This is a genomic window from Acinetobacter sp. 10FS3-1 (genome assembly GCF_013343215.1).
Classification (GTDB): domain Bacteria; phylum Pseudomonadota; class Gammaproteobacteria; order Pseudomonadales; family Moraxellaceae; genus Acinetobacter; species Acinetobacter lwoffii_C.
Genome location: NZ_CP039143.1, coordinates 1 through 57,671 on the forward strand (window position 1 = coordinate 1; position 57,671 = coordinate 57,671).

The 57,671-nt window shown below is 45.4% G+C and carries 43 protein-coding genes, 2 tRNA genes and 3 rRNA genes (1 of these 48 running past the window's edge); 31 read left to right on the forward strand and 17 right to left on the reverse strand.

The features are described from left to right. From dnaA to gyrB, 4 genes are all read left to right on the forward strand, one after another. Positions 1 to 1,377, forward strand: coding sequence for a chromosomal replication initiator protein DnaA (gene dnaA, locus E5Y90_RS00005; RefSeq protein WP_151208039.1), 1,377 nt, complete (start codon positions 1 to 3; stop codon positions 1,375 to 1,377). Between the two features lie 107 nt (positions 1,378 to 1,484). Then, positions 1,485 to 2,633: a DNA polymerase III subunit beta gene (dnaN, locus tag E5Y90_RS00010; RefSeq protein ID WP_174659040.1), complete on the forward strand. Its 1,149-nt coding sequence runs from the start codon at positions 1,485 to 1,487 to the stop codon at positions 2,631 to 2,633. Positions 2,634 to 2,660: 27 nt separating this feature from the next. Then, on the forward strand, positions 2,661 to 3,743 hold the full coding sequence (recF, locus tag E5Y90_RS00015; protein WP_174659041.1) for a DNA replication/repair protein RecF: 1,083 nt from the start codon (positions 2,661 to 2,663) through the stop codon (positions 3,741 to 3,743). Between the two features lie 54 nt (positions 3,744 to 3,797). Beyond that, positions 3,798 to 6,263, forward strand: a complete 2,466-nt coding sequence (gene gyrB, locus E5Y90_RS00020; RefSeq protein WP_174659042.1) for a DNA topoisomerase (ATP-hydrolyzing) subunit B — start codon at positions 3,798 to 3,800, stop codon at positions 6,261 to 6,263. A gap of 71 nt (positions 6,264 to 6,334) precedes the next feature. Here the strand turns inward: gyrB and E5Y90_RS00025 are convergent, their stop codons facing one another. Both E5Y90_RS00025 and E5Y90_RS00030 read right to left on the reverse strand, forming a co-directional pair. Beyond that, on the reverse strand, positions 6,335 to 7,498 hold the full coding sequence (locus E5Y90_RS00025) for a zinc-dependent alcohol dehydrogenase (protein WP_174659043.1): 1,164 nt from the start codon (positions 7,496 to 7,498) through the stop codon (positions 6,335 to 6,337). A gap of 580 nt (positions 7,499 to 8,078) precedes the next feature. Continuing rightward, the gene (locus tag E5Y90_RS00030) at positions 8,079 to 10,016 is read right to left on the reverse strand and encodes an ATP-binding cassette domain-containing protein (RefSeq protein ID WP_174659044.1); all 1,938 of its coding nucleotides are present in this window, start codon (positions 10,014 to 10,016) and stop codon (positions 8,079 to 8,081) included. Positions 10,017 to 10,260: 244 nt separating this feature from the next. Between E5Y90_RS00030 and E5Y90_RS00035 the strand changes: the two genes are divergently transcribed. The 4 genes from E5Y90_RS00035 to erpA all read left to right on the forward strand — a co-directional run bounded on the left by E5Y90_RS00035 (position 10,261) and on the right by erpA (position 14,142). Beyond that, positions 10,261 to 11,235: a putative solute-binding protein gene (locus E5Y90_RS00035; RefSeq protein WP_174659045.1), complete on the forward strand. Its 975-nt coding sequence runs from the start codon at positions 10,261 to 10,263 to the stop codon at positions 11,233 to 11,235. Positions 11,236 to 11,484: 249 nt separating this feature from the next. Then, positions 11,485 to 12,495 (forward strand): putative solute-binding protein, encoded by a 1,011-nt coding sequence (locus E5Y90_RS00040; protein WP_174659046.1) that lies wholly within the window; start codon positions 11,485 to 11,487, stop codon positions 12,493 to 12,495. A 184-nt stretch (positions 12,496 to 12,679) separates the two neighbouring features. Then, positions 12,680 to 13,687 (forward strand): putative solute-binding protein, encoded by a 1,008-nt coding sequence (locus E5Y90_RS00045; RefSeq protein ID WP_373688398.1) that lies wholly within the window; start codon positions 12,680 to 12,682, stop codon positions 13,685 to 13,687. 119 nt (positions 13,688 to 13,806) lie between these two features. After that, entirely contained in the window at positions 13,807 to 14,142 is a 336-nt protein-coding gene (gene erpA / locus E5Y90_RS00050) for an iron-sulfur cluster insertion protein ErpA (protein WP_151205216.1), read from the forward strand. A 58-nt stretch (positions 14,143 to 14,200) separates the two neighbouring features. On the opposite strand, the gene E5Y90_RS00055 is transcribed toward erpA, so the two are convergent. The 6 genes from E5Y90_RS00055 to E5Y90_RS00075 all read right to left on the reverse strand — a co-directional run bounded on the left by E5Y90_RS00055 (position 14,201) and on the right by E5Y90_RS00075 (position 19,480). Beyond that, entirely contained in the window at positions 14,201 to 14,578 is a 378-nt protein-coding gene (locus E5Y90_RS00055; RefSeq protein WP_162850573.1) for a hypothetical protein, read from the reverse strand. 164 nt (positions 14,579 to 14,742) lie between these two features. Continuing rightward, positions 14,743 to 15,003, reverse strand: coding sequence for a hypothetical protein (locus tag E5Y90_RS17400; protein WP_228723963.1), 261 nt, complete (start codon positions 15,001 to 15,003; stop codon positions 14,743 to 14,745). Positions 15,004 to 15,207: 204 nt separating this feature from the next. Further along, positions 15,208 to 15,393, reverse strand: a complete 186-nt coding sequence (locus E5Y90_RS17405; RefSeq protein ID WP_228723964.1) for a hypothetical protein — start codon at positions 15,391 to 15,393, stop codon at positions 15,208 to 15,210. A gap of 293 nt (positions 15,394 to 15,686) precedes the next feature. Next, complete coding sequence (gene dnaK / locus E5Y90_RS00065) at positions 15,687 to 17,630, reverse strand: molecular chaperone DnaK (protein ID WP_151205219.1); 1,944 nt, start codon at positions 17,628 to 17,630, stop codon at positions 15,687 to 15,689. A gap of 119 nt (positions 17,631 to 17,749) precedes the next feature. Beyond that, positions 17,750 to 18,298 (reverse strand): nucleotide exchange factor GrpE, encoded by a 549-nt coding sequence (gene grpE, locus E5Y90_RS00070; RefSeq protein WP_151208057.1) that lies wholly within the window; start codon positions 18,296 to 18,298, stop codon positions 17,750 to 17,752. Between the two features lie 759 nt (positions 18,299 to 19,057). Next, on the reverse strand, positions 19,058 to 19,480 hold the full coding sequence (locus E5Y90_RS00075; protein ID WP_174659047.1) for a hypothetical protein: 423 nt from the start codon (positions 19,478 to 19,480) through the stop codon (positions 19,058 to 19,060). Between the two features lie 206 nt (positions 19,481 to 19,686). On the opposite strand from E5Y90_RS00075, the gene E5Y90_RS00080 reads away from it, so the two are divergent. Beyond that, entirely contained in the window at positions 19,687 to 20,757 is a 1,071-nt protein-coding gene (locus E5Y90_RS00080) for an alpha/beta hydrolase (protein WP_174659048.1), read from the forward strand. A gap of 76 nt (positions 20,758 to 20,833) precedes the next feature. On the opposite strand, the gene E5Y90_RS00085 is transcribed toward E5Y90_RS00080, so the two are convergent. Beyond that, positions 20,834 to 21,505, reverse strand: a complete 672-nt coding sequence (locus tag E5Y90_RS00085; protein ID WP_174659049.1) for an acetoacetate decarboxylase family protein — start codon at positions 21,503 to 21,505, stop codon at positions 20,834 to 20,836. 104 nt (positions 21,506 to 21,609) lie between these two features. On the opposite strand from E5Y90_RS00085, the gene E5Y90_RS00090 reads away from it, so the two are divergent. The 11 genes from E5Y90_RS00090 (at position 21,610) to E5Y90_RS00140 (ending at position 34,085) form a co-directional block, all read left to right on the forward strand. Continuing rightward, the gene (locus tag E5Y90_RS00090) at positions 21,610 to 22,182 is read left to right on the forward strand and encodes a peptidylprolyl isomerase (protein ID WP_174659050.1); all 573 of its coding nucleotides are present in this window, start codon (positions 21,610 to 21,612) and stop codon (positions 22,180 to 22,182) included. A gap of 428 nt (positions 22,183 to 22,610) precedes the next feature. Beyond that, positions 22,611 to 24,151: ribosomal RNA gene (locus tag E5Y90_RS00095) — 16S ribosomal RNA — on the forward strand. 59 nt (positions 24,152 to 24,210) lie between these two features. Beyond that, positions 24,211 to 24,287, forward strand: a tRNA-Ile gene (locus tag E5Y90_RS00100). Positions 24,288 to 24,335: 48 nt separating this feature from the next. Continuing rightward, positions 24,336 to 24,411: transfer RNA gene (locus E5Y90_RS00105), tRNA-Ala, on the forward strand. Between the two features lie 346 nt (positions 24,412 to 24,757). Next, positions 24,758 to 27,650: ribosomal RNA gene (locus E5Y90_RS00110) — 23S ribosomal RNA — on the forward strand. Between the two features lie 190 nt (positions 27,651 to 27,840). Then, a 5S ribosomal RNA gene (gene rrf / locus E5Y90_RS00115) occupies positions 27,841 to 27,955 on the forward strand. The 16S, 23S and 5S rRNA genes sit together here with 2 tRNA genes alongside, the layout of an rRNA operon. Positions 27,956 to 28,161: 206 nt before the next feature. Beyond that, complete coding sequence (locus tag E5Y90_RS00120) at positions 28,162 to 29,412, forward strand: esterase-like activity of phytase family protein (RefSeq protein WP_174659051.1); 1,251 nt, start codon at positions 28,162 to 28,164, stop codon at positions 29,410 to 29,412. 305 nt (positions 29,413 to 29,717) lie between these two features. Continuing rightward, positions 29,718 to 31,079, forward strand: a complete 1,362-nt coding sequence (locus tag E5Y90_RS00125) for an MFS transporter (protein WP_174659052.1) — start codon at positions 29,718 to 29,720, stop codon at positions 31,077 to 31,079. 364 nt (positions 31,080 to 31,443) lie between these two features. Continuing rightward, positions 31,444 to 32,793 (forward strand): aromatic acid/H+ symport family MFS transporter, encoded by a 1,350-nt coding sequence (locus tag E5Y90_RS00130; RefSeq protein ID WP_174659053.1) that lies wholly within the window; start codon positions 31,444 to 31,446, stop codon positions 32,791 to 32,793. Positions 32,794 to 32,871: 78 nt separating this feature from the next. After that, positions 32,872 to 33,726, forward strand: a complete 855-nt coding sequence (locus E5Y90_RS00135) for a cell division protein (RefSeq protein ID WP_174659054.1) — start codon at positions 32,872 to 32,874, stop codon at positions 33,724 to 33,726. Positions 33,727 to 33,761: 35 nt separating this feature from the next. Continuing rightward, positions 33,762 to 34,085 (forward strand): ankyrin repeat domain-containing protein, encoded by a 324-nt coding sequence (locus tag E5Y90_RS00140; RefSeq protein ID WP_174659055.1) that lies wholly within the window; start codon positions 33,762 to 33,764, stop codon positions 34,083 to 34,085. A gap of 45 nt (positions 34,086 to 34,130) precedes the next feature. On the opposite strand, the gene E5Y90_RS00145 is transcribed toward E5Y90_RS00140, so the two are convergent. Together E5Y90_RS00145 and E5Y90_RS00150 are read right to left on the reverse strand one after the other, a co-directional pair. Then, positions 34,131 to 34,682 carry a type 1 glutamine amidotransferase domain-containing protein gene (locus tag E5Y90_RS00145; RefSeq protein WP_151207143.1) on the reverse strand — a complete coding sequence of 184 codons (552 nt, stop codon included), beginning with the start codon at positions 34,680 to 34,682 and terminating at the stop codon, positions 34,131 to 34,133. A 348-nt stretch (positions 34,683 to 35,030) separates the two neighbouring features. Then, positions 35,031 to 35,741 carry a TIGR04219 family outer membrane beta-barrel protein gene (locus E5Y90_RS00150; RefSeq protein WP_174659056.1) on the reverse strand — a complete coding sequence of 237 codons (711 nt, stop codon included), beginning with the start codon at positions 35,739 to 35,741 and terminating at the stop codon, positions 35,031 to 35,033. Positions 35,742 to 35,871: 130 nt separating this feature from the next. Between E5Y90_RS00150 and E5Y90_RS00155 the strand changes: the two genes are divergently transcribed. The 5 genes from E5Y90_RS00155 (at position 35,872) to E5Y90_RS00175 (ending at position 41,733) form a co-directional block, all read left to right on the forward strand. Further along, a complete protein-coding gene (locus E5Y90_RS00155) occupies positions 35,872 to 37,320 on the forward strand; it encodes an aldehyde dehydrogenase family protein (RefSeq protein ID WP_174659057.1) in 1,449 nt (482 codons plus the stop codon). Positions 37,321 to 37,906: 586 nt separating this feature from the next. Then, a complete protein-coding gene (locus E5Y90_RS00160; RefSeq protein WP_151207149.1) occupies positions 37,907 to 39,394 on the forward strand; it encodes a sodium-dependent transporter in 1,488 nt (495 codons plus the stop codon). Position 39,395: 1 nt separating this feature from the next. Next, the gene (locus E5Y90_RS00165; protein ID WP_174659058.1) at positions 39,396 to 39,542 is read left to right on the forward strand and encodes a methionine/alanine import family NSS transporter small subunit; all 147 of its coding nucleotides are present in this window, start codon (positions 39,396 to 39,398) and stop codon (positions 39,540 to 39,542) included. 95 nt (positions 39,543 to 39,637) lie between these two features. After that, positions 39,638 to 40,447 (forward strand): zinc transporter ZupT, encoded by an 810-nt coding sequence (gene zupT / locus E5Y90_RS00170; protein WP_151205235.1) that lies wholly within the window; start codon positions 39,638 to 39,640, stop codon positions 40,445 to 40,447. Between the two features lie 134 nt (positions 40,448 to 40,581). Further along, positions 40,582 to 41,733 (forward strand): IS4-like element ISAbe18 family transposase, encoded by a 1,152-nt coding sequence (locus tag E5Y90_RS00175; protein WP_096901158.1) that lies wholly within the window; start codon positions 40,582 to 40,584, stop codon positions 41,731 to 41,733. A gap of 60 nt (positions 41,734 to 41,793) precedes the next feature. Here E5Y90_RS00175 and rsmB read toward each other — a convergent pair whose 3' ends face one another. Together rsmB and fmt are read right to left on the reverse strand one after the other, a co-directional pair. After that, on the reverse strand, positions 41,794 to 43,098 hold the full coding sequence (gene rsmB / locus E5Y90_RS00180; protein WP_174659059.1) for a 16S rRNA (cytosine(967)-C(5))-methyltransferase RsmB: 1,305 nt from the start codon (positions 43,096 to 43,098) through the stop codon (positions 41,794 to 41,796). Then, positions 43,095 to 44,057, reverse strand: a complete 963-nt coding sequence (gene fmt / locus E5Y90_RS00185; protein WP_151205486.1) for a methionyl-tRNA formyltransferase — start codon at positions 44,055 to 44,057, stop codon at positions 43,095 to 43,097. Before fmt ends, rsmB begins: the two co-directional genes overlap by 4 nt. 401 nt (positions 44,058 to 44,458) lie before the next feature. Between fmt and ilvD (E5Y90_RS00190) the strand changes: the two genes are divergently transcribed. From ilvD (E5Y90_RS00190) to E5Y90_RS00210, 5 genes are all read left to right on the forward strand, one after another. Then, positions 44,459 to 46,288, forward strand: coding sequence for a dihydroxy-acid dehydratase (ilvD, locus tag E5Y90_RS00190; protein WP_174659060.1), 1,830 nt, complete (start codon positions 44,459 to 44,461; stop codon positions 46,286 to 46,288). Positions 46,289 to 46,646: 358 nt separating this feature from the next. After that, complete coding sequence (gene ilvD / locus E5Y90_RS00195; RefSeq protein WP_174659061.1) at positions 46,647 to 48,332, forward strand: dihydroxy-acid dehydratase; 1,686 nt, start codon at positions 46,647 to 46,649, stop codon at positions 48,330 to 48,332. A 153-nt stretch (positions 48,333 to 48,485) separates the two neighbouring features. Beyond that, the gene (locus E5Y90_RS00200) at positions 48,486 to 49,808 is read left to right on the forward strand and encodes a hypothetical protein (protein WP_174659062.1); all 1,323 of its coding nucleotides are present in this window, start codon (positions 48,486 to 48,488) and stop codon (positions 49,806 to 49,808) included. Further along, positions 49,789 to 50,076: a chorismate mutase gene (locus E5Y90_RS00205; RefSeq protein WP_151205565.1), complete on the forward strand. Its 288-nt coding sequence runs from the start codon at positions 49,789 to 49,791 to the stop codon at positions 50,074 to 50,076. Before E5Y90_RS00200 ends, E5Y90_RS00205 begins: the two co-directional genes overlap by 20 nt. A gap of 156 nt (positions 50,077 to 50,232) precedes the next feature. Further along, positions 50,233 to 50,970 carry a sulfite exporter TauE/SafE family protein gene (locus tag E5Y90_RS00210; protein ID WP_174659063.1) on the forward strand — a complete coding sequence of 246 codons (738 nt, stop codon included), beginning with the start codon at positions 50,233 to 50,235 and terminating at the stop codon, positions 50,968 to 50,970. On the opposite strand, the gene E5Y90_RS00215 is transcribed toward E5Y90_RS00210, so the two are convergent. From E5Y90_RS00215 to E5Y90_RS00230, 4 genes are all read right to left on the reverse strand, one after another. Next, on the reverse strand, positions 50,967 to 51,872 hold the full coding sequence (locus E5Y90_RS00215) for a LysR family transcriptional regulator (RefSeq protein ID WP_174660529.1): 906 nt from the start codon (positions 51,870 to 51,872) through the stop codon (positions 50,967 to 50,969). The two genes, E5Y90_RS00210 and E5Y90_RS00215, sit on opposite strands and share 4 nt — an antisense overlap. A 96-nt stretch (positions 51,873 to 51,968) precedes the next feature. Further along, positions 51,969 to 53,267 carry a solute carrier family 23 protein gene (locus E5Y90_RS00220; protein ID WP_151205632.1) on the reverse strand — a complete coding sequence of 433 codons (1,299 nt, stop codon included), beginning with the start codon at positions 53,265 to 53,267 and terminating at the stop codon, positions 51,969 to 51,971. 297 nt (positions 53,268 to 53,564) lie between these two features. Further along, positions 53,565 to 56,249, reverse strand: a complete 2,685-nt coding sequence (ppc, locus tag E5Y90_RS00225; protein ID WP_174659064.1) for a phosphoenolpyruvate carboxylase — start codon at positions 56,247 to 56,249, stop codon at positions 53,565 to 53,567. A gap of 140 nt (positions 56,250 to 56,389) precedes the next feature. Then, positions 56,390 to 57,016, reverse strand: a complete 627-nt coding sequence (locus E5Y90_RS00230) for a TetR/AcrR family transcriptional regulator (protein ID WP_174659065.1) — start codon at positions 57,014 to 57,016, stop codon at positions 56,390 to 56,392. 147 nt (positions 57,017 to 57,163) lie between these two features. Between E5Y90_RS00230 and E5Y90_RS00235 the strand changes: the two genes are divergently transcribed. After that, on the forward strand, positions 57,164 to 57,671 hold the start of the coding sequence (locus tag E5Y90_RS00235) for an efflux RND transporter periplasmic adaptor subunit (RefSeq protein ID WP_174659066.1). It continues 596 nt past the right edge of the window; 508 of the gene's 1,104 nt are visible here — the first part of the coding sequence; it begins with the start codon at positions 57,164 to 57,166; its stop codon lies beyond the right edge, outside the window.

The window sequence follows — 57,671 nt, forward strand, 5'->3', positions numbered from 1 at the left end:
ATGCTTTGGACAGACTGCTTAAATCGCTTGCGACAAGAGCTCTCTGGAAATGTCTTTACAATGTGGATTCGCCCATTAGTGGCGGAAGAGTTAGATGATACTTTGCGTCTCTATGCTCCGAATCCTTATTGGACACGTTACATTCAAGAGCATCATCTGGAGCTGATTTCAATTCTGGCCGAACAGTTGTCAGAAGGCCGGGTACGTAAAGTTGAAATTCTGGTGGATTCCCGTCCGGGTGTCATCCTGTCTGCCAGTGAACAGCCGGCGACCACTACAGCAGCGTTGGCTTCGATGCCTGCGCCGGTGGCCAAACCGAAAAGAGAAAAAGAAGACACTGCGAAAAATAACCGCAAGCGTCAATTGAACCCTTTATTTACCTTTTCTTTGTTTGTGGAAGGCCGCTCTAACCAGATGGCCGCTGAAACTTGTCGCAAGGTATTAACCCAGTTGGGCGCATCACAACATAATCCCTTATTTTTATATGGGCCTACCGGCTTGGGTAAAACCCACCTGATGCAGGCAGTCGGTAATGCACTTTTACAGGCCAAGCCGAATGCGCGGGTCATGTATATGACCGCAGAAAGTTTTGTACGGGACTTTGTCAGCTCTTTGCAGCAGGGGAAAGTCGAAGAATTTAAGAAAAATTGCCGCTCACTGGATCTGCTACTGGTCGATGATATTCACTTGCTGGCCGGTAAGGAAGCCAGTCTGGTGGAATTCTTCTATACCTTTAACGCACTTCTGGATGAGTCCAAGCAGATCATCCTGACCTCGGACCGTTATCCTAAGGAATTGACCGAACTGGATCCGCGTCTGGTCTCCCGCTTTTCCTGGGGTCTGTCTGTGGGGGTGGAACCGCCCGATATTGAAACCCGAATTGAAATCTTGCTGAAAAAGGCCGAAAACACCGGGGTGGACTTGCCGCGTAACTGTGCGCTGTTCATTGCCCAACAGGTGGTGGCCAATGTACGTGAGCTGGAAGGTGCACTGAATAAGGTCGTGGCCATTTCCCGTTTTAAAGGAACACCGATTGACCTGGATGTTGTCCGTGAATCCCTGAAAGATGTATTGGCGATTCGTGCGAGAACCATCAGCACCGAAAATATCCAGCGTGTCGTCAGTGAATATTTCCGTATTCCTTTAAAGGAGCTGGTCGGTCCCAAACGTACCCGGATTTATGCCCGTCCACGTCAATTGGCCATGGGCCTGGCACGTGAGTTGACTGGTGACAGTTTTCCGGAAATTGGCATGGCTTTTGGCGGTCGCGATCACAGTACCGTGATGCATGCCTGTGAGAAAGTACAAAGTCTGCGTGAGCAAGATCCGATCTTTAATGAGGACTATAAAAACCTGCAACGCCTGTTGCAAAGTTAACCGGAAACGCTCAAATTCTGTTCTTGCTATGCGGCTTATTTTGCCGCATAGTACACTGCTAAAAAATCAAAATTTATCTTAATCTTCAGTTGTTAGAGGAATGTACCGTGCGTTTAAAAATCGCGAAAGAGAGCTTACTGAATGTTCTATCACATGTCGTAGGAGCGGTTGAACGTCGCCATACCTTAAATATTCTGTCCAACCTGAAAATCCAGGTCACTGCTGAAGCCTTGACGGTGACAGGCTCAGACCTGGAAGTAGAGCTGGTGGCCAGCACCCCATTGGCCGAAGGCGCTTGCCTGCAGGCAGGGGAAACCACGGTTCCGGCACGCAAACTGATTGATATCTGTAAGTCTTTACCTTCTGCGGCATTAATTGACCTGCAAATTACTGATGATCAGCGCTGTATTTTAAAATCAGGCAATAGCCGTTTTGTACTCGGGACTTTGCCTGCCGATGATTATCCGCTTTTAAGCACTGAAAATACGCAAGGTACCCAAGTTACCGTCACCCAACGTGAACTGAAACGCCTGTTTGAAAAAACTGCTTTTGCCATGGCAGTACAGGATGTGCGTTTCTATCTGACCGGTACCTTGCTGGAAATTGATGCCAATCAATTGCGTGCAGTGACTACCGATGGCCACCGTCTGGCCCTGTGTGAGACTGTAGCGCAAGCGACTACGACCCAGCCGATCCAGGCCATTGTGCCACGTAAAGCGGTGGCTGAATTACAACGTTTGCTCAGTGTAGAAGATGACCAGTTATCCCTACTGATTGGCCGTGAATTATTAAATGTCACCATTACAGTAGCAAGTCGGGATAAAGAGCAGGGCGATATCACAGTACGTTTCACGACGAAACTGATTGATGGTAAATTCCCCGATTATCGCCGTGTTATTCCGCGTGGTGGTGATAAACGTGTCATTATTGCTCATGATGTGTTCAAGCAGTCTTTACAACGTGTTGCCATTCTCAGTAATGAAAAATTACGTGGCGTCTTCCTGAACTTTAATGCTGATTCCCTGCAATTACGTGCCAATAACCCGGAGCAGGATGAAGCGATTGAAGATCTGGCGATTCAATATGTAGATGCGCCGATGGAAATGTCATTCAATGTCCAATATCTGCTTGAAGTATTGGGGGTATTGGATGGCGAAGATGTCACTATGACCATGACTGAGGCCAACCAGTCAGTCCTGGTTCAGGACCCATCGCAGACTGACCAGACCTATGTCGTGATGCCAATGCGCGTCTAAACCTTTTGGAAGAAATAAGTCCACACGATGCATATTACGCGTTTACATATTGAGCGTGTACGAAACTTGAAGACGGTTGCTCTCTACGGATTGCAGCCGTTTAACGTTTTTTATGGCCAGAATGGCTCTGGCAAGACCTCAGTACTGGAAGCCATTCATTTACTGGCTAGCGGCCGCTCTTTTCGTACCCATATTCCTAAAAACTACATCCAGTACGGTGCTCAGGATGCAATCGTGTTTGCCCAGTCCGAGACTGAAAAAATCGGCATGCAGAAAATGGCCAGTGGTGAACAGCTGATCAAGGTTAATGGTGATCCGGTGGCAACCCAAGGCCAGCTGGCCAAACTGCTCCCGCTGCAACTGATTGATCCGCAAAGTACTGACATTATTGACCATGGTGCCAAGCCGCGTCGCCAGCTACTGGACTGGTTGATGTTCCACGTGGAACCAGAGTTTTATCATACCTGGCAATATTATGCCCGGGCCCTGAAGCAGCGTAATAGCCTGCTCAAGTCCAAGCGTTTCTTAAGCCTGTCTGAGCTGGAGCCGTGGAACCTGATGCTGAGTGAATATGGCGAGATCTTACATGCGCAGCGGGTGACGATCGTGGAACAGTGGAAAGGCTTTTTTCAGGAAGATTTAAGGCAGTTACTGCCTGATCTGGAGATTCGTCTGGAATACAGCCCAGGCTTTCATAGTGAAACTGGTCTGCTGAATGACCTGACCCATTATCATGAAAAAGACTGTGAACGGCGCTATACCGAATATGGTCCACATCGTGCCGATTTACGGCTCAAAACTCCCTTGGGGGAGGCGGATGTGATTCTGTCACGCGGCCAAAAGAAACTGTTGATGATGGCGCTAAAACTGTCGCAAATCGCAATGCTGCATGCTAGTAACAAGGAAACTGTGGTATTATTAGATGATGTGACAGCAGAATTAGATTTAACTGCACAACAACGTTTAATTGAACGATTGAGCCAGCTAGGTAGTCAAGTTTTTATTACCACCTTAGACCATGAATCAGTACAAAAGCACCTCCATGATCTGTCTATTTCGTATCAGTTATTCCGGGTTGAAAACGATACAGTTGAAGTTGTTGTGCGATAATTTTTTTAATTTTACCCATCTTTGTATAAACCTATACTTTACTAGGGAGAAACCATGAGTTCAGAAGATCAAGCTGCTTCTCAAACAGAACAAACCATTGAAAAGGCTTATGATTCCTCTAGCATCAAGGTACTACGTGGTTTAGATGCTGTCCGTAAGCGTCCGGGCATGTACATTGGTGATACAGACGATGGTACCGGCCTGCATCATATGGTGTTCGAGGTAGTCGATAACTCGATTGATGAAGCACTGGCCGGTCATTGTGATGAAATTATCGTGACTATTCACGAAGATGAATCTGTCTCGGTTTCTGATAATGGCCGTGGTATTCCAACGGATATCCATCCAGAAGAAGGGGTGTCCGCTGCCGAAGTAATTCTGACCATTCTGCATGCTGGTGGTAAGTTTGATGACAATAGCTATAAAGTTTCCGGCGGTTTGCATGGTGTAGGCGTGTCGGTAGTGAATGCTTTGTCCAGCAAGCTGGAGTTGACCATCCAGCGTGCGGGTAAAATTCATCAGCAGGAATACCGTCACGGTAACCCGCAGTTCCCCTTAACGGTGGTCGGCGAGACCGACAAGAGCGGGACACATGTGCGTTTCTGGCCAAGTACAGAAACCTTTAGCCAGACCATTTTTAATGTGGACATTCTGGCACGTCGCTTGCGTGAACTGTCTTTTTTAAATGCTGGCGTACGCATTGTGTTGCGTGACGAGCGTATTCATGCAGAGCATGTGTTTGATTTCGAAGGCGGATTGTCTGAATTTGTTAAATATATTAATGAAGGCAAGACCCATCTGAATGATATCTTCCACTTTACGACCATGGCTGAAAATGGCATTGGCGTCGAAGTAGCCCTGCAATGGAATGATTCTTATCAGGAAAATGTCCGCTGCTTCACCAACAATATTCCGCAAAAAGATGGTGGTACACATTTAGCCGGTTTCCGTGCTGCGCTGACCCGTGGCCTCAACAGTTATATGGAAAATGAAAACCTGCTCAAAAAAGAGAAGGTGAACGTATCAGGTGATGATGCACGTGAAGGTCTGACCGCGATTGTTTCGGTAAAAGTACCCGATCCGAAATTTTCTTCACAAACCAAAGAAAAACTGGTGTCCAGTGAAGTGAAGTCTGCGGTTGAGCAGGCCATGAATAAGGCTTTTGCGGAATATCTGCTGGAAAATCCGCAAGCGGCTAAATCAATTGCGGGCAAGATTATTGATGCCGCACGTGCCCGTGATGCGGCACGTAAAGCCCGGGAAATGACGCGCCGTAAAAGCGCCCTGGATATCGCAGGCCTGCCGGGTAAACTGGCAGATTGTCAGGAAAAGGATCCGGCTTTATCTGAACTCTACCTGGTCGAGGGTGATTCTGCCGGTGGTTCGGCCAAGCAGGGCCGTAACCGTAAGATGCAGGCGATTTTGCCGCTTAAAGGTAAAATCCTGAACGTGGAACGTGCACGCTTTGACAAGATGATTTCATCTGCCGAAGTGGGCACCCTGATTACTGCACTTGGCTGTGGGATTGGCCGTGAAGAATATAATCCGGATAAGCTGCGTTATCACAAAATTATTATCATGACCGATGCTGATGTCGATGGTTCGCACATCCGTACACTGCTCTTAACCTTCTTCTTCCGTCAAATGCCGGAACTGGTTGAGCGTGGCCATATCTATATTGCCCAGCCACCGCTGTACAAACTGAAAAAAGGCAAGCAGGAACAGTACATCAAGGACAATGATGCCCTGGAAACTTATCTGATTTCCAATGCCATTGATGAACTGGAATTGCATGTTAGCGCAGAAGCCCCTGCCATTCGCGGTGAAGCACTGGCGAATGTCATTGCAGACTACCAAACCTCGCAAAAGAGTTTGGCACGTTTGACCCAGCGTTATCCTGCCAGCCTGCTGGATGCCCTGATTTCAATCGAGGCCTTTAAGCTAGATCAGCTTGAAGACGAGGACTATGTTACCCGCTGGGGTGAACAGCTGCGTGCAGCAATTGAGCGCATTCAGCCTGGCTTACGTCCTGAACTGAGCCTGGAACGCTTTGAAAAAGAACTGAATGATCAAACAGTGGCGAGCTGGTTACCTCGAATCACTATTTATGTGCATAACTTGCCACATCATTATCTGATTGATGCTGGTTTGCTCGGTTCAAGTGAGTATGCGCGCTTATTGAAAAACTCGAAAAGCTGGTTTAGCCTGCTGGAAGAGGGGGCTTATTTACAAAAAGGTGAGCGCAAAATTCAGGTCAGTAATTTCCATCAGGTCTGGCAGCATATTCTGCAAGACTCACGCCGCGGTATGATGATCCAGCGTTATAAAGGTCTGGGCGAGATGAATGCCGACCAACTCTGGGAAACGACAATGGACCCTGAAAACCGTCATATGTTACAGGTGACGGTACAGGATGCGATTGAAGCGGACCGTATGTTCTCTTGTTTGATGGGCGATGATGTTGAACCGCGTCGTGCCTTTATTGAAGAAAATGCCCTGAATGCCGATATTGATACCTGATTGCTCAGGATAAAGCTCAGACTAAAAAAGCGCCTTTCGGGGCGCTTTTTGCTTGCTGGCTGAAGCGGTCTTTATGGCGTCAGAATAATTTTACGACAATCCTGTTCACGTTGATCAAAAATACGATAGGCTTCCGCCGCTTCTTCCAGCTTCATGCGGTGGGTAATAATCACGTCTGGCGAAAGATTGCCATTTTCAATATGCTCCAGCAATTCGGGCAGGAATTTATGCACATGGGTTTGTCCCATTTTAAAGGTCAGTCCTTTATCAAAAGCGTCCCCAAACAGGAAGCCATGAATTGGCCCGGCGTAAACTCCCGGCACACTCACCACCCCACCGCGACGTACTGCGGCGATACATTGGCGTAGGGCAAAACCACTGGAGCCTTCAATTTTCAGATTGGTCATCACGGTTTCTACCAGGCTGCCTTTGGCTTCAAAACCAACCGCATCAATCACGGCATCTACACCCCGATGACCGGCAGTATTCTGGATGATAAATTCTGCCGCATCGACCTCATCAAAATTAACCGGAATCGCTCCATAGGTCTGATGGGCAAAACGCAGGCGATAAGGATGGTGATCGACCATAAAAATTTTCTCGGCGCCCAGCATGCGGGCACAGGCGGTAGCAAGCAGACCGACTGGACCTGCTCCATAAATCGCAAGACTGGAACCGCGACCGACCTGCGCATTGCTCACGGCTTGCCAAGCGGTGGGTAGAATATCCGTCAAGAACAGGACTTTTTCATCTGGTAATGAGCCGGGGACTTTAAAAGGCCCGACATTGCCTTTGGGAACCCGCACATATTCAGCCTGCCCCCCAGGAACGCCGCCATACAGATGGCTATAACCAAACAGGGCTGCACCGGGTGGAATCTGTTTTTTATTCAGGATCGCCCCATGACCGCTGTTGGTATTTTCACAGGCAGCCATCAATTCATGTTCGCAGAAAAAACAGTGACCACATGCGATCACAAAGGGAATAATAACCCGGTCTCCTTTTTTGACCGAGCTGACTTCCGGGCCGACGTCTTCCACGATGCCCATAAACTCATGCCCGAAAATATCACCCTGTTCTGTGGCCGGAATTTTTCCTCGATAAAGATGCAAATCTGAACCACAGATCGCGGTGGCAGTCACCCTTAAAATGACATCATCTGGTTCCTGAATAACCGGATCTGGAACAGATTCAACTCGTACATCTCGAATACCATGATAGCTAAGAGCACGCATGCGGATCTCCTCTCTCGTTCAATATTCAACAGACTCATCTCAAGACTGCCAGAAATTAAAAACCTTTTTTATTAGAGCCCGAGAAAGCGAGGAAGCGCTGTAAATTAATGTATGAAATAGGACATCCAACTGTTTAAAAAATAAACTTATAGAGGCCTTACGTAATTCCCTGCTAAAACAGCTTGAAACTTTTTAAACTGGAGGAAAGAAAAAATTTTGAATCAAATAGATGAATTTGAGTGTTAAAAAAAGAGGTTAACTAGATAAACAGTGAGGGGCTGTTGATCATTGTGTAAATAGATTGCGTGATAAGCTAAACCTGAGCAGATGAGGCAGGAAACTTGGCAATAGCGAGACTATTGCCAAGTTTCATAACAAAATCTGGAAAAATTTTAGCGCCAGACGTTCAGGATGAGCATATTTTTTACTGCTAGCTCGTTATGACTCCTTCCTTTAGAAGGACTGAATTTCCTGCCTCATATCAGCATAAAAACTCTTGCGAAATATAGCTCTCATGTTGCAGACATAGGCGAATTGTCCACCGCGCCTCAGCTCTTTAAGATAAAAAAGTGGTCAGAACTCAGCTGTCCAGAAATGACTGCTCCAGCGTTTCTAGCTCCATCATAAGTTCCAGCATATGTTCTTCGGCCTGTTCCAGCTTCTGTTTGAGTTCGGTCTGCTCATTCATCAGCTTTAGCAGGTCATCTTTACGTGATGCCTCATATAAAGCGCTATTGGCCAGCAAGTCTTCAATCTCAGCCAGACGCCGTTGCAGCTTTTCAATCTGGGTTTCATACTTTTCAATATTCTTGCGGATGGGACGGGTCTGCTCGCGGCGCTGGGCTGCCAGTTTACGTTGGGCTTCCTTATCGACTTTCTGTGCAGCCGGCTTCGTCTCTGTAACTGTTTGAGCCTTAACTAAGGTATTTTGCGCATTGATCTGCTGCTGGCGTGCTTCGCGTAACCATTTGGCATAGTCCTGCAAATCTCCCTCAAACTCTGTACAGCGCCCGCCATGTACCAGCAGCAACTCGTCACAGACCGTGGCGATGAGTTGTCGCTCATGCGATACCAGTACCACAGCACCCTCAAAGTCTTGTAAGGCCATGGTCAGGGCATGACGCATATCGAGATCTAAATGGTTGGTGGGCTCATCTAGAATCAGCACATTTGGACGTTGCCAGACAATCAGCGCCAGCGCCAGACGCGCACGCTCACCACCAGAGAAGCTTTCACAAGATGTATCCATCCGTTCGCCACTAAAGCCGAAACTACCCAGGAAAGCCCTTAAGCGGGCTTCGCTGATTTTTGGATCAGCAAGACGTGCCAGTTGCAGCATTGGACTGGCTTGGCCATCTAAGGCATCCATCTGGTGCTGGGCGAAATATCCGATATTCAGGAGTTCAGAGGCCTTACGCTGACCATTTAACAGAGGTAAATCACCGACAAGAGACTTGATCAGGGTCGATTTACCCGCACCATTCATACCGAGCAGACCAATCCGGGAATTTGGTGTGATTTGCAGATTGATGTTCTGGGCAATGGACTTATCACCATAGCCAATTTCTGCCTGCTCCAGCGTCAGCAGTGGCGAACTCATTTTTGTCGGCTCACGGAAACTGAAGGTAAATGGCGTATCGATATGGGCAGGTGCCAGCTCCTGCATACGCTCCAGCATTTTGATCCGGCTTTGGGCCTGGCGGGCCTTGGTCGCTTTCGCCTTGAAACGGTCAATAAATTTTTGCAGATGAGCGCGTGTTTCCTGCTGCTTTTCAAAGGCCTGTTGCTGCTGGGATAGGCGTTCACTGCGGGTCACTTCAAAGGTTGAGTAATTACCGGTATAAAGCGTCAGTTCCTGATTCTCGATATGCAGAATATGATCAATCACCGCATCCAGAAAATCGCGGTCATGCGAAATCAGTACCAAAGTCCCTTCATAAGCTTTTAACCAGTCTTCTAGCCACAGAATCGCATCTAGGTCCAAATGGTTGGTCGGCTCATCGAGTAATAGTAAATCTGAACGGCTCATCAGGGTCCGTGCCAGATTCAGGCGCATCCGCCAGCCACCAGAAAAACTGGATACCGCTAGACGGAGCTGGTGATCCATAAAACCGAGGCCGGCCATCAGTTGTGCCGCCTTGGCCGGTGCCGAATAGCCATGAATCTCGTCAAAACGGCCATGTAGCTGTGCCAGCTCCGTATCAGAAAGCTGTTCAGGCTGTGCCAGCTGCTGCTGGATATGCCAGTATTCTTCATCTCCTGACAGCACAAAATCAATGGCTGGCATGTCCAGCGCTTTAATTTCTTGTGCCATATGCGCTACGGTCCATATTGATGGACGGCTCAGTGAACCTTCATCAGCCCCCAGCTCTCCGAGTAGCGCGGCAAATAGGGTGGACTTGCCTGCGCCATTGACTCCGGTTAAACCAATTTTCCAGCCAGGATGCAGCTGCATGGACGCTTTTTGAAATAATACTCGCCCACCACGGCGTAAGGAAACTTGGTCAAACTGGATCATTGAACTTACTAACACGGGCAAAAAATAATAGCGCTATTCTAATAGAAAGCTCGCTGAAAACAAAAAAGACTTCCATCGCAATTTGCAGATGACCTGTCTTTTAAAAACTTTAAATTTGGTTATGATAGAAATAATTAGAATAATTACTCTAATTTTTTAAAAATAATAGATTGCTGCTTATTTTAATGAACAGATTACAGCGAGTTCAATAAAAATGAAAAAACAATTTTTGATTTGATCGCTCATGACAATACTGGTCTCAACTGCTTCTGCCACGCCGCAGCAAGTTTGCGTATTTGATCTGCTTGGAAAGTCGGGCGAATCTTACAAGCTGATCGAAGAATGGGCGCTGGCCAGTAAACAGTGGGGTACAAGCGTTCAGCTACGTGGCTATCAGGATGAAGCCAAAGTGGATCAGGACGTTAAATCTGGAAAATGCGATGCGTTTTACATGACCTCCATGCGCGCCCGAACCTATAACAAATTTGCCGGTTCGATTGATGCGCTAGGTGGTGTACCGAGCAATGATATTGCAATGAAGGCCATCAGTTATGTGCTGGACAAGCGTAATAGCAAACGGCTTGTCAGCCAAAATGGCAAGGAAAAATTTGAAGTCGCAGGCATTGGCCAGATTGGACCGGCCTATATTTTTGTCCGTGACCGCAGCATGAATCAGCTGGAACATATCAAAGATAAAAAGTTTGCGGTGCTGCACTATGATCATGCCCAAACCAGCATGGTCAAACGTATTGAAGCCATTCCGGTGAAATCGGACATTTCTAACTTTATCCGTAAATTTAATCAGGGTGAAGTCGACATCGTGGCTGCGCCGGCTTATGCCTTTAAACCCTTGGAAATGTCCAAAGGTTTGGGCAGCAAAGGAGCCATGATTAACTTTCCCGTGGTTAATGTCACAGCAGACCTGATTATCCGTCCGGAAAAATTTCCGCCTCAATTTGCGGCTCAATCTCGGGAATGGTTTATCAAGCAGCTGCCGCGCAGTTTTGCTATGGTAAAACGTATGGAAGCGGAGATTCCGAGCAAATATATTCTGAACCTGAGCCGGGATGAGCAGCTGAATTATCAAAAAATTCTTCGTGACGGCCGTATGGATCTGACCAGGCAGGGGATTTATGACCCGATGATGATGACCGTGCTCAAGCGGGCGCGCTGTACGGTGGAAAGAACCAATTTTGAGTGTTCAATTGGCGGTGAATAAAAACAGTATGTTTTATTTTGTAATTTTCTTTTCAGATATATAAAAATCTAGATGAATTTATATAATATAAGTGTTTGAAATTAAATAACTTAAATGGGTAATAAAAAATATATGCATGAAAAGACATATAAATTTCCTGAAATGACATGCCATATTTGAGTAATTACTCTATTTTTTTAATAAACTTGCTAAGATTTATGATGTGTATGGACACTCAGTTAACAACAAGATTTCAAAAGGATGAATAGAATGAAAAAAGCAGTTTTATCATTGGTTGCACTTTCTGCATTTGGTTTTGCGGGTACGGCTGCTGCGGAAAAAGTGGATGTGTGTATCTTTGACTTACTGGGTAAGTCTGGAGAGTCTTATCAGATGGCACAGGAATGGGCACTGGCTGCAAAAGGCTGGGGCGCTGAGGTGAATCTGATTGCACGTCAGGACGAGGCCGTTGCGGATAATGACTTTAAGGCAGGAAAGTGTGATGCTGTATTTATGACTGCGATGCGTGCCCGTCAATATAATAAATTTGCTGGCTCCATTGATGCCTTGGGCGGTGCTCCAAGCAATACCATTGCCCAGCGTGCCATTACTTTTGCGCTCGACAAACGTAATGCAGCTAAAATGGTCAGTAATCTGGGGGGCAAAAAATATGAAATAGCCGGTATCGCCCCACTCGGTTCAGCGTTTATTTTCGTGCGTGATAAAAATATTAATTCGATTGAAAAAGCGGCCGGTAAAAAATTCGCCGTGCTGGGCTATGACGATGCCCAGAAAATCATGGTTCAGCGTGTTGGGGCTCAAGCTGTTATTTCAGATGTGTCCAACTTTGTGGCGAAATTCAACAATGGTCAGGTCGACATGGTCGGTGCGCCGGCTTATGCCTATAAGCCGCTGGAGATTTATAAGGGCCTGGGCAGTAATGGTGCTATGTTTAACTTCCCGGTCTTGCAGGTAAGTGCAGATTTAGTGATTCGTCCAGATAAATTCCCGGCCGGCTTTGGCCAGAAATCCCGTGACTGGTTTGTGAAAAATCTGCCAAAAAGTATTGCAATGATTAACCGTCTGGAAGCGGGTATTCCGGCAAAATACAAAATGAACCTCAGCGCAGAAGACAAAACCAAGTATCAAAGACTGTTACGCGATGGACGTATGGATATGACCAAGCGGGGTATTTATGATGCTGGCATGATGTCTGTTCTGAAACGTGCACGCTGCTCTATAGATAAGGCCAACTTTGAATGTTCATTATCGGGTGAATAATCTGCTTCTGGAAGAAAAAAAGCTTAGATTCGTCTAGGCTTTTTTTGTAGCATCGCCGTCAGTTATACGATTGCAGATTATTAGAAAATCGTTAGACTGAAGAGGAGACACCCCACATGTTCCTCTAAAAACAAGAACATGCAATATGAAAAAATAAAAACAATCTGATAAGGAAAACAGCAGAATGAAAAAAGGATGGAAGGCGCTCATGCTGGGTATGGCCCTGCTCGGGATTTCGGGACTGACGCAGGCCAAACAGGTAGTATGTGTATTTGACCTGGTCGGTAAAAATGGCGATGTATATAGCCTGATGAAAGACTATCAGCTGGCTGCTAAAAACTGGGGAGGCGATATTGAGCTGCGCGTGAATACCAATGAGGCCGTGGTGGCCGAAGACTTTAAAGCGGGTAAATGTGACGCAATCAGTGTTACCGGAATGCGTGGCCGCCAGTTTAATAATTTCACTGGTTCTCTGGATGCAATTGGTGCCATCACTGACCTGAAGCTGGCCGTTAAAGTCATGCAGGGGCTGGCCAGTCCGACCTTTGCCAAGCATATGCTACAGGGGAAATATGAAATTGCCGGGGTGATTCCGGTCGGGGACGCTTATCTGCTGGTCAATGATCGCAGTATCAATACCGTGGCCAAAGCAGCAGGTAAAAAAATTGCGGTACTGAGCTATGATGAAGCACAGAAAATTATGGTACAGCAGGTCGGTGCGCAAGCCGTAAGTGCTGAAATCAGCAACTTTGCCAGCATGTTTAATAATGGTCAAGTCGATATTATTGGAGCACCAGCTGCTGCTTTTAAGCCACTTGAGCTGCATAAAGGCCTAGGAAATAAAGGTGCAATCGTCAATTACCCAATTTTGCAGGTGACTGGCAATATTATTATTCGCCCGGACAAATTTCCGGCAGGGTATGGACAAAAATCACGTGAATGGGTCAAGGGCCAGTTGCCGCGTGCTTTTGGTATTTTAGGTAAAATGAAGGCGGATATTCCGCAAAAATACTGGATGGATATTCCTGCTGCTGACAAGCCGGGCTATCAGAAAATGATGCGTGATGCCCGAATTGACCTGACCAAGCGCGGGATTTATGACAAACGCATGATGAAATTGCTCTGGCAGTTCCGCTGTAAGCAGAACCCAAAAAATTTCGAATGTGCCTTACAGGATGAGAACTATAAATAATCCTGATAAAATAAGTCAGATTTGACTTTTAATCTCAAGAGACTGACCATATATTGAGTGTTATACTTGAAATATGGTCTTTTCTTTTTAAAGACATACTATTCAATAGAGGATCTGCCATGAATGCTCAAGCGCTTGTGCTCACCGACAATGCCGCAAATAAAGTACGCCAGTTGCGTGACAGTGAAGGTAACCAAGACTTAATGCTCCGTGTTTATGTCACTGGTGGCGGCTGTTCAGGCTTTTCTTATGGCTTTAACTTTGCAGATAGCCAGAATGAAGATGATGCAGAATTTGTAAATGGCGATGTAAAAGTTCTGGTGGATGCACTCAGCTATCAGTATCTGGTAGGTTCGGTCGTGGATTATATCGAAGGTCTGGAAGGATCACGCTTTGTGGTACAAAACCCGAATGCAACCACGACCTGTGGCTGTGGTTCTTCATTCTCGATCTAAGTTTCGTAATGACAAAAAAAGTCCTCATCAAGAGGACTTTTTTTATATCCGCTTAAACCTAGTTTTCTAGTTTGACCGCTTCCAGCAGATCGAAAATAACCGAAGTGACATCCTGGCTGAGGTCACGGTTATTAAAAATTTCATAAGCACTGATGGTAATATCAGTATCGCTAGGTAATAGTCGCTGTTCTTCTTCAATGAGATCATTGATCGGTAAAATGGTCTGTTTGATTTCCAGATGCAGAATATCTTTGTATTCCAGATTCTCATCATCCAGTTCAATTAACTGTTCATTAAAATAAGGTAATAAAATCGAATGGAGATAAGGTTGAAGTTCCTTGATATCGAAGATTTCAACATCACGGGTTTCATCAATCGTACTAATGTGATCCTTTACTTCAATTAAAATATGGTAGTAACTCACACGAATCTCCAGAGATGGCTTAAAACACTATACTACCCTTCACCATAGCATGAAATGCCTTTATCTGCTGCTTAATTGTCCATCTGCCGATAAATATATCCTCTGGCTCAGCCAGATTAACGGCGATAGAGTAGGGTTTTATCGGCAGGTCGCAGTCGAAAATCCTACCGTGTTTGCTAACCCAAAACCGGATACCTCAGGGCTTTCAGACCATGAGGAGGCAGAAGTCCCAAAGCATGGCCCAGTCCATGTGCCAGGGTCAGCCGTCCAACATCTTGTGCTTCCAACTGATAAATCTGCATCTGGCTGGCCGTACATACGCCTTTATCAAATTCGCGTGGAGGAGAACGCTGCTGGGCGTGCAGAATATTTTGCTGTAAGCCATTTTGATGGGCAGGCAGTTGCAGATTAAAGTCAGTCTGCTGTTGCTGCTGCAAAGACTGGTATTCTTACTGAAAACGGGCTGTCTGTGCTTCTAGATCTTGAAACTCTGTCGCAATTCTTTCACGTTCATATTCAGATAAATCAGGCTGATTTTTGCGTTATGAAAATGCCGGAAATTCCGTTTCAATCTGGCTTTTCTGACTAATCAGATGGCGTTGCTGATCTGCAAGATAGCCTTGTGAGGCGGTCAAACTGTTCTATTGATGCAGATAGCTGGCTTCATCTGCCAGAACCTGCTGTTCTGCTTGCTTGAAAGCATCCTGCTCTGGTGAGCAATGATTAGCGATCAGCTGGATGCAATGTAAACGGGTATCCAGGAAGTGAGTCAGCCGCTCACTAAGCGAATTATAGGGTAATGGTGGATGTATTGGCGCGGTGTACATAGCCTGCAATACTGAGTCTCCTACCTAAAATACTTAGAAAATCAGAATAGGTCTTTGATTTTAAAACTATTGTTTATACATAATCTAGCTGACTATTTTAATTTTTCCAAAAGAACTGCAATTTGAAAGGAATAGCAGCCACAAGTCTGGTTTTACCTATCTGCCTTTAAGTCTTCGCAGAAACTCAACGGACGAGCTAAGAAATATGATCAATATGGACATTTTCTTTTTATAAAATGCAGGGAATAAAAAACCGCGCTTGCGCGCGGTTTTTTTAGGTATCAGCTGACAAATTATTTTTTGTCATCTTTTACTTCAGTGAACTCAGCATCTACAACGCCATCGTCCGCTTTTTGTGATTGACCAGCCTCACCACCTTGGAATGCATTCGGGTCGAAACCTTGTGCACCACCTTGGCCTTGAGCTGCTTCATAAGCACGTTGCGTGATCGGCATGATGATGTTTTGCAGCGCTTCAGTTTTCGCCTTGATCTCTTCTACATCATTTTCACGTGTAGCCGTTTCAAGCTCTGAAACCGCTGTTTCTACCGCAGTTTTCTCATCCGCAGTCACTTGTTCGCCCAGATCTTTCACTGCTTTTTGAGCAGAAGAAACCAGTGCGTCTGCTTCGTTACGTGCTTTGGCAAGCTCTTCAAACTTACGGTCTTCTTCCGCATTCGCTTCCGCATCCTTGATCATCGCTTCAATTTCAGCATCACTCAAACCTGAGTTTGCTTTAATTTGAATTGATTGCTCTTTACCTGTGCTCTTGTCTTTTGCAGATACTTTCAAGATACCGTCAGCGTTAATGTCAAACGATACTTCAATTTGCGGCACACCACGTGGCGCTGGTGGAATGTCGCCTAACTGGAAGTTACCCAACAATTTGTTTTGTTGAGCCATTTTACGTTCACCTTGGTAAACCGAAATGTCTACAGCAGGCTGGTTATCCGCAGCAGTAGAGAATACTTGAGATTTTTTCGCCGGAATGGTGGTGTTTTTCTCGATGATTGGAGTTAACACACCGCCCATGGTCTCAATACCCAGTGTCAACGGAGTGACGTCAAGCAGCAGAACGTCAGTCTTGTCACCTGAAAGCACGGCACCTTGAATCGCTGCACCCATTGCAACTGCTTCATCCGGGTTCACGTCTTTACGTGGTTCACGGCCAAAGAATTCCTGTACTTTTTGTTGTACAAGTGGCATACGCGACTGACCACCTACCAAAATCACATCAGAAATATCAGAAGCTGACAGACCGGCATCTTTCAGGGCGATACGGCAAGGCTCAATCGTACGATCAACCAGATCAGCTACCAGACCTTCCAGTTTTGCACGGGTAATATTGATGACCAAGTGCTTAGGGCCAGTCGCGTCAGCCGTGATGTATGGCAGGTTGATCTCAGTTGCGTTAGAAGAAGAAAGCTCGATTTTAGCTTTTTCTGCTGCTTCTTTCAGACGTTGTAATGCCAGTGGATCATTTTTCAGATTCACATTTTGTTCTTTCTTGAACTCTTCAACCAGATAGTCGATCAGGGTATTATCGAAGTCTTCACCACCCAGGAATGTATCACCATTGGTCGACAATACTTCGATTTGCTGGTCACCATCCAGGTCGGCAATTTCAATAATTGAAACGTCGAAAGTACCACCACCCAAGTCATAGACAGCCACTTTACGGTCGCCTTCTTTCTTGTCCATACCGAATGCCAGGGCAGCTGCCGTTGGTTCGTTGATGATACGCTTCACATCTAAACCAGCAATTTTACCTGCATCTTTCGTTGCTTGACGTTGTGCATCGTTAAAATAGGCAGGCACGGTTACCACAGCTTCAGTCACTGTTTCACCTAAATAATCTTCCGCAGTTTTCTTCATTTTTTTCAGAACTTCTGCAGAGATTTGCTGTGGAGCAAGTTTCTTATCGTTTACTTCAACCCAAGCATCGCCATTGTCTGCTTTAATGATTTTATAAGGTACAAGACCGATATCTTTTTGTACGGCCTGATCTTCATAACGACGACCAATCAGACGCTTGATTGCGAACAGGGTATTTTTCGGGTTAGTTACCGCCTGACGTTTTGCAGACTGACCTACCAGAATTTCACCATCTTTATACGCAATAATAGATGGAGTGGTACGCGCACCTTCCGCGTTTTCAATTACTTTAACTTTGTCGCCTTCAAGTACAGCTACGCAAGAGTTAGTTGTACCTAAGTCAATACCAATGATTTTAGCCATTTGGAGGTTTCCTCAATAATTTTTTTGTGATTTACACTTGTTATCCGATATGAGAGCCATTCAAATTTTTTCAAGTTAATTTTTAGAAAAAATTTCACAAACTCCCGAAATACTTAGCTTTAGGCGCCAACCATGACCATTGCTGGACGTAATAAACGACTATTCAGCGTATAGCCTTTTTGCAGCACATTGCCAATTTCATTGGTTTTGGCATTTGGATCGATACCCACTGCCTGATGCAGGTCTGCATTAAAGCCATTAGCGGTATCCACCACCACCACACCAAATTTTTCCAAAGTTGTCAGTAATGATTTTAGGGTAAGCTCAACTCCTTCAGAAAAAGCAGTCTTTTCCTCGCCCACTGCGGCAATTGCGCGTTCAAGGTTATCAACGGTTTCCAGTAGCTCTTTGGCAAATTTTTCCAGCACCGTATCTTTATGCTTTTCAGATTCGCGTTGAATCCGTTCCACACTTTTTTGTGCTTCATAGACTGCATTGGCCGTACGGGCTTTTTCTAGTTTCAGATCGCCTTCAAGCTGGGCAATTTTCTCTTCTAAAGCTTCAACGGAAACCTCCGCCTGCTCAGTATCTGCTTGAGTTTGTGCTGTGTCTTGTTCCACTTGCTCTTGCTCAAGTTCTTGAGCCTGCTGGTTTTGCTCAGTTGCCATTGATTTACTCCGTTTAAATGGGTTTTTAAACATGTACAGTCCTTTGGGCATCAGTGTTAACCAAGTTAATGCTGAACTGCCATGATTGAAATACTGAATTACTTTAGAAATAGGGGCAGGCCCAAAAAATTCAAGCGCAAGTACGGATTAATTTTAGGATTTATAGCAAAGTCTGAAAAATTCATAAAAGTCGTACAGCTTTTATCGTCTATTGGCTCTTGAGTACCGCTCAGCGCCAAGAATAAAAACACCGTAGTTCATCCTTAAGTTTAAGTTATTTTTAACAAACCCGAGGTTTTTTTTAAACAGTTATAGACTTTAGTCGAATGGTGTGGGCTTAAATCCGGATTTTCTATGCATTGCCTCATTACAAATTCTATTGCTCAATCGCAATTTTAGATGGGGAGGATAAATTTTATCTGTTTCCAATAGGCTGAAGGAAAATGTATGATTGCCTTGTAAATAGTGACTTTGCTCCGAAGAGAGAGCCGAATAAAGTCACTTTTAGCTTAGATTATAGCTGGCTGTTTTAATTGAAAAATTATTCAAGCTTGGTTTTGGGTTGCTGGTTTTTTATACTTAAAAACGATTAATAACCAATCAATAAAGTATTTCACAATTCAGCCTTAAATGAATAGGATCTAACTCAGATTTTACCGCTGTAGTTTCTTGTTTTTCTGGCTTATCTATCTCTGGATAAGCCTTTTTTTCGTCTGTTTTAAATTGCATAGCTGATATTGAGCTTTTTGGCTTGAATCTTCAATCGCGGCGATGCCCGCGGTGAGACTGCTGTTGCGGGCGATGGCGATCATTCCAGCTTCGATGCCCAGAATGGTTCTGCTGGGCTTTTTTACGTTGCTGCTCAGCTGCCTGGCGACGTTTGCGTTGCGCTTCAGTCTGTTTCTGACGTTGTGCTGATATACTTTTGCGCTGCTGTTTCAGATCCTGTTGCTGTTCCCAATGACGGTGTCGAACCTCTTGTCTGCGCCGCTCCATTTCCAGACGCTTGCGTTGCTGTTCATATTGCCAACGCTGCCGGTTATAACGATGATCCTGATCATAGTGATAGTCATAGCCACGCCCATCATAACGGCCGTCATAATAGTCATTTTCCGGAAATGCCACACAACCTGCAGCTAAAAATGCAGTTGCAAGAGCTAGCGTGATTACTTTAGTGGCCATAGGCTTCCTTCTTTAAAATACAATTAAGCTCGCAAAAAACATCAAAAATCTTAAGAAAATTGTCAATGACATCTTTTATAAAGCAGGTTAGCGTATTGCATAGAACCTCTGTGTACCTAGATATTAAGGTTTCTATAACAGAATGGTCACTAAACTTCTGATCATGTAGAAAATATGAAGAATTAAGAGAAAAGGGGCAGAAAAGCATGAGTCAAACTCACCCGGTAATGAAATATGTACAAGAAAAGGGACAAGGATTCGGCGCACGGATGCTGAACCATATGCCTGGTATGGCACAGGAGGCTCTAGCCAAGGCATTGGACTATCCTTATATCTATCCGGATCTGGACCCATTTGTTAAATGTTTAATGGCTATTCAGCTCAAGCAGGGAAAGTCCAGTTTTATTCATGAGGATGTAGCCAAGGCACGAGTCGATTTTATTCAGCAGATGAAAGCGATTCAGGGCAAGCCGACTCCACTGAAAATGGTTGAAGATATCCGTCTGCCCTTACATAGCGGAACCATTATGGCTCGGCACTATCATCCTGCGCCGCAGAAAAAGCTGCCTATGATCATGTTTTATCATGGTGGCGCCTTTATGGTCGGCAGTCTGGATACCCATGACGAGTTCTGCCGTTTACTGGCTGTGCATGCCAAAGTACAGGTACTCAGTGTGGCCTATCCTTTAACTCCGGAATATAGCCCGCTACAAATCGTGCAGGTCTGTGAGGATGCACTGGCCTGGGCACATCAGAACAGTAAAACTCTCAAAATCTATAAAAACCGGATCGCGGTTGCGGGGGATAGTGCCGGCGGTAATCTGGCAACTGTTGTAGCACAGCACAGTGTTGGCAAGAGCTATGCAGCACGGGCGCAATTACTATTATATCCCGTGCTCGATTTCAAGAGCCGTCATCCTTCTTTTTATGCCTATAAAGAGGGGCTGGTCTTGTCTGAAGAGGATGTTAATCTGGTTAGCCGACTATATGTGGAAAACCACCAGATGGCGCTTGATGATCCACTGGTCTCACCGACTTATGGTAATTTAAAACAGCTGCCGCCGACTTATGTTATTACCGCACAGCATGATCTATTACATGATGAAGTCTCTATTTATGCTCATAAACTGCGCCAGCATGGTGTGCGGGTCTATCATAAAAACTATGTCGATCAGACGCATGGGTTTATTAATTTAAGCCCGATTTCTAAACGGGCCAAAAAATACGTGATCGAGATCGCTCGGGATTTTCGAAAATTTTGGGATAAACGCAATTAGGCTAGGCCAATTTTAAAAGGTGTTTGCTAAAACACCTTTTATATTTTGAGATTATTATTCTGCTTATGAATACTGTTTATTTGGAAGAGATTTGAGCTTCAGGGAAAATTAAATTAAATTTCGGGATATAAAAGCTTTGTAAATATTTGGCTTTGGAAAAGTCGGGAAAAATATCTCCGGTATTATGCCATTCTACCTGTAAAACTTTGCTGAGATAACCGCGGAACTGAGGGCTAAAGTCAAAACGCTGCCCTTCCCAGGCCTGCTGGATTTTCAGCATTGAGGCAGGGATATGATGACTATTTATATAGAACTGGCGCGGTGAGCGGGTTTTGCGAATAGAGAGACTCATCTGATGACCTTGGTGGCTGATACGGCAAATCGTGTCCTGATGATGCTTTTCCCACTCAAATTTGGCATATTCTTTAGGAATCCCCCATAAAGCCTGACCATGTGCTACAGATTCATGAGTAGATACATAGATTTTGGGAATGGAGCTTAAGCGCCGCTTACTAATTAAAGGATGATCTAAAATCAGCAGCTCATCATAAGGACCCACCGGTGAACTCTGGTAACGTATTAAGAGGACCTGAACAACGCGGCCCAATGCTGAAGGCGCAACTCGAAACGCTTTGGCCTGCTGGATAAAACTGGGCGTCAGCCAGTAATTTAAAATAAAACCTTCACCTTGCAAATGCCAAGGTGGGAACTGATTGATATTTTGTTCCTGTGCAAATGCATAATTCATTATTATTCTCTTGTATTTGATTGGCAGACAACTGCTATTATTGGACATAAAAGCTTAATATACCGTCATTCCAAAGCGGATCTATATAAAGGATGAGTTAAAAAATGTTAAAAAAATCATTATCTGCCATCGCACTAGCTGCCATTAGCTTACCGGGCTTTGCTGCAAATACCCTGGTTGAGATGCAGACTTCATCTGGCAATATCGAAATTGAACTCTTTAATGACAAGGCACCGATCTCAAGCAAAAACTTTGAAGACTATGTCAAAAGCAACTTTTATACTGGCACCATCTTTCACCGTGTGATTCCTGGCTTTATGATTCAGGGTGGTGGTTTCGATGCAGCGATGCAGGAAAAGCCAAATGCTAAAGCGGCGATTAAAAATGAATCCTATAATGGTTTGCAAAATAAACGCGGTAGCTTGGCTATGGCACGTACCAATCAGCCAGACTCTGCAAAAGCTCAGTTCTTTATAAACTTGGTTGATAATAGCTTTCTGGATCGTTCAGCCATGAATGCAGGCTATGCGGTGTTTGGGCGAGTCACAAAAGGTATGGAAATTGTAGATAAAATTGCCAAAGTCCCGACCCGTAATTATGGAATGCATCAAAATGTACCAGTTACAGCAGTACAAATTAAAAGTGTGACGATTAAAACACCAAGCGTGAATAAATAACTATAAAATTAAATATAAATATTTTGTTCATATTTTTTGTTTAATATTATAAGTTTATGTAAATATTGGCAGGAAAATGAACCAATTTGGTGCATAAAAATAAAACAGTCGTGAATCTTGTGAGTTAAAAGCACTTGCACGTGTAAGAAATTGCCCTATAATGAGCCCCATACCGACGAGATAGCCGGAACGAACGAAGCGCGAAGCGTTGAGTTGTTTGGGATTGTCGAAGTCCAGCATCTAATACTGACGAGGTATTAGAGAGATCATTAAGAGATTATGAAGAACAACTTGTGTGGATTTTTACTGGTTGATTGATCGAAATATTATCATTGATTGATTGGTTTAAATTACTCGAAGTTTATTTGAGAGAATTTGTCAGAAAATTGATGAGCCAAGATTGGTGTCCTTTAGGCACTACTGATTTTAAACTGAAGAGTTTGATCATGGCTCAGATTGAACGCTGGCGGCAGGCTTAACACATGCAAGTCGAGCGGGGCGAAGGTAGCTTGCTACTGGAACCTAGCGGCGGACGGGTGAGTAATACTTAGGAATCTGCCTATTAGTGGGGGACAACGTTCCGAAAGGAGCGCTAATACCGCATACGCCCTACGGGGGAAAGCAGGGGATCACTTGTGACCTTGCGCTAATAGATGAGCCTAAGTCAGATTAGCTAGTTGGTGGGGTAAAGGCCTACCAAGGCGACGATCTGTAACGGGTCTGAGAGGATGATCCGTCACACTGGGACTGAGACACGGCCCAGACTCCTACGGGAGGCAGCAGTGGGGAATATTGGACAATGGGGGGAACCCTGATCCAGCCATGCCGCGTGTGTGAAGAAGGCCTTTTGGTTGTAAAGCACTTTAAGCGAGGAGGAGAGTACCCTGGTTAATACCCAGGAGTGCTGGACGTTACTCGCAGAATAAGCACCGGCTAACTCTGTGCCAGCAGCCGCGGTAATACAGAGGGTGCGAGCGTTAATCGGATTTACTGGGCGTAAAGCGCGCGTAGGCGGCTCTTTAAGTCGGATGTGAAATCCCCGAGCTTAACTTGGGAATTGCATTCGATACTGGGGGGCTAGAGTATAGGAGAGGATGGTAGAATTCCAGGTGTAGCGGTGAAATGCGTAGAGATCTGGAGGAATACCGATGGCGAAGGCAGCCATCTGGCCTAATACTGACGCTGAGGTGCGAAAGCATGGGGAGCAAACAGGATTAGATACCCTGGTAGTCCATGCCGTAAACGATGTCTACTAGCCGTTGGGGCCTTTGAGGCTTTAGTGGCGCAGCTAACGCGATAAGTAGACCGCCTGGGGAGTACGGTCGCAAGACTAAAACTCAAATGAATTGACGGGGGCCCGCACAAGCGGTGGAGCATGTGGTTTAATTCGATGCAACGCGAAGAACCTTACCTGGCCTTGACATACAGAGAACTTTCCAGAGATGGATTGGTGCCTTCGGGAACTCTGATACAGGTGCTGCATGGCTGTCGTCAGCTCGTGTCGTGAGATGTTGGGTTAAGTCCCGCAACGAGCGCAACCCTTTTCCTTATTTGCCAGCACTTCGGGTGGGAACTTTAAGGATACTGCCAGTGACAAACTGGAGGAAGGCGGGGACGACGTCAAGTCATCATGGCCCTTACGGCCAGGGCTACACACGTGCTACAATGGTCGGTACAAAGGGTTGCTACACAGCGATGTGATGCTAATCTCAAAAAGCCGATCGTAGTCCGGATTGGAGTCTGCAACTCGACTCCATGAAGTCGGAATCGCTAGTAATCGCGGATCAGAATGCCGCGGTGAATACGTTCCCGGGCCTTGTACACACCGCCCGTCACACCATGGGAGTTTGTTGCACCAGAAGTGGATAGTCTAACCCTCGGGAGGACGTTCACCACGGTGTGGCCAATGACTGGGGTGAAGTCGTAACAAGGTAGCCGTAGGGGAACCTGCGGCTGGATCACCTCCTTAACGAAAGATTGACGATTGGTAAGAATCCACAACAAGTTGTTCTTCATTGATGTATCTGAGGGTCTGTAGCTCAGTTGGTTAGAGCACACGCTTGATAAGCGTGGGGTCACAAGTTCAAGTCTTGTCAGACCCACCATCTGCCATGAAACAGAAAATCAGAAACATTAAATCTAAATGATAAGCTGGGGACTTAGCTTAGTTGGTAGAGCGCCTGCTTTGCACGCAGGAGGTCAGGAGTTCGACTCTCCTAGTCTCCACCATAGATTATAGAGCTTAGTGAGTTTATACTTGTTAACCTCTGTGATTTATCACAGTTTCTAGACCTGACGAAGGCTAGAAAAATCATTAACAGCATATATTTGAGTTGAAATAATTTGTTCATACTCATAGATAGAACGAAAGTTAACAGTAATTTATTACCTGTTAATGACTGTCCTTGAAATGAGAACTAGCGAAATTAACTGAATCAAGCGTTTTGGTATATGAATCTAATTGAAGCTGTACAGTGCTTAAGTGCACAAACGCCAACTGTGTGATTGACTGAGAAACTGGTTAATCATGTTGCTCATCCTGCTTGTAGGGATGAACGACTGTTTGGGGTTGTATAGTCAAGTAATTAAGTGCATGTGGTGGATGCCTTGGCAGTCAGAGGCGATGAAAGACGTGATAGCCTGCGAAAAGCTCCGGGGAGGCGGCAAATATCCTGTGATCCGGAGATGTCTGAATGGGGAAACCCACTTACCATAAGGTAGGTATCAATAACTGAATACATAGGTTATTGAGGCGAACGCGGGGAAGTGAAACATCTCAGTACCCGTAGGAAAAGAAATCAATTGAGATTCCCTCAGTAGCGGCGAGCGAAAGGGGAAGAGCCCATTAAGTTATCTAAGTTTTAGTGGAATGCTCTGGGAAGTGCAACCATAGTGGGTGATAGTCCTGTACACGAAAGGGCTTAGATAATGATGTCGAGTAGGGCGAGGCACGTGAAACCTTGTCTGAATATGGGGGGACCATCCTCCAAGGCTAAATACTCCTGACTGACCGATAGTGAACCAGTACCGTGAGGGAAAGGCGAAAAGAACCCCTGTGAGGGGAGTGAAATAGATCCTGAAACCGCATGCATACAAGCAGTGGGAGCCGACTTGTTCGGTGACTGCGTACCTTTTGTATAATGGGTCAGCGACTTATATTCAGTAGCGAGGTTAACCGAATAGGGGAGCCGTAGAGAAATCGAGTCTTAATAGGGCGTTTTAGTTGCTGGGTATAGACCCGAAACCGGGTGATCTATCCATGAGCAGGTTGAAGGTTGGGTAACACTAACTGGAGGACCGAACCCACCGTCGTTGAAAAGCCGGGGGATGACTTGTGGATAGGGGTGAAAGGCTAATCAAACTCGGTGATAGCTGGTTCTCCCCGAAAGCTATTTAGGTAGCGCCTCGGACGAATACCATTGGGGGTAGAGCACTGTTTCGGCTAGGGGGTCATCCCGACTTACCAAACCGATGCAAACTCCGAATACCAATGAGTACTATCCGGGAGACAGACTGCGGGTGCTAACGTCCGTAGTCAAGAGGAAAACAATCCAGACCGCCAGCTAAGGTCCCTAAATCTATATTAAGTGGGAAACGATGTGGGAAGGCATAGACAGCTAGGAGGTTGGCTTAGAAGCAGCCACCCTTTAAAGAAAGCGTAATAGCTCACTAGTCGAGTCGGCCTGCGCGGAAGATGTAACGGGGCTAAAATATAGTACCGAAGCTGCGGATTTACGCTTATGCGTAAGTGGTAGGGGAGCGTTCTGTAAGCCGATGAAGGTGGATTGAGAAGTCTGCTGGAGGTATCAGAAGTGCGAATGCTGACGTGAGTAACGATAAAACGGGTGAAAAACCCGTTCGCTGAAAGACCAAGGGTTCCAGTCCAACGTTAATCGGGGCTGGGTGAGTCGACCCCTAAGGCGAGGCCGAGAGGCGTAGTCGATGGGAAATTGGTTAATATTCCAATACTTCTGTGTAATGCGATGAGAGGACGGAGTAAGTTAAGTCAGCCTGGCGTTGGTTGTCCAGGTGAAAGGTTGTAGGCATGCATCTTAGGCAAATCCGGGGTGCTCTATGCTGAGAACTGATAGCAAGCCAGTTTACTGGTGAAGTGGCTGATACTATGCTTCCAGGAAAAGTCTCTAAGCTTCAGTTACACAGGAATCGTACCCGAAACCGACACAGGTGGTCAGGTCGAGTAGACCAAAGCGCTTGAGAGAACTCTGCTGAAGGAACTAGGCAAAATGGTACCGTAACTTCGGGAGAAGGTACGCTGCCGGTGGTGATAGGACTTGCTCCTTGAGCTGCTGGCAGCCTCAGAAACCAGGCCGCTGCAACTGTTTATTAAAAACATAGCACTCTGCAAACACGAAAGTGGACGTATAGGGTGTGATGCCTGCCCGGTGCTGGAAGGTTAATTGATGGGGTTAGCGTAAGCGAAGCTCTTGATCGAAGCCCCAGTAAACGGCGGCCGTAACTATAACGGTCCTAAGGTAGCGAAATTCCTTGTCGGGTAAGTTCCGACCTGCACGAATGGCATAATGATGGCGGCGCTGTCTCCAGCAGAGGCTCAGTGAAATCGAATTCGCCGTGAAGATGCGGTGTACCCGCGGCTAGACGGAAAGACCCCGTGAACCTTTACTGCAGCTTGACATTGAACTTTGATCTTACCTGTGTAGGATAGGTGGGAGGCTTTGAAGTGGCGACGCCAGTTGCCATGGAGCCATCCTTGAAATACCACCCTGGTAATATTGAGGTTCTAACTCTGTCCCGTGATCCGGGACGAGGACCATGTCTGGTGGGTAGTTTGACTGGGGCGGTCTCCTCCTAAAGAGTAACGGAGGAGTACGAAGGTGCGCTCAGCGTGGTCGGAAATCACGCGTAGAGTATAAAGGCAAAAGCGCGCTTAACTGCGAGACCAACAAGTCGAGCAGGTACGAAAGTAGGTCTTAGTGATCCGGTGGTTCTGTATGGAAGGGCCATCGCTCAACGGATAAAAGGTACTCTGGGGATAACAGGCTGATACCGCCCAAGAGTTCATATCGACGGCGGTGTTTGGCACCTCGATGTCGGCTCATCTCATCCTGGGGCTGAAGCAGGTCCCAAGGGTATGGCTGTTCGCCATTTAAAGAGGTACGCGAGCTGGGTTTAGAACGTCGTGAGACAGTTCGGTCCCTATCTACCGTGGGCGTTGGAAATTTGAGAGGATCTGCTCCTAGTACGAGAGGACCAGAGTGGACGAACCTCTGGTGTACCGGTTGTCACGCCAGTGGCATCGCCGGGTAGCTATGTTCGGAAGGGATAACCGCTGAAAGCATCTAAGCGGGAAGCCTACCTCAAGATAAGATTTCCCCGAGACTTTATGTCTCCTAAAGAGCCGTTGAAGACTACGACGTTGATAGGCTGGATGTGGAAGTGTAGCGATACATGAAGCTGACCAGTACTAATTGCTCGTGAGGCTTGACTATACAACACCCAAACAGTTGTTGTATAAAGCACAATTGATTCGATATCCAGCAAAACAGCTTGATTCAGAAGCTCGTTAGTAAGACAATATTCAACTCAGATATCCCTGTTAATGTATTCTATTTGGTACCAAGTAAGGCAAACACTGCAAAAGCAGTCAGATAAGACCCGAACAAGTCCATAAACAGTTGTGCTGGCGACCATAGCAAGAGTGAACCACCTGATCCCTTCCCGAACTCAGAAGTGAAACCTCTTTGCGCTGATGGTAGTGTGGGGTTACCCATGTGAGAGTAAGTCATCGCCAGCTCATTATTCAAAATCCCCCTGCTAAAAAGCAGGGGGATTTCTTTTTTTATAAAAAGAAAAGAAATAAAATAAAAATCAGAACAACAGTTTGGATGTCCTGCTAGAAATTAAAAACTTCGCGAAAGCTTCATACAATTGCTGTCTGTTTGTCATTTAAAGCTGATTTAATCAGTTTTGACTATAAAAAATGACGAGATGAAGAGCCGTATGAGAAAAATTTCGCTGAGCGTGTTAAGTATTTGCATCTTGATGCTTTCTGCTTGTAAAGATTCAGATCATCACGACACAACTTTACCCGAGCAGACATTAACAGAACCTACCCTGATATCTTTTGCCAAGTTGGATGTAGAAACTTATGCAGAAGGTCCTGATTCTGGCCATGATGTTAAGGGAGCGAATGGAATTTTTCCTCCCTTTAAAGGTCAGCCTGTACAAGGTTTTTCGGCTGCCCTTAAAAATCCAGACGGTACTTACCTGGCGATGTCTGATAATGGTTTTGGTGCTCAAGATAATTCAGCAGATTATTTATTGCGTTTACATCATCTTTCAATTGATTTTAGAACTAAAGTTGGCGGGACAGCAGGGGTAAAACCTCTGGCTTATATCCAGCTACGTGATCCTAATCGTCTGATTCCTTTCGATATTGTTCACCAAAATACCCAAGAGCGCCTGTTAACAGGCGCTGATTTTGATCCAGAATCGATGCAACGTACTGTAAATGGAGATATTTGGATTGGAGATGAATTTGGTCCTTATTTACTGCATTTTAATGCTGAAGGCATCTTGCAAAGCCCCCCTATTGCTTTGCCACACCCTAGCAAACCCGGAATTGAACTCCGTTCTCCACAAAATCAGCTGAATAAAATGGGTCAAAATTATGTGACTCCGTTGGTACAACGCAGTGGCGGTTTTGAAGGGATGGCTATCTCTACTGATGGTCAATATCTCTATCCTCTACTGGAAAAACCGTTAATTGATGCGACTGAATCACAACTGATTATTTCCGAATTTGATATTCAGAAAAAAGCTTATACTGGAAAGGTCTATTATTTTGATCTTGATAGCAAAGCCACAGCAATTGGTGATTTTCAGCTATTTAATCAGTCAGAAGGCATTATTATTGAGCGGGATGATACTGAAAATAATCTGGGCGGTTATAAAAAATTAATCAAAATTAAGTTGAATCAACCTGGTGAAGCAGTTTCACGTATAGAGCGGGTCAATTTGATGGATCTTGCCAATCCGGACTTGTTATACGGACCTGTACGCGCAGGCGATATAGCTACTAATACTCGTTTTGGTTTCCCTTTCCAGACAATTGAAGATCTGATTATTGAAGGGCCGGACTTGCTTACTGTGCTGAATGATAATAATTTTCCTGGCTCTAGCGGACGTAACCGCAATCTGGCAGATGATAATGAAATTATCCAGATTCGTTTGGAAAAAGCTTTATATTAGGAATTGTTGAGCATTTTTAACAAATCCCTAGATGGATCCATCTGGGGATTTTTTTATACAAATTTTACAGAAAACCAGTTTATCACTTTGATAATACTTTATTTTATATGTGAATAATCACATATTTAGCTGAATTAATTAAATATTTTTATTTACAACTTTAGTGTTAAAAAGCCAGTAAAGTTAAAAAATGATCAATTTTGCAGTCGACAAAGTATAAATAATCATCCATTTTATATAAAAAGTGAATAACCATTCATTTTTTATACAATAAGTAAAAGCTCACAATTGGAGGTGAGGTAAAAATGTCAGCGATAATAAATGTAAATGCTGTAGTGGATGAAGCAAAGTTTAAACCTTTCCATTTAAAAATCGTATTGTGGTGTCTGTTTGTCGTTATTTTTGACGGTTATGACTTGGCAATTAATGGAGTTGCTTTACCTCTACTCATGCAAGAATGGAATATGACAGCGGTGCAAGCTGGCATGTTGGCGAGTACCGCACTGGCGGGAATGATGTTTGGGGCCATGCTGTTTGGGATGTTGGCAGATAAAATTGGCCGAAAAAATGTAATTCTGATTTGTGTGACTCTATTTAGTGGATTCACCTTTTGGGGCGGTTTCGCCTCAAGCCCAACCGAGTTTGGAGTTTTACGTTTTATTGCCGGTCTGGGTATTGGGGGAGTGTTGCCTAATCTGGTGGCTTTAACCTCAGAATACGCACCGCAAAAAAAGCGCAGTACCCTGGTGACCACCATGTTTAGTGGCTATGCGGTAGGTGGTATTATGGCGGCATTGCTCGGGGCTTGGTTAACACCAAGTTTTGGCTGGGAAATCATGTTTTATATTGCAGGTCTTCCTTTATTGATTTTGCCACTGTTATGGTTCTATCTACCTGAATCACTGACTTTTCTAGTGAAAAAACAGAAAAATGAAAAAGCCAGTAAAATTGTACAGCAGATTGTTCCTGAACAGGCGGTTACCGCAGATACTCAATTTGTACTGAATGAAGTCCACGCACCAGAAGCCTCTATTGCCGCCCTGTTTAAACAAGGTCGTAGCATGAGCACCTTACTGTTCTGGAGCTGCTTCTTTATGTGTTTGCTGATGGTATATGCGCTGGGCAGCTGGTTGCCAAAACTGATGATGGCCGCAGGCTATTCATTGGGTAATAGCTTGATGTTCCTGCTGGCGATGAATATCGGTGCGGTAATTGGTACGATTGGCGGAGGGATTCTAGCAGACCGTTTTCATCTGAAACCGGTTATTATCGGCATGTTCCTGCTGGGTGCGGTGTCTCTGGTGGGCCTCGGCTTTAATTCTCCACAAGTGGTAATTTATTTACTGGTGGCGGCCGCGGGTGCTTCTGCAATTGGCAGTAGTATTCTGCTATATAGTTTTGTGGCGCAATATTATCCTTTATCCATCCGTTCTACCGGCATTGGCTGTGCTTCTGCAGTCGGCCGCACTGGTGCCATTGTGGGACCAATCGTGATCGGTTTCTTGCTGGGCATGGAATTACCACACAAGATGAATTTCCTGGCTGTTGCAATCCCGGCCATTATTGGTGCAATTTCTGTTGCCCTGATTGTGCGTAAAGACCTGGCAGCAGAACATGATACAGAGACTGTGTTGGCAGCCAAAAAACTCAATTCGATTAAAACCTAGGCATTTTTTGCCAATTAAAATGAATTAAACTTTTAAAAAATTACAAAAGCCCCTTTCAATTAAGGGGCTTTTGTTTAAATTTTCTATAAAAATATAGGGCCAAAAAATAGTTAGCTTATGTTTAATTACTAAGCTGAGTTTAATTAAAATTATAATTAATTCATTATTCAATAATTTATCTTAATAAAAACGTGACATATCACGCAAATAAATGCCTTTTCCCAATTCATAGAAATATATCATTTAGTCTTATTGTGCCTGAAATCTGACTTCCGTATATTCCTCAGTCTTGAATCTTCAGTTGAATATTCAATTGAGTCTTCAAAAGGATATTATGGACAAGTACTCATGGGAGATGAGAACGATGACAACGGAAAAAGTGGATATTAGTTCTGTAGTCGATAATGCGAAATTTACGCCTTTTCACTTCAATGTAGTTGCTTGGTGCTTACTCATTATTTTGTTTGATGGCTATGATTTAGCAATTAATGGTGTGGTTTTACCATTATTGATGCAGGATTGGGGTCTAAGTGCTGTTCAAGCAGGTATGTTGGCCAGTACCGCACTTGCCGGGATGATGTTTGGTGCGATGATTTTTGGCTCCCTCGCGGATAAAATCGGTCGTAAAAAAGTCATCATGATTTGTATTGTATTATTTAGTGGTCTGACTTTTGCTGGGGGCTTTGCTTCAAATCCAACCGAATTCGGAATTTTACGCTTTCTTGCCGGTCTGGGCATTGGTGGGGTGATGCCTAACCTGGTGGCCTTAACTTCTGAATATGCGCCACAAAAAATGCGCAGTACCTTGGTGACCACCATGTTTAGTGGTTATGCCGTAGGTGGTGTGATGGCCGCCTTATTAGGTTCGTGGTTTACGCCAAGTTTTGGTTGGCAAATCATGTTCTTTATTGCTGGAGTCCCATTATTTTTATTACCGGTCATCTGGAAATTTTTGCCTGAATCACTCGCTTTTATGGTGAAAGAAAATAAGCAGCAGGAAGCACGTCGTATTGTACGTCGTTTGACGCCAGATGTTAGCGTAAATGAGCAAACTACGTTTACCCTGCCACAAGGGAATGTACCTGAACCTGCTAACGTGGTGAGCCTGTTCCGTCGTGGCCGTGCGGTCAATACGGTTTTGTTCTGGATTGCCTTCTTTAGCTGTTTACTCACCATGTATGCATTAAGCAGCTGGTTGCCGAAGCTGATGATGGCAGCAGGTTACTCGATGGATAACAGCCTGATGTTTATGATGGTCATGAACGTGGGTGCAGTCGTTGGTATTGTTGGTGGTGGTATTTTGGCTGACCGTTTCCATTTGAAACCGGTATTGATGTTCCTCGGTATGATGGGCGCGATTGTGATGAGCCTGATGGGTTTCCAGTCAAATCAGTTTTTGCTTTATATCTTGGTGTTTTTGGCAGGTGCAGCATCGATTGGTTCGCAAATGTTATTGTACAGCTATGTGGCGCAATTCTATCCATTAGCCGTACGTTCGACCGGTATTGGCTGGTCTTCTGCAATTGGCCGAATGGGGGCAATTGTCGGCCCGATCCTGATTGGTGGCTTGTTGGGTATGAATCTTCCTGCTCACTTCAACTTTATGGCAGTGGGTTTGCCGGTACTGATTACAGCAATTGCGGTTGCGTTGATCATGCATGAAAATGAAGCTGACAAGATTGGTTCAATTGAACCAGCAGTGTCTAAAGCTTAAAGCTAAGGATTAAATAACAAGCCTCCGAAAGGGGGCTTTTATATAATATTTAAAAAAAATTTATATTTGAAAATTACCATGAATGAAGAAAAACCAAATAGTAGAAATATTCCATTGCCTATACAACGAGAAGTTAGACAAAGATGTGGGTTTGGATGTGTTATCTGTGGAATGCCCTTATATGAATATGAACATATGGAAGAATGGGCTTTAGTTAAACGTCATGTTGCTGATGAAATAACTTTATTATGTGATCAGCATCATCGTGAGAAAACTAACGGATTATTACCAAAAGAAGTTGTAAGAGAAGCTAATGAAGAACCTTTCAATTTACGTGAAGGAGTATCTAAGCCTTATCTATTACATTTTTCCGGGGAGAAAGCAATTGTCGAAATAGGTGGAAATACTTTTAGTTGTGTGGATCAAGGATACGGTACAGCAATGGTACCTATCAGTGTAGATGGAACACCATTAATTGGATTGATATTAGCTGATGGACATTTTTTACTAAATCTAGTAATTTTTAATGAGTACAATTCACCAGTTCTTCATATTAAAAATAACCAATTAATTTTCAAACCCGTTGCTTGGGATATTCAATTAGTTGGTACTACTCTTACTGTACGGGAAAATCATCGAAAAATTTTGATAGAAATAGAGTTTTGCCCTCCTAATAAAGTGATTTTTAAAAGAGGAAGATTTCTTCGTAATGGAGTAGAAATTTTAGTCCGTCCTACTAATATTTTAATAACTAATAACAGTACGATTATTAAAGGTTGTAGTGCTGTAAATTGTTTTGGCGGTTTAATTATTGGCCATCATGAAAAACCAATAGGTGGTTTTTTTGCTATGGATGGGGTTAGTAGATATTTAGGTTCAAATAAAGAAGCGTTAAGATTTGAGAAAGAGTCTTTACAAAAAAGTGATGTATAGTAAGAACTCAGGTAATTTAGATTGAGCATAATTTTATGAAACTCAACTCATTCTCCCCAATCCCTGAAGATGACGACGAACTGCATCTTCCTGAACTGGTGTACTGGGCTTCCTTAGGTGACGTTGAACAGGTCGAGCAGGGTTTGCAAGAAGGTCTGAACGTGAATTCTGCCGATGAAGAAGGCTATAGCGCCTTACAGGCTGCCGCTGAAAATGATCATCTGGCTGTGGTCAAACTGCTGGTCAGTAAAGGTGCAGATCTGGCCCATCGTAGCCCTCATACTGCCTTGGAACTGGCCGAAATGGCAGGCAATAAAGAAGTGATTGCTTACCTGAAAAGTCTTACAGGCGGCATCTAAACATAAAAAGAACCTCAATCATGAGGTTCTTTTTATTTTAAGGATTTAAGCCGCTTCGCCTTCAAGTTCTTTCAAGATTGCTTCATTAAAGGCAGGAATATCATCTGGATTACGTGAAGTAATCAATACCCAATCACCGGTATTGCAACGATGAACCGGTTCATCGACCCATTTCCCGCCGGCATTTTCCAGATCCAGCTTAATGCTCTTATACGAGGTCAGATTCTTGTCTTTAATCCGCTGTGCATCAATCAATACCCATGGCCCATGACAGATTGCGGCAATCGGTTTGTGCTTGTCAGCAAAATGCTGAATGATGTTCTGGGCATCCTGATTGATTCTTAAGGTATCCGCATTCACTGTACCACCCGGAATTACCAGCAGGTCATAATCATCCAGATTGACGTGGTCGAAACTGGTATCCGGCGTATATTCGGTAGCAGCTTTGGTATCGCCTTTTACAGTTGCCACATCTTCATTTTTTTCTGCAGCATGAATCACTTCAAATCCTTTGGATTTGAGAAAGTTTAAAGGCTCGACCAGTTCATCATGTTCAATACCTTGATTTGAAGTAATAAAGAGGACCTTTTTTACCATGATCGCTGTTCCCAAAAAATGTGAGGATTTTCAGCTTAACAACAAGCCGATTCTTACAATGTGGGAGTTTTAGCTTGCAATTGTTAAGCAATGCTAAGTCAGGATATCGAGATAAAAAAAGCTACGACCTCCTGTCAGAGCTTTTTTTTGTGCTTCACTTTGAGGCATAACTCCTGTCCTACCTTACGTCCTGAGGTATTACATTATTCTTCTTGTTTTTAGGTATCTGAGCGTCCTGCTCTTTATAGGGGTAGAATAGCCTGCATTAAAAAATCGGTATAGAGGTTGATCATACTGCATGTTGTAAGCCTGAACTTACAAGGTTAAATCAGACCCGCATAGTCCTCTTTAGAAGTGTATATCCAGACCAACATAAGGCCCTTTAAACTCAAGTTTTAGATCAGGTGCCTGACTCTGCTCAGCGTCAATCTTCATGATCCGATAACCCGCTTTGGCACCGACATCAACCAGTAGATTATCAATAAAATTATATTGCACTTCAGCCTGCAAGTCAGTGAGCGAGGTATCGCTACCACGGCTTAATACAGCCTCTGCTTTGGCGCTGAGTCCGGTAAATGGCAGTTTCACTCCGGCCTGTCCATAAATCAGGGCTGCATAACCATCCGCTTCATAATCCGTCAAGTAAGGCGCATTGCGATGTTGAACGGTACCGTGCAGATTGCTAAGACCAAGGCCCAGATCTGCACTGACGATATTGTCGAGTATTTCGTAGTAGAGAATATAATCAATCCGGTCGAGCTGAATGTCCGCGGAAAGACCCGGAATATCTTCCTTACTTTGGCTGTCCAGATTAACGTATTTAATTTTAACATTCGGAATGATAGGTACTGGATGTTCTAAGGCCACAGACAGTTGTGCCGTACCCTGACGATCCAGCGCATGCTGATATTCTGGCACTGGATGACGGGTTGTATTTTCACTATAACCCTCAAAATTCCAGTAACTCAGATCAGCTTTCAGCCCCAGCACATCTGCATGACTGAATGTGGTCAGGCCACATCCGAGGAATAGGGCAGTTAATATTGTTATCTGCTTCATATTTTTCCTTATATTTTGTTTAAATTGAACGATGTCATTTACCGAAATACATATTCTTAATATCTGCATCTGGGTGCATCATATAGCTAATTTTAAAATTGTAATATATTTGGATGCGAAGGACAGAGCAATGGGATCTACAGCAGTACAGCCTTATAACGATTATCCCCTATATGTAGCCGGAAAACCGGTGGAGACAGGAGCATGGCTGGAAGTTAAACATAAATATAGTCAGGAACTTTATGCACGGGTTGCCCTGGCAGATGCCAAAACTTTGGAGCAGGCTATTCAGGCTGCTGCCGCGGCCGAAGCCGAGATGGCAGCGTTAAAACCTTTTCAAAAGCAGAATATCCTGTTGCATTGTGTGCAGCGTTTTAAAGAAATCCGTGAAGAGCTGACCACTATCCTGATTGCAGAAGGCGGTAAGCCTCGTAAAGCCGCCGCTGCGGAAGTTGAACGCCTGATTAATACCTTTCAGATTGCCGCAGATGCCGTCACCCAGATGGATCAGGGACGTATTTTACCGCTGGCCGTTACGGCAGCAGCCGCGGATTATCAGGGCATGGTCAAGCAGATGCCTATTGGCGCCGTTTCCCTGATCAGTCCGTTTAACTTCCCCCTGAATCTGACGGCACATAAGATTGCACCAGCAATTGCCGCGGGTTGTCCTTTTGTGTTGAAGCCAGCCAGCCTGACGCCAATTTCTGCCTTAAAAATTGCCGAGATTCTGGCTGAAACCGATTTACCGAAAAATGCCTTCTCGGTTTTGCCATGTCCACGTGATCTGGCCGATGTACTGGTCACTGATGACCGTTTCAAGCTGCTCAGTTTCACCGGTTCAGATGTGGTCGGCTGGGATATGAAAGCACGGGCAGGGCGTAAAAAAGTCACCTTGGAATTGGGTGGTAACGCAGCGGTGATGATTGAGCCAGATACTGAAATTACAGAAGCGTTGATTAATCGTTTGATTGCCGGTGCTTATGGTCATGCTGGACAAGTGTGTATCAGTGTGCAGCGCATTCTAGTGCATCAGGATATTTATAAGGATGTCCGGGACAAGCTGGTTCAGCAAGTCAAAAACCTGAAAGCAGCAGATCCTGATCTGGAAAGTACTTTGGCAGGTCCGATGATTAAAGCCACTGAAGCCCAGCGTTTACAGCGCTGGTTAGATAGCGCCGTTGCGCAAGGCACACGGGTACTGGCGGGCGGCGAATTGAATGGTGTGATGTTTGAACCGACCCTGCTTGAAAACGTTGACCGGCAGCTGGAAATTTATCGTGATGAAGTCTTTGGTCCGGTGGCCATTTTGGAAGCTTATGCTGACTTTAAATCCGGTATTGCCAGCATCAATAATAGCCGTTTTGGTTTGCAGGCCGGGGTCTATACCCAGAATCTGCAAAATATGCTCTATGCCTGGGATCATTTACAGGTCGGCGGCGTCATCATTAATGATATTCCTTCTTTCCGGGTAGATAACATGCCTTATGGCGGGGTGAAAGACTCCGGTCTGGGCCGGGAAGGGATTCAGTCGGCCATCCGGGATATGCAGGAAGAACGGATGCTGGTCATTAAAACCTAAGCGGATTGAAGTAATCAACTGAAGTCCACAATCGGCAAGCCGCAGATTGTGGAATTTTATTTTTAATTCAATAGCCATAAATTTGGAACGAGGAAAACATGCAAGCTTGATTAAAAAGCTTGGTCTATTGTCTTGCATGCAAAGTGATACGCTACTTTTTATTGGGAGGTTCTACGAATGGTTGAACTGCTAAGCAATTGACGGGGAAAAGGCTGGAAAAACCGGAGTAAAACTTACAAATCATGTGTTTCAAAATTTCTCACAATATCGAGTCAGTAAAATCAAGATCAGTTGGTCGAATTATTGAACGATTGACTAAGAATAGATTATAAAAGAAGAATATTTTGAGCAGAAATTACAGAAAAAAAGTGAAAAATTCAGTATTGTTAAAGCATCTAAAGGTCAGTGAACGCATCAGACTTTAAGCAAGCTGTACATTTTACTGACCTGTTTGCACATTAGAATACGATGCCCAAAAGGCACAACGCTAATTCAAACACCAAAAAATAATGGAAATGTTTCTTTTTTTGCTGATGAAATAATCATAACAAACAGCATGAAAAGGAATTTATAGTTTAGGTGTTTTATGACAGATTCTCGTGAAAACTGGTCCGCGCGATCAGGATTTATTATCGCAGCCGTAGGTTCTGCCGTGGGTTTGGGAAATATTTGGCGCTTTCCTTATGTGGCCTATGAAAATGGCGGCGGTGCATTTTTAATTCCTTACCTGATTGCTATTTTTGCCGCTGGTTTACCTTTATTGTACTTAGATTATGCCGTTGGCCATAAGTTCCGTAAGGCTCCACCAACTGCCTATAAGAAGCTCATGAACTCTGAAGCCTTGGGTTGGTGGCAAGTGATGGTGACCTTAGCCATTGGCCTCTATTATGCCAGTGTCTTGTCGTGGGCAGGCAGTTATATGTTCTATTCCATTGGCCAACAATGGGGAGCAGACACACAAGGATTCTTTTTTTCTACCTATTTGCAAAATGGTGAAGGCCTAGCCTTAGGTTTTGTGCCAACCTTATTTTTTGGACTGGTGATTGTGTGGGCCGTGGTGATGTTCATTTTATATGGCGGCGTTCGTCGCGGTGTAGAACTTGCCAATAAAATTTTTATGCCCTTGCTGGTGGTGTTATTTACCATTTTGGTCGTACAAGCGCTGCGTTTACCCGGCGCAACCACAGGTTTAAATGCCTTTTTTACCCCAAACTGGGAAGCGATGGCGAACTATAAAGTATGGCTAGCCGCATTTGGGCATATTTTCTTCTCACTTTCAGTGGGTTTCGGGATTATGCTGACCTATGCCTCCTATTTGAAGAAAAAAACCAATTTAACAGGTTCTGGTCTGGTGGTTGCATTAGCAAATTCATCCTTTGAGATTTTAGCCGGGATTGGGGTCTTTGCTGCATTAGGCTTTATGGCTTATAGCTCGGGTTTGCCAGTAGAAGAGGTGGTATCGGGAGGAATTGGCTTGGCCTTTATTGCCTTCCCTAAAATTATTTCGAGTATGGGCGCGGGAGGAGATCTGTTTGGATTCTTGTTCTTTGCCTCGTTAACCGTGGCGGGAATCACCTCCATGGTGAGTATCCTGCAAGTTCCTATTGCAGCCTTTCAGGATAAATTAGGATGGTCACGTAAGAAAGCGGTCACCATTATTGCAGGTGGTTCAGCGGTGGTGTCTACATTGATTTTCTCGACACACAGTGCAATTACCTTTGTCGATATTATCGACTACTTTGCCAATAACATTGGGATTGTCGGGGGCGGTGTACTTTCTATTATCCTGGTGTCCTGGTTCCATCGTCCATTAATGCAACAGTTACAAGCGCATGTTAACCAATACTCAAGCATTAAATTAGGCAAGGGCTGGAACTTTTTGCTGACAGTCATTACCCCATTATCCTTGTTGATCGCTTTGGGCTTAACCATCAAGTCCATTATTGCCAGTGGCTATGGGGATTATGCGACGCACATTTTATGGATTGTCGGTGGGGGTACCGTGGCCCTGTTTATGCTGGGCGCTATTGGCTTGAGCTATTTAAAAGATAGCACGACTGGGGAGGAGAACTAAGATGAATACTTCCGCAATATTTATGATGGCCATTTCAATGATCTTGCTTTGGGGAGGTTTGATTCTCGCCATGCTGCATTTGGCGAAGCACCCGGATGCAGAAGAGGATGATGTCCTGGACGAGGTCAAAGACCAGCACATACTTTAACTAAAAATCTGTTGATCTAGCCCAACAAACCATAAAAATGAAAGTCATTATCCCCTGTGATAATGACTTTCTTATTTTAGAAATGGAGCATTAAGATGCAGGCCATTTTACCCGACCAAGTCGGAATTGCATTTAGTCTGACGTTTCTTGCAGGTCTGGCGACTGTCGTGGGTGGAGGAATGGTGCTGTTCTTAAGACGTCCCAATTTCCGTGTTCTGGCGTTTGGCCTGGCCTTTGCGGCAGGGGCCATGATTTATGTTTCTCTCACCGAGATTTTGAATAAATCTATTCATTCTTTTAGTTTGGCCTTCGATGAAAAAACCGGTTTTGCCTTGGGTACGTTTGCTTTTCTGCTCGGCGTGATTTTGGTGTTAGTACTCGATCGTCTGATTCCGAACCCGCATGAAACTATGGAAACCCGGCAAGCGCAGGATGTCGGCCAGCCGCAGTTACTTAGAACCGGATTACTGACCCTGTTGGCGATTAGTGCGCATAATTTGCCAGAAGGGCTGGCGACTTTTTTTTCGACTCTGGAAAGCCCTGCACTGGGCGTACCTTTAGCCGTGGCCATTGCGATCCATAATATTCCCGAAGGCGTTGCAATTGCGCTACCTGTCTATCTGGCCACTGGTCGCAAAGATTATACCTTGCTGGCCAGTTTTGTCTCGGGATTGGCCGAACCTTTGGGAGCGGCATTGGGCTATTTTATTCTGGCACCGTATATGAACCAGACAATGTATGGCATGGTGTTCGGGATGATTGGGGGCGTAATGGTTTATCTGGCATTAGATGAACTCTTGCCTGCAGCCAAAAAGTTTTCCCAGGGTCATGAAACGGTCTATGGTCTGGTGAGTGGTATGGCGGCCTTGGCGACCAGTCTGGTCATCTTCAAATTTATTCAGTAGCTGTTAAAAAAACAGAATAAAAAAGGCAGCCTGAGCCCACTGCTGTCCCATAGTTTGCTTTAAATAAAAAAACCTGAGTCCTAACAGTTAAAATATGAGTGCAAACAAACACTTTAACGACCAGGATTCAGGTTTTGTCACATCAGAATACCGTATTTCATGAGCTAATTAAACCTGTTGTGCGACAGGATTTTGAACAACTTGCTAAAGTACACCATGTTGGACAGAAATTTAGAGCGGCTTCCCGGTGGGATCAGTTTATTGCCATATTGATGTCTCAATTCTCTTGTAGGCAAAGTCTGAGAGATATTCAATCCAATTTGGAGTGCCAACAGGAAAAGCTAAGTCATCTCGGAGCAAAGTCTATTCCCCGAAGCACGCTGGCACGAATCAATGAGCAGCAGCCTGCTACCTTGTATCAACAGCTATTTTACAAGTTGCTTAAATACTATGAACACTCAAAAGTAGCTCATAAATTTCGCTTTAAGAATCCCTTGTATTCCTTGGATGCCAGTCATATTGACCTGTCGCTTTCCTTATGTGAATGGGCCAAAGTTCACGACTCAAAAGCCAGCATGAAACTCAGTATAGGATTGAATCACAGCAATGATATTCCTGAGTTTGTTGCAGTTGAAAATGGCAAAGAAAATGACATGGTACAAGGCCGCAAATTCCAGTTTCCTGCTGGCAGCATTGTAGTTTTTGATAAAGGCTATGTCGATTACCAATGGTATGCAAATCTGACTGCTCAAAACATTGGATTTGTCACACGTTTTAGGCCTAAATCTGTGTATCAGGTGATCCAGCAACATCCAGTGCTTGAATCCAAAGGTATTCTAAAAGATGAAACCATTCAGCTGAATAGCGCACATGCCCTAAAAAGAAAAGCCCCAGTGTTAAGAAGAATTGAATATAGAGATCAGCAAAGTGGCAAGCACTTTAGCTTTCTCAGCAATAACTTTCATTTAGCCGCCTCCACCATTGCGGCGATTTATAAAGATCGTTGGAAAGTTGAGCTGTTCTTTAAGGCGATTAAGCAGAATCTCAAATTAAAAGCGTTTCTAGGCCGCAGCAGGAACGCAATTCAGACACAAATCTGGATTGCGATGATCGCCTATTTATTGGTGAGTTTCGCTCGACATTTAGGAAAAACAGGTTGGACAGTTCAACGTTTACTCAGAATAATTCAAGTGAATTTGTTTGAAAGAAGAACTTTAAAAGCTTTATTTTCACCCGATAAAATACCCATAAAACAAGAGGAAGCTCAAATGAGCTTCCTCTTGTGAAAAATTGTGGGACAGCAATGGCCTGAGCCACCCTTTTAGTCTAGTCTGCTTATTTATAAATTATGCCATTTTCTCAATACGACAATAGAAGAAGCCATCACCACGGCCTGCTTGTGGCAACAACTGGCGCCCATGAATCTGTTCAATGCCCCAATCGGCCTGGATTTTAATTTCTTTGGCATCAGTATGTTTGCTAAAGAACTCCACCATCTGCTGTTCATTTTCCGCTTTTAGAATTGAACAGGTGATATACAGCAGGGTGCCGCCAACTTTGAGCTGTTGCCACATATTTTCCAGAATCTGCTGTTGCAGTGCGACAGTCTGGCCAATATCAGTTGAATGACGCAGCAACCGGATGTCTGGATGGCGGCGCATCACGCCAATGGCAGAGCAGGGTGCATCCAGAACAATACAGTCCGGCTGTTCGGCTGCCTGCCAGCTAATCGCATCGGCAGCTTCAATCACCACATGCTCACCTTCCAATAAAAGGCGTTCCAGATTTTCGGTGACCCGAGTTAAGCGCTTGGCGTCCTGATCCAGAGCAATCAGTTTTCGAGGCTGATATTTTTCGAGGATATGTGCGGTTTTGCCCCCCGGTGCTGCACAGGCATCCACGACAAACTTGTTATCCAGATTCGGCAGTAAGGTAGCGCACAATTGGGCATGCTCATCTTGAACCGAAAAACCACCGACATCGAAGCCTGGCAAGTCAGGAATCTGGACTTGCGTATCCAGTACAATGCCGACCTGTGAAATGGTACAGGCATGCGCCGCAATATCATGCTCTTCCAGAATTTCTAAATAATCGTCACGACTGACTTGGCGTTCATTTACCCGTAAGGTGAGGGGAGCAAGCTGCTTGAGCTCATGGCTGAGTTCACTCAGCTGTTCCGGCCAGTCTTTCTTTAGACGTTTCAGCAGCCAGCTTGGCAGACCATGAGCTTGCTCGAGCGCCACCTGAAATTCTGATGTTTCACGTGAAACACGGCGCAGGATGGCATTCACCACACCACTCAAAGCCTGATAGCCGAGCTGCTTGACCGCCGTTACTGTTTCAGAAATTGCCGCATGTGGCGCAATCCGAGTTTGCAATAACTGATAAAGACCAACATAGAGGCAGGTCTCGACCGTATCATTATTGAGCGGTTTCACCAGCAAAGGCAGGGTAATACTTTTTAAGGCATACCATTGACGCAAAGTACCCAGAACCAGTTCATGGAACAGGGCGCGGTCACGCTCTGCCACTTTTTTCAGGTGCAGGGGGAGAACGGTTGCCAGAGATTGTCCCTGTTGTACCGCCAGTAAAGTACGTATCACTTGGGCACGCAAGTTCAGATGGGATGTACCTGTTTCAGAATAACTCATGCCAATGACTGTCCTACATGTAATTTTTGGGTCTGGTTAATTTGGACCGGATTAAGCGGTTTGCCTCCTGGCCATTGTAAGGCGCTCAGGCAGACGGCTTTTTCATCACCGCAGGCCACATGCACCCCTTGTTTGTCTATCGCCAGAATGGTGCCTGCCTTATGCCCTCGCGCATTGGCAGCAGACAGGGCCGATCCCCAAACGCGCAGATTATTATTTTCATCCAGTGGAATGTACGCCACTGGCCAAGGATTAAAGGCACGAATGTTACGGTCAATGCTGGCCGCAGTTTGAGTCCAGTCAATATGCGCCTCTGCCTTAGAGAGTTTATGTGCATATACTGTGAGTGCTTCATCCTGAACTTCGCGGGCGTTCAGATATTGCTGTAATTTTTCTTCAGATTCGAGTACGGCCACAATCGCCTCAGCGCCTTGAATCGCCAGTTTGTCATGTAATGTGGCTGAAGTATCTTCGGCTGTAATTGGACACCAGGTTTTATACATCATGTCACCCGTATCTAGTCCTGCTGCCATTTTCATAATGGTTACGCCAGTTTCTGTATCGCCGGTAGCAATAGCACGCTGAATCGGTGCTGCACCACGCCAGCGTGGCAATAACGAACCGTGAATATTCAGACAGCCATATTTCGGGGTATCGAGAACCACTTGTGGTAGAATCAGACCATAAGCCGCGACGACCATTACGTCAGCGTCCAGGGCTTTCAGTTCAGCCTGAGCCGCCAGTCCTTCTTCAGTCGAAGACTTGAAGTGTACAGGCTGATAGACCGGAAGTTGATGCTCCAATGCCAGCTGTTTGACTGCCGAAGCAGTTAACTTTTGCCCACGACCTGCTTTACGGTCTGGCTGGGTATACACCGCCATAATCTCGTGCTGGGTATTAATGAGGGCTTTTAACGCAACCGCTGCAAATTCTGGTGTGCCGGCAAAGATGATTTTCACGCATGAAATTCCAAAAAAACTTGAGCCTAGTATAAGCCAAAAGCCAAATTCCAGCCTAATCAATCGGCACACTTATCTGTTACAAGGCTTTATCCCGATGGATTTTTAGTGGATATTTATATAAAAATAAATCATGTAAATTTTAAAAATTATTCATGAAAGTTTTGTATTTAATACAGAGCCTTAGCGGTATAGTAGTTTTCAGCATGTCATCGTATATGCATTGAAACTTGCCAGTTGAGCATATTGCAGTAAGTCCTGTATTTTTAGCCAGTTTTTTAAATGAATCGCTAATTTATGATATGTTTAAAATTCGACTGATTTCATGCTCTTGATTAGTAAGATTTCGCCAGAGTGGATGAATTTTCCCACTCCTGCACAAACTTTGTTGGAATAACACCATGCCTGACTATCGTTCAAAAACATCAACACACGGAAGAAATATGGCTGGCGCACGTGGCTTATGGCGTGCGACCGGTATGAAAGACGAAGATTTTGGTAAACCGATTATTGCTGTGGTCAACTCATTCACGCAATTTGTACCCGGTCACGTTCATCTCAAAGATTTAGGTCAGTTGGTGGCGCGTCAAATTGAAGCATCAGGCGGTGTAGCCAAAGAATTCAATACCATTGCTGTGGATGACGGCATTGCGATGGGGCATGACGGCATGCTGTATTCCCTGCCTTCACGTGACCTGATTGCAGACTCGGTCGAATATATGGTGAATGCCCACTGTGCTGATGCCATGGTCTGTATTTCAAACTGTGACAAAATTACCCCGGGGATGTTGATGGCGGCAATGCGCCTGAATATTCCGGTGGTTTTTGTATCGGGGGGGCCAATGGAAGCGGGTAAAGTAAAAATCCGCGGCAATGAGAAAGCCATCGACTTGATCGACGCCATGATTGTGGCAGCAGATGACAGCTACACCGATGAAGAAGTCGCAGAATACGAACGCTCCGCCTGTCCAACCTGTGGTTCATGTTCAGGCATGTTTACAGCAAACTCGATGAACTGCTTGACTGAAGCCTTAGGCTTGTCACTGCCGGGGAATGGCTCGACGCTGGCAACCCATGCCAACCGTAAAAAACTCTTTGAACGTGCAGGTTCTTTAATTGTTGAACTGGCTAAACGTCATTATGAACAAGATGACTACAGCGTATTGCCACGCTCGATTGCCACCAAAGCCTCTTATGAAAATGCCATGACTTTAGACATTGCCATGGGGGGCTCCACCAATACCGTCCTGCATTTATTGGCTGCCGCGAACGAAGCTGGCGTTGATTTTACCATGAATGACATCGACCGCTTATCGCGTAAAGTACCGGTGCTGTGTAAAGTTGCCCCAGCGAAACAAGATGTGCATATGGAAGATGTGCACCGCGCCGGCGGTATCATGTCGATTCTAGGCGAGCTTGACCGTGCAGGTTTACTCGATACATCGGTTCCAACCGTGCATGAAGCAAGCCTCAAAGATGCGTTGGACAAATGGGACATCATCCGTACGGAAGATGAAGACGTGTATCAGTTCTTCCGTTCAGCACCGGGCGGTGTACCGACACAAACCGCATTCTCGCAAGACCGTTACTATTCACGTTTGGATGGTGACCGTGAAAATGGCGTGATCCGTAATGCTGAACATGCTTTCTCGAAAGACGGTGGTTTGGCGGTCCTGTACGGTAACATTGCACTGGATGGTTGTATCGTGAAAACCGCCGGTGTAGATGATTCTATCTTGAAATTTAACGGTACGGCACGCGTATTTGAAAGTCAGGATTCAGCAGTGGATGCGATTTTGGGGAACCAAATTAAAGCCGGTGATGTGGTCGTGATCCGCTATGAAGGGCCGCGCGGTGGCCCGGGTATGCAGGAAATGCTGTACCCAACCAGCTACCTGAAATCGAAAGGTCTGGGTAAAGACTGTGCATTGTTAACCGATGGTCGTTTCTCGGGCGGTTCATCCGGTCTTTCTATCGGTCACGTGTCTCCGGAAGCCGCCGAGGGCGGCGCTATTGGTCTGGTAGAAGATGGCGACCGTATCGAAATCGATATTCCAAACCGTACCATTTACCTGGCAGTCGATGAGGCAACCATGATTGCCCGCCGTGCAGCGCAGGAAGCCAAAGGCTGGCATCCGGTAGAAGAACGCCCACGTAAAATTTCAAAAGCACTGAAAGCCTATGCCATGCATACCACCAGTGCGGCAAAAGGTGCGGTACGTGAAATCTAAGCTGTAATTTTTACAGTACAAAAAGCACTCCAGAGGGGGTGCTTTTTTATGGCTTTGAAAAACTTCACTGCTTCAAATGGATTCAAAAGTTCTTATGATCTTTGTGCAGGCAGAGTTTTACTGTTGTAAGATCAAAACTAACAAAAATCTTTTGTTTTGCTGATGCTCCATCCCTGTAGCACAGCAAAACAGCGACATCCATGTCGCTCGGTCATGTGATTAAAGCATTTTAAGAGTTAATCAAAATATTTTTCTGCAAGGTAATTTCTTTTATATATCGTATGCCTTCTATACAATGAGCTTAGAATAAATTGCCAAAGACTGAAGCTAAAAATCGGTCATCGCCAAGGAAAAAATAATGAGTAAAGACAATATCCGCGAACATTCAGCCCCCGTTTACGATGGTATAGAAAATGCCCCGGCACGTTCCATGATGCGGGCAACCGGTTTTAAAGATGCAGATTTTAAGCGTCCATTTATTGGTATTGCCTCGACTTGGGCCAATGTCACACCCTGCAATATGCATATTGACAGGCTGGCCCGTGAAGTTGAAAAAGGGGTGAATTTTGCCAATGGCAAAGGCATTATCTTTAATACCATTACTATCTCTGATGGAATTTCGAATGGGACTGAAGGGATGAAATACTCCTTGGTCTCACGCGAAATTATTGCTGACTCCATTGAAGCGGTGGTCGGTTGTCAGGCCTATGATGGCGTGATTGCTATTGGTGGCTGCGACAAGAATATGCCGGGTTGTATTATGGGACTGGCCCGTTTAAATCGTCCCGGCCTGTTTATTTATGGCGGGACCATTAAACCGGGAGCTGGGCATACTGACATGATTTCGGTGTTTGAAGCAGTAGGACAATATGCCAAGGGGGAGATTAACGAAATTCAGGTCAAGCAGATTGAAGAGGTGGCTCTGCCGGGGCCGGGATCTTGTGGAGGAATGTATACTGCTAATTCGATGGCCTCTGCCATTGAAGCTTTAGGCATGAGCTTGCCGGGCTCATCGGCACAGGAAGCCGTTTCCGAAGAGAAAAAAATTGACTGTATGCGTGCGGGTGAGGCGGTCATGAACTTGTTACGCCTAGACCTTAAACCGCGTGACATCATGACCAAAGCCGCCTTTGAAAATGCCATTAAAGTACTGATTGCACTGGGTGGATCGACCAATGGGGTGCTACATTTACTGGCGATGGCCCATAGCGCAGGTGTAGCGCTGTCATTGGATGATTTCGTGCGGATTGGTAAAGATATTCCTGTGGTGGCCGATGTACGGCCATCCGGAAAATACCTCATGTCAGAACTGATCGCCATTGGCGGTATTCAACCGCTGATGAAACGTATGCTGAATGCCGGTATGCTGGAGGGTTCTTGCCTGACCGTAACGGGTAAAACCTTGGCAGAAAACCTGGCGGATGTCGCAGACTATCCACCAGGGCAACAGATTATCCTGCCATTTGATGCGCCGATTAAAAAAGATTCGCATCTGGTGGTTCTAAAAGGCAATTTGTCTCCTACAGGAGCGGTGGCCAAAATCACCGGCAAGGAGGGGCTGTATTTTGAGGGCCCGGCGCGGGTGTTTGAAGGAGAAATCGGTGCCATGCGTGGGATTTTAGATGGCGAAGTCAAGCCCGGTGAAGTGGTGGTAATTCGTGGTGAAGGCCCGAAAGGCGGTCCGGGCATGCCTGAAATGCTCAAACCGACCTCGGCCATTATTGGCAAAGGACTGGGCAACTCAGTGGCTTTAATTACCGATGGCCGTTTTTCCGGCGGCAGTCATGGTTTTGTGATTGGTCATGTGACGCCAGAAGCTTATGAAGGCGGCCCGATCGGACTGGTTAAAAATGGCGATAAAATCTCGATCAATGCCGAAACCCGTGAAATGACCCTGCATATTTCCGATGAAGAACTGGCAGTACGCCGTGCCGCCTGGGTCAAACCTGCACCCCATTATCGCTCTGGTGCTTTGGCAAAGTTTGCCAAATTGACCACCGGTGCTGAAAAAGGGGCAGTCACTGACCTCAATCTCGAGGTCTAATTCATTGTTAAATATTGAACATTTGTTCATGACTTGATATAAAATTTGCACAAGACTTATATCTCTATGCAAATCTCTTCATAATAGGGGCTTGCATAGCGCAAGCGTGCCAGCAGGGGTTGGCACGACAAGACATTATTCGAGGCTGATCTCATGTCCCTGTTACGCCGTTGGTTTGATCCAATCCGATCGAGCTGGTTTTACCAGAAGCCAGTTCGTCAAGCGGTGTTATCTATTGAAGATGGTCTCAGCATCCATTTAAGACTGGATGATGTCTATAGTTATCTGGCCGTACAGCAGTTGCCCCAGCTGGAAGAGATCTTAAGCCCGCAGCTCAAGCCTCTCAAAGTCGTGATTTCCGAACAGCGCGCTGAACCCCCCAACCAGATGTCCTTTGATGAATGGCAGCATTACTGCATTCATGATGCGAAAATTCTGGCCAAGCAGCATCGTTTCAGCTTTCACGATAAGCCTGAGCTGCCCAGTCCGGAAGCCCTGAAACAGGCCGCAGTCATTCTGAAAAACACCCCCTTACGTGGACAGAATTTTCTGTATCTGCTCGAAGATGTGTTTCATATGCTGTGGCAAAAACAGAACGGAAAATTACGCACCTTATATATCATGGCCAGTCGCCATCATGCCGCGCAAAATTTTCCTGAACGGATTTTCAATACCATCCCTATTCTGGCCAGCTATTTCACTTTTGGCGGACGTCAGTATCATGCGGTAGATGATTTACTGCGTCTGACCCGGCGCTTGAAACAGCAAAAGCTGCTGACCGATAATCCGATTTTCCTGATCAATCATATTGAATGGCGTGAGCATTTGATCAGTGATGCAGAAGAGCTGAATGAAATCCAGTCAATGAATCCGGAACTGGATCTGTATATTGCGCTGGAAGATCCGATTTCCTGGCTGTTATTGGCTTATATCAAGGAAGAGCTGGCCGATTTTTATAATATCCGGCTGAATGTCTATCCCTTATCCTATCGTGGACGGGACTGGTTTGAATGGAATCTGGCGACCCGTTTATCCAAACGTACCGAGGTCAAATTTACCCCTTTTTGCCGACCGACTGAGCAGGCCATTGTACCGATGGCACAGTTATTCTATAGCTGTCCAGAAGAGCAGCGCATTGATGCCATGTACCAAATTCTGCAAGCCGTCTGGACGCGTGGCTATGACTTGTCCTATGCGCCGCATATCAAGCGCCTACAACAGGAGTTGAAGCTGGACGAGCTGACTCAGGAAGATATTCAGACCAAATTACAAGAAAACGACACTTTGTGTGAAATGAAGTCCCAGCCTGATTTCCCGGTGCTGGAATTGCGGATTGAAGGGCAAAGTTACACATTTAATAGCCTATATCGTGTCTGGATGATTGAAAGTATTTTCAGTAATGTGTTAGAAGAAAAGTATAAAAGTGATAATCAAACTGAGCATGAACTGAATCAATATGGAAAAAATCAAAGCTGAATCATTACAACATGCACGTCACCAGATCGATGCCATTGATACAGCTTTAGTTGAGCTGATTGCTGCGCGTCAATTCTATGTTGATCAAACCACACGTTTTAAAAAAACTGAAACCGATCTGCAATCACCGGAGCGTATGGAACAGATTGTGGAAAAGGTAAGGGCTTTGGCCCAACAGCAGGGTGTGGACCAGAAATTTATTGAGCATCTGTACCGGGAAATGTTCCAGTATTTTATTCAGCGGGAGCTAAAAGAATTTCGTCCTTAAACCAGTTTTAAATCCGATTTTCGCTGATCCGTCTGCTAATTTTCAGCACATCTATCTAAAGCCTCAAGATTTACTTGAGGCTTCCTTCTTAAAACCCTGATTTTTCTCTATCCGTGATTTCTATAGCATGGACCTAAATCAATTTAGGGTCATCAGATGACTGCTTTTGTTATTGCTATTTTTGCGCTGGCTGGTCTGATTAAAGGCACCATTGGCTTGGGTTTGCCTGCGGTGTCTATGGGGTTGCTGACTATATTTATGAGTCCATTTCAGGCAGCAACTTTACTCATTGTACCTTCAATGCTGACCAATTTTTGGCAACTCTTTGCTGAAGGTCATGTGCTGAAACTGATTCGCCGTTTCTGGCTATTGCTGGCCGGCATTATCGTGGGTTCGGTCTGGAGTGTTTTTCCGACGTTAGGCCATTCTGAATTTCACAGTGAAGCCTTATTGGGCACGATGCTTGCCCTATATGGTCTATATGGTTTACTGGCGAAACGGATGCCAGATTTAAGCCAGTATGAAACGTGGCTTTCTCCGATGATGGGATATCTTGGCGGTGCCTTGACCGTGGCGACGGGTGTGGTGGTGATTCCAGTGGTGCCTTATTTGCAGACCCTGCATTTAAAACGTGATGATCTGGTACAGGCCTTGGGTCTTGTATTTACTACCTCGACGGTATGTTTGGCCATTTTCCTGCACCGAAACCCGGTAGAAGATATACCGATTGATTATGCCATGTCCGCAATTGCACTGCTTCCTGCCTTGATCGGAATGTGGTTCGGCAAGAACATCCGTTCCCGTATCCCTGAACAGACATTCCGTACCGTATTTTTTATCGGCCTGATTGCCTTAGGCAGCTATATGGCGTTGCATCAATTCGGCTGGATTTAATTCAGGATTTTTTGTACATCCGCAGAAATGAGGAACTGGCTAAAGTGCTGATAGGCCGTGCTCAGTTCATCAAAGCTCTTTGCAGCTAACAATAACTTACGGTTGGCCCAATCTCCGGTCAGTTGGATTTGCTGAAATGCATAGAGTTTTGATAAATGTTGTGCAGCGCGTTTTGGCATAATTGCAATACCTACCCCATTGGCTACAACTTGGGCAATGGCCGCAAAATTCGGTAAGCGCAAGCGGTATTGAATCTCACAGTTCAGCAAGCGAGCCTGGGTTTCAATCGACTGCTGCAAAGAGTAATATTGCATCAAGCCCACAAAGGGATAATTCAGACAGTCTGCTAATTTTAATGCCGGATTCGTTGCCAAATCATGCTGTTCAGGACAGATCAGTACCAGAGGATCATCTGAAAATTCCAGAGTCTGTAATTGGGGTGCAGGAAAAAAGCTAGAGATCAGTCCTAGCTTGGCAGTGCCGCTCACCAAAGCTGCAATGATGTCATTGCTTTCTGCTTCTTTTAAATCGATCTGGATATTTGGATTATTTACCAAATACTGGGGTAATAATAGGGGCAGGTACTCACTTTGTGCTGAGGAGTTACACCATAAGCTGATATTGGAGTTGAGTCCTTCACTAAAGCCGGCCATGGCTTGAGACAGTTGTTGTCCTTGTTGCAACAGGGCTTGGGCATGCTCAGCAAAGACCTGTCCTGCAAAAGTCATTTTTACCCCACCCGAATGGCGGCTGAACAGACTGACCTGATATTGCTGTTCCAGCTTTTTAATCCGTTCACTGGCCGCTTGTAAAGAAATGGCAGAGCGTTCAGCCCCTCTGGTTAGGCTACCGGTATCGACTATATTGAGAAAAAGACGTAAATCAAAAAAATCCAGACGCATCGGCAGGATGCTCATATAAAAGATTAAGCCTATTTAAACAATTCTGGCGATATAAAAAAAGCAGCCTTATGGCTGCTTTTTTTATATGAATCTGGCTTATTTTTTTTCACCCAAAGCAAAGAACCAGTTCAGAAAGAGCGCTGCAAAGGTTGCTGTGCCAATACCGCCCAACGTAAAATTACCGAAGTTCAGGGCAAAGTCTCCTGTGCCCAGAATAATGGTCACGGCTGCGACCATCAGGTTTTTATTTTGTGAAAAATCGACTTTGTTTTCAATCCAGATTTTTGCACCAGCAATGGTAATCAGACCAAATACCACAATCGATGCCCCGGTCAGAATGGCGGTTGGAATGGTATGCACAATGGCACCAAACTTGGGCGATAATCCGAGGAAAATGGCAAAAACACCGGCCACGGCAAAAATGATGGTCGAGTACACCCGGGTCACAGCCATCACCCCGATATTTTCACCATAGGTGGTCATACCCGGAGCACCGACACTGCCTGCAAGCGAGGTGGCGATGCCATCGGCCACGAAGGCTTTGCCAATGTGCGGATCAAGGTTTTCACCTGTCATAGCACCTACGGCTTTGATATGCCCCAGATTCTCGGCCACCAAAATAAATGCAATCGGTGCAATGATCAGCATGGCATTGGCATCAAAGGTCGGAGAATGAAACTCGGGAATACCGAACCAGGCGGCTTGCTGAACCGGCAAGAAGTTAATGGCGGTGCCATAACCCATGACATTGCTCAGAAGGTAATAGACCAAATAGGCCAGCAGCAGACCAATCAGCAATAACAAACGCTGCAGCAAGCCACGGGTAAAGACGGCAATCGACCCCATACACATCACGGTCAGCAAGGCCATCCAGGAGTTGAAATCATTGCCCATCACGTTTTTCACGGTGGCAGGTGCCAGATTCAGGCCAATGATCATGACCACAGCGCCAGTCACCACTGGCGGCATCAGTTTTTCAATCCAGCGTGTACCGGTGGCCATAACCACCACCCCAATCAAGGCATATAAAATACCGCAGGCAATAATCCCGCTTGCTGCCACTCCGATATTCGGATTTAAACCGCCGCCTGCACCGGCATAACCGGTTGCGGCAATCACCACACCAATAAAGGCAAAACTGGAACCCAAATAACTTGGAACACGTCCCCCGGTGATCAGAAAAAATAGCAGGGTACAGATGCCGGACATTAAAATGGCCAGATTGGGATCAAATCCCATTAAGAAAGGCGCCAGCACGGTTGCACCAAACATGGCAAAGGCATGTTGGACACCAAGCACCACAGTTTGTGCAGGAGGTAAATATTCTGCAGTACCTACCGGTCGTGCATCAATATTGCCCTGATAGGGGCGCCATTTTGGAAACCAGTTGGCCATAAAATGAGCACTCTTAAGATAAATTGTGCACATCATACTCTGGTTCTGTAGAAGATTTAATTGCTGCCAGTCGTATTTTGTTCAAATTAATTCACTGACTTTCTTAAATAATTTACCAATCGGTAAAAGTATTTATATTAAAAACAAAACTAAATCAGTGGATTGATTAATTGATTATGGCTTTATGTCATGTATAAATAAATTTTATTCGATTTATGAAATAAATATTATTTCTGCAATTGACTGCTCAATAAAAAAGCACATCGGGTAGATGTGCTTTTAGTTAACTCAAACAGATTAGCCGGTGTTGCGTAAACCGGCAGCAATTCCGGCAATACTGACCATCAAGGCATGGTCAACCGGGGTATGCTCGGCATTTTGCTCAGCCAGATAGCTGCGGCGGCGTTTCATCAGTTCGGCCTGTAACAGGTGCAGGGGAAGCAGATAAGGCTTTCGCACACGCATGGACTGGTCCAGGATGTCATTACTGGTCAGCAGTTTTGATTCGCCTTTTAACGCCAGCAGGGTTTGTACTGCGTCTTTTAAACGTTGACGCAGTTCATTGCCCAAGACTTTTAGATCCTCATCCTCGGTTAAATGCGACTCATAATACAGCGCCACATGACCATCTGCTTTGGAAAGTACCATTTCCAGCATATCAATCAGGGTCTGGAAATACGGCCATTGTTGCAGCATTTCATTCAGCAGCTCTTTTTGCCCCTGATCGATCACCTGATTAATGGCAGCGCCTGTGCCTAGCCAAGCCGGCAACATGAGACGAATTTGAGTCCAGGCAAATACCCAGGGAATGGCGCGTAGGGATTCAATCCCGCCACTAACTTTACGTTTGGCCGGGCGTGAACCGAGTGGCAACATCTGCAATTCCAGCTCTGGCGTTACAGTGCGCAGGTATTTGACAAAATGAGGGTTTTCACGAACTGTCTGGCGATAGACCTGAACCGACAGATCAGTCATCTGGTGCATCAGTTCACGCCATTCCGGTTTAGGCTCAGGGGGGGGTAACAGGGTGGCTTCTAGGGTTGCTGCGCTATAAATTTCCAGATTTTGCAGGGCAATGCCTTCCAGACCAAACTTAAAGCGAATCATTTCCCCCTGTTCAGTGACACGGATGGTACCGGAAATTGAACCGGGTGGCTGCGAGAATAGTGCCTGCTGGGTAGGTGCACCGCCCCGGCTGATTGAACCGCCTCGACCATGGAATAAGGTCAGTTGTATGCCATGCTGTTTGGCAACCACGGTCAGCTCTTCCTGGGCACGATACTGCGCCCAGTTGGCAGACATAAAGCCGGCATCCTTGGCTGAGTCTGAATAGCCAATCATGACCTCATGTTTGCCCTGAATATGCTGTTTGTACCAGTGCATATTCCACAAGGTCGACATGGTGCTGGCTGCGCCGTCGAGGTCTTTTAAGGTTTCAAATAAAGGCACAACCCGTAACGGAGTTTTAATGCCGGCTTCTTTTTGCAGTAACAGCACGGCCAGTACATCACTTGGATATTCCGCCATGGAAATAATATAGGCCCCCAGACATTCACTTGGCTGTTCCGCCAGAGTACGCATGGTGGCAAAGACTTCCTGCACATCCGGGTGTTGAATCAGGCTGCCTACAGGTTCATTCAGATGTTTAGGCAGCAGCGGACGCTTGCTCTGTAATTCCTGCAACAGGAAGTTCTGACGCGCCTGTTCGGTCCAGGTTTCAAAATTACCCAGTCCCAGATATTCAGTAATGGCAGAAATCGCCTGACGATGGCGGCCCGATTCCTGACGAATATCCAGTTTTAGCAATTCGATTCCGAAACTGTTTACCCGGTAGATAAAATCAAGCAGTTTGCCATTGGCAATTTCAGGCAGATTGCAGGCTTGTAATGAGCGATAGCAGAGCAGCAGAGGCTGTAGCAGCTCATCTTTGCTTTTGATGACCCGGCTATCATCGGCATCTTTATTGTGCAGTTTCTCGGCCAGCCAGTTGCGGGTGGCTTTCAGACGTTCCCGGGTATCACGTAGATATTCACGGTACGGTTCCGGATGTGCTTGTCCGAGTGCCTGTTGCAGCTCTTCACTACATTGCTGGATCGAGAGTTCCCAACGTAAATCTTCAATATCGCGCAGGTACAGGTCTGCGGCTTTCCAGCGTGACAGCCAAAGTACTTCCTGAGTTACCTGATGGGTCACATTCGGGTTACCATCGCGGTCGCCGCCCATCCAGGAAGCAAAGCGTACTGGTGCGACGCTCAGAGGCAGAGGCTGGGTACAGTGTTCCTGTACCAGGCCATCCAGCTCACGAATGAATTTGGGTACGGCATTCCACAAGGTCTGTTCAATGGTGGTAAAGCCCCACTTTGCCTCATCAATCGGTGTCGGGCGATGCTGACGAATTTCATCCGTTTGCCAGGCAGAGGTGATCAGCTGTTTCAGTTCATTCAGTACAGCCTGATGCTCGCGTGGTGTTAATTTCTGCTGGTCACATTTTGACAGGCAGTCATTGATGTCATCATATTTTTGAATCAGGGTACGGCGGCTGACCTCGGTTGGATGTGCAGTCAGCACCAGTTCAATTTTTAATTCACAGATCTGTTGATACAGGATGTCTGCGCTAATGTCCTGCTGCTTGAATTTTTCAAATAAGGGTACCAGCGGATTAGGAGACTCAGCCGTTTCATCAAACTCGCTTTGACGGCGGCGGCGCACCACATGGTATTGCTCGGCAATATTGGCAAAGTTGAGAAAATGGGTAAAAGCACGGGTCAGAGGCAGGATTTCATGATCTTCCAAACTCAGAAATAACTGTTCAAGCTGCTTTTCAGCTTCCACCTGGCCATCACGTGCGCCTTTGGATAAAGCCCGAATCTGCTCGACCTGATTAAACAAATCTTGTCCGGCATGGAGTTTTAGGGTTTCTCCCAGCAGGTTTCCCAGTAAACGTACGTCTTCGCGTAGTGGCGCATCAATCTGTTGAATCATTCTTGTGTTTCCCTCCCAGAACATCATTTGACTATACCCCGAATAGGTGACAATCCAAGCCCTATAAAGCTAAAAGTTAGCGGATTTTTGCTGTAATTTTTAGCAGATCTGGAACAGGAGAATAAAAAACAGCCAAGTCCTCAGGCAGGAGCAGGGGCATATTTCAGCATAAAGATCTCAATCGCCTGCTGAATGATCTGATGCTGTTCAGTCTGGCTCGGTGGTGGGCACAGGCCGAGCAGCACTTGATGGTGACGCATGCCCATCAGTAAAGAAACCATCAGTTCGGTCTGCTGTTGGGGTTCATCTGCCCGGATCAGCCCGAATTGCTGGGCACGGGAAAAAAACTCATTCCAGACCCGGTGCAGCTTGCTATGCGAGGCCTGATAAAAGCGTTCGGTCAGCGGACTTTGCTCTGCGGCCAGCTCCATGAGCAGCAGATCCAGCTTGATCGCTTCCGGCCGGTTGGCAATATTTAAAGAGCGGCTGCAGACTTGATACAGCGCCTGGATAAAATCGCTGTCTGGCGTCAGTACTTGAGGATGTTCCTGCAAAATGGCTTCACAGGTATGTTCAATCGCGCAGCTAAACAGGGTCGCCTTGTCCTGAAAATGGTTATATACCGTTAGCTTCGTGACGCCGGCTGCACGCGCAATCTGGTTCATGCTGGAACCCTGATAGCCATGCGCCAGAAATAGTGCCTTGGCGGCCTCTAGTATACGTTGACGCTTTTCCAGATCTTTGGGTCGCCCCACAGGTATTTGCACAACTTCATCCAAAAAAAATCAATATAGCCAATGATTAAGGGTGCTATTTTAATTAGTGTACCGAGTGGTATATTAATTAAAAAATGATCAGTTTAATATATCAGCCTATTTTGCCCTAAAAATGATGATTAGATAAGAGCGAACACGATGAGCAGGATTCAGAGCGCTTTGGCCAGCATGATTATTCTTTGTAGCATAGCCTTAGCCGGATGTAGCAAAGAGACGATGGCTACCGAACAGGAAGTTCCTTTTGTAATGGTAACGATGCCAAAAAATTCACAGCACGAACTGAAAAGTTATGCTGGAGAAGTACAGGCACGTCAGCAAACGGCGCTGGCTTTTCGGGTCGGGGGGCAGGTCACCCAGCGTTTTGTCGAGGTGGGGGATCAAGTCAAAGTCGGCCAGGTTCTGGCGACGCTGGATATTAAAGATGCCCAGTTACAGCTCAATGCAGCACGTGCGCAGCTGGAAAGCGCGCAATCGGCCAGTAAGGTTGCATCAGACGAATTACAGCGTTTCAAGCAGCTCTTGCCATCCAATGCCGTCAGTCGTTCGCAATATGACGCCGTAGATAATCAATACAAGGCGGCTTTATCTCATCTGAAACAGGCCCAGTCCAATTATGAGACTGCCATGAACCAGACGGCTTATAACC

Excerpts from the sequence above, each read along its gene's own strand:
- dnaA (WP_151208039.1), top strand. The coding sequence starts at position 1 with ATGCTTTGGACAGACTGCTTAAATCGCTTGCGACAAGAGCTCTCTGGA.
- recF (WP_174659041.1), top strand. The coding sequence starts at position 2,661 with ATGCATATTACGCGTTTACATATTGAGCGTGTACGAAACTTGAAGACG.
- gyrB (WP_174659042.1), top strand. The coding sequence starts at position 3,798 with ATGAGTTCAGAAGATCAAGCTGCTTCTCAAACAGAACAAACCATTGAA.
- E5Y90_RS00025 (WP_174659043.1), bottom strand. The coding sequence starts at position 7,498 with ATGCGTGCTCTTAGCTATCATGGTATTCGAGATGTACGAGTTGAATCT.
- E5Y90_RS00030 (WP_174659044.1), bottom strand. The coding sequence starts at position 10,016 with ATGATCCAGTTTGACCAAGTTTCCTTACGCCGTGGTGGGCGAGTATTA.
- E5Y90_RS00035 (WP_174659045.1), top strand. The coding sequence starts at position 10,261 with ATGACAATACTGGTCTCAACTGCTTCTGCCACGCCGCAGCAAGTTTGC.
- E5Y90_RS00040 (WP_174659046.1), top strand. The coding sequence starts at position 11,485 with ATGAAAAAAGCAGTTTTATCATTGGTTGCACTTTCTGCATTTGGTTTT.
- E5Y90_RS00045 (WP_373688398.1), top strand. The coding sequence starts at position 12,680 with ATGAAAAAAGGATGGAAGGCGCTCATGCTGGGTATGGCCCTGCTCGGG.
- erpA (WP_151205216.1), top strand. The coding sequence starts at position 13,807 with ATGAATGCTCAAGCGCTTGTGCTCACCGACAATGCCGCAAATAAAGTA.
- E5Y90_RS17405 (WP_228723964.1), bottom strand. The coding sequence starts at position 15,393 with ATGTACACCGCGCCAATACATCCACCATTACCCTATAATTCGCTTAGT.
- dnaK (WP_151205219.1), bottom strand. The coding sequence starts at position 17,630 with ATGGCTAAAATCATTGGTATTGACTTAGGTACAACTAACTCTTGCGTA.
- grpE (WP_151208057.1), bottom strand. The coding sequence starts at position 18,298 with ATGGCAACTGAGCAAAACCAGCAGGCTCAAGAACTTGAGCAAGAGCAA.
- E5Y90_RS00075 (WP_174659047.1), bottom strand. The coding sequence starts at position 19,480 with ATGGCCACTAAAGTAATCACGCTAGCTCTTGCAACTGCATTTTTAGCT.
- E5Y90_RS00080 (WP_174659048.1), top strand. The coding sequence starts at position 19,687 with ATGAGTCAAACTCACCCGGTAATGAAATATGTACAAGAAAAGGGACAA.
- E5Y90_RS00085 (WP_174659049.1), bottom strand. The coding sequence starts at position 21,505 with ATGAATTATGCATTTGCACAGGAACAAAATATCAATCAGTTCCCACCT.
- E5Y90_RS00090 (WP_174659050.1), top strand. The coding sequence starts at position 21,610 with ATGTTAAAAAAATCATTATCTGCCATCGCACTAGCTGCCATTAGCTTA.
- E5Y90_RS00120 (WP_174659051.1), top strand. The coding sequence starts at position 28,162 with ATGAGAAAAATTTCGCTGAGCGTGTTAAGTATTTGCATCTTGATGCTT.
- E5Y90_RS00125 (WP_174659052.1), top strand. The coding sequence starts at position 29,718 with ATGTCAGCGATAATAAATGTAAATGCTGTAGTGGATGAAGCAAAGTTT.
- E5Y90_RS00130 (WP_174659053.1), top strand. The coding sequence starts at position 31,444 with ATGACAACGGAAAAAGTGGATATTAGTTCTGTAGTCGATAATGCGAAA.
- E5Y90_RS00135 (WP_174659054.1), top strand. The coding sequence starts at position 32,872 with ATGAATGAAGAAAAACCAAATAGTAGAAATATTCCATTGCCTATACAA.
- E5Y90_RS00140 (WP_174659055.1), top strand. The coding sequence starts at position 33,762 with ATGAAACTCAACTCATTCTCCCCAATCCCTGAAGATGACGACGAACTG.
- E5Y90_RS00145 (WP_151207143.1), bottom strand. The coding sequence starts at position 34,682 with ATGGTAAAAAAGGTCCTCTTTATTACTTCAAATCAAGGTATTGAACAT.
- E5Y90_RS00150 (WP_174659056.1), bottom strand. The coding sequence starts at position 35,741 with ATGAAGCAGATAACAATATTAACTGCCCTATTCCTCGGATGTGGCCTG.
- E5Y90_RS00155 (WP_174659057.1), top strand. The coding sequence starts at position 35,872 with ATGGGATCTACAGCAGTACAGCCTTATAACGATTATCCCCTATATGTA.
- E5Y90_RS00160 (WP_151207149.1), top strand. The coding sequence starts at position 37,907 with ATGACAGATTCTCGTGAAAACTGGTCCGCGCGATCAGGATTTATTATC.
- E5Y90_RS00165 (WP_174659058.1), top strand. The coding sequence starts at position 39,396 with ATGAATACTTCCGCAATATTTATGATGGCCATTTCAATGATCTTGCTT.
- zupT (WP_151205235.1), top strand. The coding sequence starts at position 39,638 with ATGCAGGCCATTTTACCCGACCAAGTCGGAATTGCATTTAGTCTGACG.
- rsmB (WP_174659059.1), bottom strand. The coding sequence starts at position 43,098 with ATGAGTTATTCTGAAACAGGTACATCCCATCTGAACTTGCGTGCCCAA.
- ilvD (WP_174659060.1), top strand. The coding sequence starts at position 44,459 with ATGCCTGACTATCGTTCAAAAACATCAACACACGGAAGAAATATGGCT.
- ilvD (WP_174659061.1), top strand. The coding sequence starts at position 46,647 with ATGAGTAAAGACAATATCCGCGAACATTCAGCCCCCGTTTACGATGGT.
- E5Y90_RS00200 (WP_174659062.1), top strand. The coding sequence starts at position 48,486 with ATGTCCCTGTTACGCCGTTGGTTTGATCCAATCCGATCGAGCTGGTTT.
- E5Y90_RS00205 (WP_151205565.1), top strand. The coding sequence starts at position 49,789 with ATGGAAAAAATCAAAGCTGAATCATTACAACATGCACGTCACCAGATC.
- E5Y90_RS00210 (WP_174659063.1), top strand. The coding sequence starts at position 50,233 with ATGACTGCTTTTGTTATTGCTATTTTTGCGCTGGCTGGTCTGATTAAA.
- E5Y90_RS00215 (WP_174660529.1), bottom strand. The coding sequence starts at position 51,872 with ATGCGTCTGGATTTTTTTGATTTACGTCTTTTTCTCAATATAGTCGAT.
- E5Y90_RS00220 (WP_151205632.1), bottom strand. The coding sequence starts at position 53,267 with ATGGCCAACTGGTTTCCAAAATGGCGCCCCTATCAGGGCAATATTGAT.
- ppc (WP_174659064.1), bottom strand. The coding sequence starts at position 56,249 with ATGATTCAACAGATTGATGCGCCACTACGCGAAGACGTACGTTTACTG.